The sequence below is a fragment of the Hymenobacter sp. CRA2 genome (genome assembly GCF_002007105.1).
Classification (GTDB): Bacteria; Bacteroidota; Bacteroidia; order Cytophagales; family Hymenobacteraceae; genus Solirubrum.
Map to the genome: position 1 here is coordinate 57,672 of NZ_MVBC01000013.1, position 57,671 is coordinate 115,342.

47 protein-coding genes and 1 pseudogene (1 of these 48 only partly in view) are annotated in these 57,671 nt (G+C 64.1%); 32 read left to right on the top strand and 16 right to left on the bottom strand.

Features of this window, described 5'->3' with window-relative positions; all coding sequences use genetic code 11:
* From B0919_RS18840 to B0919_RS18850, 3 genes are all read left to right on the top strand, one after another.
* Window positions 1-129 carry the 3' portion of a hypothetical protein gene (locus B0919_RS18840; protein ID WP_078013840.1) on the top strand. Its footprint begins 123 nt before the window's first position, so only the last 129 of its 252 coding nucleotides appear in the window; its start codon lies off the left edge, out of view; its stop codon occupies window positions 127-129.
* Window positions 130-253: 124 nt separating this feature from the next.
* A complete protein-coding gene (locus tag B0919_RS18845) occupies window positions 254-550 on the top strand; it encodes a hypothetical protein (RefSeq protein WP_078013841.1) in 297 nt (98 codons plus the stop codon).
* Between the two features lie 227 nt (window positions 551-777).
* Window positions 778-1,578 carry a phosphatase PAP2 family protein gene (locus B0919_RS18850; RefSeq protein WP_078013842.1) on the top strand — a complete coding sequence of 267 codons (801 nt, stop codon included), beginning with the start codon at window positions 778-780 and terminating at the stop codon, window positions 1,576-1,578.
* A gap of 92 nt (window positions 1,579-1,670) precedes the next feature.
* Here B0919_RS18850 and B0919_RS18855 read toward each other — a convergent pair whose 3' ends face one another.
* Window positions 1,671-3,824 (bottom strand): TonB-dependent receptor family protein, encoded by a 2,154-nt coding sequence (locus tag B0919_RS18855; protein ID WP_176133132.1) that lies wholly within the window; start codon window positions 3,822-3,824, stop codon window positions 1,671-1,673.
* A gap of 322 nt (window positions 3,825-4,146) precedes the next feature.
* On the opposite strand from B0919_RS18855, the gene B0919_RS18860 reads away from it, so the two are divergent.
* The 3 genes from B0919_RS18860 to B0919_RS18870 all read left to right on the top strand — a co-directional run bounded on the left by B0919_RS18860 (window position 4,147) and on the right by B0919_RS18870 (window position 6,558).
* The gene (locus tag B0919_RS18860; RefSeq protein ID WP_139362253.1) at window positions 4,147-4,494 is read left to right on the top strand and encodes a hypothetical protein; all 348 of its coding nucleotides are present in this window, start codon (window positions 4,147-4,149) and stop codon (window positions 4,492-4,494) included.
* A gap of 51 nt (window positions 4,495-4,545) precedes the next feature.
* Window positions 4,546-5,862 (top strand): dicarboxylate/amino acid:cation symporter, encoded by a 1,317-nt coding sequence (locus B0919_RS18865; protein ID WP_078013844.1) that lies wholly within the window; start codon window positions 4,546-4,548, stop codon window positions 5,860-5,862.
* Between the two features lie 135 nt (window positions 5,863-5,997).
* The gene (locus tag B0919_RS18870; RefSeq protein WP_078013845.1) at window positions 5,998-6,558 is read left to right on the top strand and encodes a hypothetical protein; all 561 of its coding nucleotides are present in this window, start codon (window positions 5,998-6,000) and stop codon (window positions 6,556-6,558) included.
* A gap of 28 nt (window positions 6,559-6,586) precedes the next feature.
* Here the strand turns inward: B0919_RS18870 and B0919_RS18875 are convergent, their stop codons facing one another.
* Both B0919_RS18875 and B0919_RS18880 read right to left on the bottom strand, forming a co-directional pair.
* Window positions 6,587-7,378: a hypothetical protein gene (locus B0919_RS18875; protein WP_139362254.1), complete on the bottom strand. Its 792-nt coding sequence runs from the start codon at window positions 7,376-7,378 to the stop codon at window positions 6,587-6,589.
* Between the two features lie 51 nt (window positions 7,379-7,429).
* The gene (locus tag B0919_RS18880) at window positions 7,430-7,909 is read right to left on the bottom strand and encodes an energy transducer TonB (RefSeq protein ID WP_078013847.1); all 480 of its coding nucleotides are present in this window, start codon (window positions 7,907-7,909) and stop codon (window positions 7,430-7,432) included.
* A gap of 185 nt (window positions 7,910-8,094) precedes the next feature.
* On the opposite strand from B0919_RS18880, the gene B0919_RS18885 reads away from it, so the two are divergent.
* From B0919_RS18885 to B0919_RS25965, 9 genes and pseudogenes are all read left to right on the top strand, one after another.
* The gene (locus B0919_RS18885; protein WP_078013848.1) at window positions 8,095-8,406 is read left to right on the top strand and encodes a hypothetical protein; all 312 of its coding nucleotides are present in this window, start codon (window positions 8,095-8,097) and stop codon (window positions 8,404-8,406) included.
* Between the two features lie 4 nt (window positions 8,407-8,410).
* Window positions 8,411-8,749 (top strand): outer membrane protein assembly factor BamE, encoded by a 339-nt coding sequence (gene bamE, locus B0919_RS18890; RefSeq protein ID WP_078013849.1) that lies wholly within the window; start codon window positions 8,411-8,413, stop codon window positions 8,747-8,749.
* Between the two features lie 547 nt (window positions 8,750-9,296).
* Complete coding sequence (locus B0919_RS18895; protein WP_176133134.1) at window positions 9,297-10,247, top strand: alpha/beta fold hydrolase; 951 nt, start codon at window positions 9,297-9,299, stop codon at window positions 10,245-10,247.
* Window positions 10,248-10,341: 94 nt separating this feature from the next.
* Window positions 10,342-10,810 (top strand): annotated as a pseudogene (locus B0919_RS18900) (DUF7010 family protein).
* A 114-nt stretch (window positions 10,811-10,924) separates the two neighbouring features.
* Window positions 10,925-12,070, top strand: coding sequence for a sensor histidine kinase (locus B0919_RS18905; RefSeq protein ID WP_078013852.1), 1,146 nt, complete (start codon window positions 10,925-10,927; stop codon window positions 12,068-12,070).
* Between the two features lie 56 nt (window positions 12,071-12,126).
* Complete coding sequence (locus B0919_RS18910; RefSeq protein ID WP_078013853.1) at window positions 12,127-12,861, top strand: LytR/AlgR family response regulator transcription factor; 735 nt, start codon at window positions 12,127-12,129, stop codon at window positions 12,859-12,861.
* 132 nt (window positions 12,862-12,993) lie between these two features.
* Entirely contained in the window at window positions 12,994-13,920 is a 927-nt protein-coding gene (locus tag B0919_RS18915) for a universal stress protein (protein ID WP_078013854.1), read from the top strand.
* A gap of 143 nt (window positions 13,921-14,063) precedes the next feature.
* Complete coding sequence (locus tag B0919_RS18920) at window positions 14,064-14,333, top strand: hypothetical protein (RefSeq protein ID WP_078013855.1); 270 nt, start codon at window positions 14,064-14,066, stop codon at window positions 14,331-14,333.
* A gap of 250 nt (window positions 14,334-14,583) precedes the next feature.
* Window positions 14,584-17,391, top strand: coding sequence for a S8 family serine peptidase (locus B0919_RS25965; RefSeq protein WP_176133135.1), 2,808 nt, complete (start codon window positions 14,584-14,586; stop codon window positions 17,389-17,391).
* A 160-nt stretch (window positions 17,392-17,551) separates the two neighbouring features.
* Here B0919_RS25965 and B0919_RS18930 read toward each other — a convergent pair whose 3' ends face one another.
* A complete protein-coding gene (locus B0919_RS18930) occupies window positions 17,552-18,994 on the bottom strand; it encodes a hypothetical protein (protein ID WP_217701046.1) in 1,443 nt (480 codons plus the stop codon).
* Window positions 18,995-19,524: 530 nt separating this feature from the next.
* On the opposite strand from B0919_RS18930, the gene B0919_RS18935 reads away from it, so the two are divergent.
* The 14 genes from B0919_RS18935 (at window position 19,525) to B0919_RS19000 (ending at window position 40,529) form a co-directional block, all read left to right on the top strand.
* Entirely contained in the window at window positions 19,525-19,956 is a 432-nt protein-coding gene (locus B0919_RS18935) for a response regulator (protein ID WP_176133136.1), read from the top strand.
* A 53-nt stretch (window positions 19,957-20,009) separates the two neighbouring features.
* Complete coding sequence (locus B0919_RS18940; RefSeq protein ID WP_078013859.1) at window positions 20,010-20,747, top strand: polysaccharide biosynthesis/export family protein; 738 nt, start codon at window positions 20,010-20,012, stop codon at window positions 20,745-20,747.
* The gene (locus B0919_RS18945; RefSeq protein WP_078013860.1) at window positions 20,744-22,858 is read left to right on the top strand and encodes a GumC family protein; all 2,115 of its coding nucleotides are present in this window, start codon (window positions 20,744-20,746) and stop codon (window positions 22,856-22,858) included. The genes B0919_RS18940 and B0919_RS18945 overlap by 4 nt, the downstream gene beginning before the upstream one ends.
* Entirely contained in the window at window positions 22,821-24,116 is a 1,296-nt protein-coding gene (locus B0919_RS18950) for a lipopolysaccharide biosynthesis protein (RefSeq protein WP_078013861.1), read from the top strand. Before B0919_RS18945 ends, B0919_RS18950 begins: the two co-directional genes overlap by 38 nt.
* Complete coding sequence (locus B0919_RS18955; RefSeq protein ID WP_078013862.1) at window positions 24,113-25,234, top strand: glycosyltransferase family 4 protein; 1,122 nt, start codon at window positions 24,113-24,115, stop codon at window positions 25,232-25,234. The genes B0919_RS18950 and B0919_RS18955 overlap by 4 nt, the downstream gene beginning before the upstream one ends.
* On the top strand, window positions 25,227-26,522 hold the full coding sequence (locus tag B0919_RS18960) for an O-antigen ligase family protein (protein ID WP_078013863.1): 1,296 nt from the start codon (window positions 25,227-25,229) through the stop codon (window positions 26,520-26,522). The genes B0919_RS18955 and B0919_RS18960 overlap by 8 nt, the downstream gene beginning before the upstream one ends.
* 238 nt (window positions 26,523-26,760) lie before the next feature.
* Window positions 26,761-27,333, top strand: coding sequence for a histidine phosphatase family protein (locus B0919_RS18965; protein ID WP_078013864.1), 573 nt, complete (start codon window positions 26,761-26,763; stop codon window positions 27,331-27,333).
* Window positions 27,334-27,911: 578 nt separating this feature from the next.
* Window positions 27,912-30,365, top strand: coding sequence for a hypothetical protein (locus B0919_RS18970; protein ID WP_078013865.1), 2,454 nt, complete (start codon window positions 27,912-27,914; stop codon window positions 30,363-30,365).
* Entirely contained in the window at window positions 30,362-31,084 is a 723-nt protein-coding gene (locus B0919_RS18975) for an acyltransferase (protein WP_078013866.1), read from the top strand. Before B0919_RS18970 ends, B0919_RS18975 begins: the two co-directional genes overlap by 4 nt.
* Window positions 31,084-32,322: a glycosyltransferase family 4 protein gene (locus tag B0919_RS18980; RefSeq protein WP_078013867.1), complete on the top strand. Its 1,239-nt coding sequence runs from the start codon at window positions 31,084-31,086 to the stop codon at window positions 32,320-32,322. The genes B0919_RS18975 and B0919_RS18980 overlap by 1 nt, the downstream gene beginning before the upstream one ends.
* A complete protein-coding gene (locus tag B0919_RS18985; RefSeq protein ID WP_078013868.1) occupies window positions 32,319-33,434 on the top strand; it encodes a glycosyltransferase family 4 protein in 1,116 nt (371 codons plus the stop codon). The genes B0919_RS18980 and B0919_RS18985 overlap by 4 nt, the downstream gene beginning before the upstream one ends.
* A 116-nt stretch (window positions 33,435-33,550) precedes the next feature.
* Window positions 33,551-34,765 (top strand): DUF1972 domain-containing protein, encoded by a 1,215-nt coding sequence (locus tag B0919_RS18990; RefSeq protein WP_078013869.1) that lies wholly within the window; start codon window positions 33,551-33,553, stop codon window positions 34,763-34,765.
* An 806-nt stretch (window positions 34,766-35,571) separates the two neighbouring features.
* Window positions 35,572-36,969, top strand: coding sequence for a sigma-54-dependent transcriptional regulator (locus B0919_RS18995; protein WP_254846616.1), 1,398 nt, complete (start codon window positions 35,572-35,574; stop codon window positions 36,967-36,969).
* Window positions 36,969-40,529, top strand: coding sequence for a PAS domain S-box protein (locus tag B0919_RS19000; protein WP_078013871.1), 3,561 nt, complete (start codon window positions 36,969-36,971; stop codon window positions 40,527-40,529). The genes B0919_RS18995 and B0919_RS19000 overlap by 1 nt, the downstream gene beginning before the upstream one ends.
* 98 nt (window positions 40,530-40,627) lie before the next feature.
* On the opposite strand, the gene B0919_RS19005 is transcribed toward B0919_RS19000, so the two are convergent.
* Entirely contained in the window at window positions 40,628-41,092 is a 465-nt protein-coding gene (locus B0919_RS19005; protein WP_139362255.1) for a BLUF domain-containing protein, read from the bottom strand.
* 547 nt (window positions 41,093-41,639) lie between these two features.
* Entirely contained in the window at window positions 41,640-42,056 is a 417-nt protein-coding gene (locus tag B0919_RS19010; RefSeq protein WP_410503631.1) for a LexA family protein, read from the bottom strand.
* Between the two features lie 345 nt (window positions 42,057-42,401).
* Between B0919_RS19010 and B0919_RS19015 the strand changes: the two genes are divergently transcribed.
* The gene (locus tag B0919_RS19015; protein ID WP_078013874.1) at window positions 42,402-42,596 is read left to right on the top strand and encodes a hypothetical protein; all 195 of its coding nucleotides are present in this window, start codon (window positions 42,402-42,404) and stop codon (window positions 42,594-42,596) included.
* A gap of 98 nt (window positions 42,597-42,694) precedes the next feature.
* On the opposite strand, the gene B0919_RS19020 is transcribed toward B0919_RS19015, so the two are convergent.
* From B0919_RS19020 to B0919_RS19030, 3 genes are all read right to left on the bottom strand, one after another.
* Complete coding sequence (locus B0919_RS19020) at window positions 42,695-43,216, bottom strand: metal-dependent hydrolase (RefSeq protein ID WP_078013875.1); 522 nt, start codon at window positions 43,214-43,216, stop codon at window positions 42,695-42,697.
* Between the two features lie 50 nt (window positions 43,217-43,266).
* Window positions 43,267-43,953 (bottom strand): TIGR02117 family protein, encoded by a 687-nt coding sequence (locus tag B0919_RS19025; RefSeq protein ID WP_078013876.1) that lies wholly within the window; start codon window positions 43,951-43,953, stop codon window positions 43,267-43,269.
* A 281-nt stretch (window positions 43,954-44,234) separates the two neighbouring features.
* Window positions 44,235-47,075 carry an MSEP-CTERM sorting domain-containing protein gene (locus B0919_RS19030; protein ID WP_176133137.1) on the bottom strand — a complete coding sequence of 947 codons (2,841 nt, stop codon included), beginning with the start codon at window positions 47,073-47,075 and terminating at the stop codon, window positions 44,235-44,237.
* A 175-nt stretch (window positions 47,076-47,250) separates the two neighbouring features.
* Here B0919_RS19030 and B0919_RS19035 point away from each other — a divergent pair, with 175 nt between their 5' ends.
* A complete protein-coding gene (locus tag B0919_RS19035; RefSeq protein WP_217701047.1) occupies window positions 47,251-47,670 on the top strand; it encodes a hypothetical protein in 420 nt (139 codons plus the stop codon).
* 82 nt (window positions 47,671-47,752) lie between these two features.
* Here B0919_RS19035 and B0919_RS19040 read toward each other — a convergent pair whose 3' ends face one another.
* From B0919_RS19040 to B0919_RS19060, 5 genes are all read right to left on the bottom strand, one after another.
* A complete protein-coding gene (locus tag B0919_RS19040) occupies window positions 47,753-47,989 on the bottom strand; it encodes a hypothetical protein (RefSeq protein WP_078013878.1) in 237 nt (78 codons plus the stop codon).
* Between the two features lie 111 nt (window positions 47,990-48,100).
* On the bottom strand, window positions 48,101-49,078 hold the full coding sequence (locus B0919_RS19045; RefSeq protein WP_078013879.1) for an ABC transporter ATP-binding protein: 978 nt from the start codon (window positions 49,076-49,078) through the stop codon (window positions 48,101-48,103).
* 43 nt (window positions 49,079-49,121) lie between these two features.
* Window positions 49,122-49,871, bottom strand: coding sequence for a porin family protein (locus tag B0919_RS19050; RefSeq protein ID WP_078013880.1), 750 nt, complete (start codon window positions 49,869-49,871; stop codon window positions 49,122-49,124).
* A 66-nt stretch (window positions 49,872-49,937) separates the two neighbouring features.
* A complete protein-coding gene (locus B0919_RS19055; RefSeq protein ID WP_078013881.1) occupies window positions 49,938-50,966 on the bottom strand; it encodes an XAC2610-related protein in 1,029 nt (342 codons plus the stop codon).
* A gap of 310 nt (window positions 50,967-51,276) precedes the next feature.
* Window positions 51,277-53,571 carry an aconitate hydratase gene (locus B0919_RS19060; RefSeq protein WP_078013882.1) on the bottom strand — a complete coding sequence of 765 codons (2,295 nt, stop codon included), beginning with the start codon at window positions 53,569-53,571 and terminating at the stop codon, window positions 51,277-51,279.
* Window positions 53,572-53,755: 184 nt separating this feature from the next.
* Between B0919_RS19060 and B0919_RS19065 the strand changes: the two genes are divergently transcribed.
* Entirely contained in the window at window positions 53,756-55,099 is a 1,344-nt protein-coding gene (locus tag B0919_RS19065) for a peroxiredoxin family protein (protein ID WP_078013883.1), read from the top strand.
* Window positions 55,100-55,273: 174 nt separating this feature from the next.
* On the opposite strand, the gene B0919_RS19070 is transcribed toward B0919_RS19065, so the two are convergent.
* A complete protein-coding gene (locus B0919_RS19070) occupies window positions 55,274-55,837 on the bottom strand; it encodes a GNAT family N-acetyltransferase (RefSeq protein WP_078013884.1) in 564 nt (187 codons plus the stop codon).
* A gap of 111 nt (window positions 55,838-55,948) precedes the next feature.
* A complete protein-coding gene (locus tag B0919_RS19075; protein ID WP_078013885.1) occupies window positions 55,949-57,424 on the bottom strand; it encodes a serine hydrolase in 1,476 nt (491 codons plus the stop codon).
* Window positions 57,425-57,671 lie beyond the last annotated feature (247 nt).

Below are 57,671 nucleotides of genomic sequence, written 5' to 3' on the forward strand. Positions count from 1 at the left end.
CTCGACCAGCCCGCGCCCGACGCCGATACCTCGGATCTGACTTCGGGCCTGAACCAACCGGCCTCGCAGCACCTCGGCAACGAGGAGCGCGTGCCCGGCGAAGAAAATCCCAACGCCCGGGCCCAATAGCCCTGCGCACCATCCGTGGCACTGGCCCCGGCCGCCCGGCCGGGGCTTTTTGTTGCCGCCGCTGCTCGACCGCAGCGGCCTTGTTTGCGTAAAACGTCTCACCAACTCATCCACCCCCACAACCATGGCAGATAAACCCAACCAGTCGCAGGACTATAACCCCGACGACAACCAAGCCCACGAAGAGCGGCAGGAGCAGCAGCGCATCGACAACTCGGACCGCCCTACGCCGGCCCAGGAAAACAACAACACCGAGGGCAGCACCACGGCCATGCTGAACCGCGAAACGCACGGGCAGATCATGTCGCGCAGCACCCCCGACCGCATTTACTCCGACGGTAGCGACGACACCGAAACGCCGCGCCCGCCGACACTCAACGACGATACCACGGGCTTCGACCCGATGAACCGCACGCGTTAATTCGCGTTGCGCAGGCCCGCCGCCCGATTCGTGCTTGCGCGGGTCGGGCGGTTTGCGTTGCCGGCGCCACAACGGACACACCAGCGAGGCAACACCCCGGCCTGACCGGCTTCGGCACCGTTACCAGCTACATGTTTGTGTGGGTTCGGGGCGCTTGATTCTGCCGTAACATTGCCGGCTCAAAGCGACCTTCCACCACCCTTTGCTCCTACCCTTTACGCTTACTGATGCGCACGTTTACTTCCTTTGTATTGGCGCTGTGGCTGACTGTTGGCGCGGCTCACGCCCAAATTCCACAGAACCCACCCGCCGCCCAGCCCGACACGCTAAAGAAATACGCCAACCTGGAGGGGGTGCCGGTGGCCGAAAAGAAGCCCTGGTACAAGGGCAAGTTGGTGCGAGCTACCATTGTGCCGGCGCTGCTCATCGGCTACGGAGCCAGCACCATCAACGGCAATGGCCTCTACAGCAGCTACGACGCTCGTAGCGACGTGCGCCGGGCATTTCCGAATTTCCGCACCAAAATCGACGACTACCTGATTTTTGCGCCCTACGCCGAGCTGGCGCTGGTAGAATTGGCCGGCGTGGAAGGCCGCAACGACCGGCTGAATACGCTGCTGGTCATCGTTAAGTCGGAGGCCATTTTCGGGCTGAGCACCTACCTCATCAAGAACACCACCAAGGTGCTGCGCCCCGATGGCTCCACCTACAACTCCTTCCCCTCGGGCCACACGGCACAGGCATTTCTGGCGGCCAGCATCGTGCACGCCGAGTTCCGCGACAAAAGCCAGTGGTACGGCATCGGGGCCTACACCATTGCCACCGGCGTGGGCGCCCTGCGCATGCTCAACGACCGGCACTGGCAATCGGACGTGGTGGCCGGCGCGGGCCTGGGTATTCTGTCGGCCCACATCGGCTACCTGACGCACCGTAACCGCTGGGGCCGTAAGCCGCTGCCGGGCAAGTACAGCGTGATGCCTATGGCCTACCCCGGCGCCACCGGCCTCACGATGGTGTGGCGTCCGTAATGGTGAGGTTGTGAGATGGTGAGTTGAGGGGGCAACGAAACGGCTACGTCAGAACGGCACACGCACCATCTCACAACCTCACCGCCTCACCGCTACAAGAAGCGCCAACCGACAGTGGCCCCGCCATAGTAGTTGCGGCCGGGCGCGGGCTGGAAGTAGCGGCCTCCGAAGGCATTCAGGTCGTTGCCGAGCGAGTACCGGCGGTCGGTAGCGTTTTCGACGCCGACGTAGAGTTCCGTTTCCAGCGCCCGGAACCAAGTACGGCGCCAGCCGCCGCGTGCCCCGAAGGTCCAGTAACCGGCGGCGTAGTCGGTATTGGCGTCGTTGAGCGGCAGCCGCGCCTGGTGGCTGACGGTGGGGCTCAGGTAAAAGCCCCCGGCGGAAGCATCCAGCCCGGCCGTGAGCGTGTGCGGGGCCGTACCGGTGAGGCGGTTGCCGCTGAAGTCGCTGCCACTGGATTCGTAGCGACCGAAGCGGTAGTGGTTGTAGGTGTAGCTCACGAAAGCGCGCAGGCCGCCTGGCTCCTCAGCCGCGTATGCGCTGGACTTGCCGGGCAACGACTCGCTGGCTGCTACCCGTTCCTGCCGCCACAGCCAGCCGCTCAGGGCCGCCTCCACCCCGCGCTGCCGGGTGCTGCCGGTGTTGTAGAACAGTTGCTGACCCAACTCGTTGGTGCGCACCACGATAGTATTGCGCAGGCGAAAATCGTAAGCGGCCACGTCGAACTTCAGGCGCTGGCCCAGTACCTCGCCGCGGGCGCCTACCTCGTAGCTGGTGCCGCGCTCGGCCTGCAAGGCTTGGTTCAGGGAGCCATCCGAGGGCCGGATTTCTTCCTCCGTCGGCGGTGAAAACCCGCTGCTGACGCTGGCATAGGCCGAAATAGTTGGGGTCAGTTCCTTGAGCAGCGCTACCCGCGGCGACACTTCGGGGCGGAAGTCGCGGCTGATGTTGTAGGGCTGAGGCGGCGTATTGAGGGCGTCCTGCAGCCGCCGAATGCGGTAGCGCAGGCGGTTGTAGCTGGCGCCTACGGTGGCCAGGAAGCCGTACGGCAGCTCCCAGTCGGCCTGCGCGAAACCGAAGCCGGTGAGCGTGCGGATTTCGTCGTCGTAGCGTAAGGGGCCGGGCGTACCGCCGCGGTTCTGGTAGTTGCGGGAGCTTTCGAATGACGTTTGCAGCTCGCCGCCTGCCGTAAGGCGCAGTGGGCGCCCGGCCAGCGCCGTGCGGTAGTTGAAGCGGCTGCGGCCGCCGCCGCCTACCTGCGTATTGCGCTCAAAATCCACCAGATACGGCGTACGAATGACGCTACCGGTACCGTAAAGCGTGGTTTGGTTGCTCAGCCGCTCGCTGAACCGGTACTCGTGCGTGAGGCCCAGCAACGCCGTGCGCGAGGCGTAAAACGTGCGCTGAGCCACCGTACCCGGAGCCGCCGCAGTGCCCGGCCGGGCCTGGCGCGGGTTCTGCTCAAACTGCGCCCGCGTGAGTCCGCCCGGTAGCTGGTAGCGCAAATCGGTGTAGAGGGCGTGCACGGCCACCGTTTGCTTGTCGGAGGCGGCCACTTCGCCATCCAGGGCCAGCACGTCGCGGCGCAGGGTGCTTTGCTCGCGGTAGCCATTCAGTTCCTGCCGGGCGTACTGGGCGCGCAGCAGGCCTTTTTCAGTAGCCGTTTCGGCGGTGGCCGTGTAGCGGCGCAACCCGAAGCTGCCAGCAGCCGCGCCCAGAGCCACGCGGCTGGTGCCCGGCTCGGGCCGCCTGGTGCTCAGCAGCACGGCCCCGCCGGTGCCGGCTCCATAGGCGCTGCCCGCGGGCCCTTTGATGACCTCGATGCGCCCGATCAGCGTCGGATCGAGCAGGTTGAGCGGGGTGCTGCCGCTGGCCTCGGTGAAGGGAATGTCGTGGTAGTACACCTTCACATTGCGCACGCCGAAAGGCGAACGAAGCGTGCTGCCACGCACGCTCAGGCGGTAGCTGGCCGTGGCCCGTTCTTCCAGCCGCACCCCGGGCAGCGTGTTGACGGCTTGCGTCAGCGAAGTCTCGTTGAAGCGTCCGATGACGCCCGCATCCACCACGCCCACGGCGGCCGCGGTGCGGCGCAGCGGCAGGCGTTGGCCGTAGCCTATCACGGTGGCTTCGGGCAGGGCCACGGGCGCCGGGCGCGTGGTGTCGGGAGGGGTAGTCTGGGCCTGGGCCGTGGGCAAGGTCATCAGCGACGATGCCGCGAGCAGCCCCGCAAGGTACAATAGACGCATAACTGAGCTTTGCATGCCCAACGGCAAAAGGGGCCTTGAAGTTAGATTCTTTCGCTGCCGTGACTCCCAAACCCACACGCAGACGGCCCAGCCATGCGTTGTTGTCGGGCGGTATCTGGAAGTCCCAGTTTGCCAAGCTATGCACAACCCTGTAGACGTGTAGTCAGACACAATCCTGTTTCAGCCCATGCCCGTTGTTCGCCGCCACTCGCGCAAGTTGTTCTTTCCGCTGGGTCTGCTAGCCGCACTACTGCTCCCGCTGCTGCTCCAACGCCTTGCTCCAAGGTTGTTTCAACCGAAACAATGCGTGATGCAAATCAGCATGCCGATTCCACTGCATAAGGCCAGCTCTCGTTGGACCTTTACCATTCCGCCGAATATCGAGCAGCTGCGGCACTGGCACTCGTACGCGCTCATCGGCAATGCCCGGCACGACGCGGCTATGCTACGAGCCGCCGAAGAGCAGTTGGCCCGATTCGGAGCCCGCCGCGACTACCGCACGGGCATACGCATTGATTTTGGTAGCCACAGCCGCTACGGCCAGCTAACCACCGTGCTGGACCTGATGCTGCGCTACGACATCAAGCAGTACATGCTCGACATTTACCGCTCTGAGCCGGTGCTTTACGTGTGGAACGGCCATTGGTCGTCTGGCCAAGGGCGTTATTAGCTTCGGCGCGGAAAGCATTACCTAATTTGGCGCTTTCCCGTAACGCCCCGCATGAAGTTCTTCACCCGCAACCTCACCGTTCAGGTTCTTACCGCCATTGCCCTGGGCGTGCTCGTCGGGGCGCTGCTGCCGGCGGTGGGCTCGGCGCTGAAGCCGGTGGGTGAGACGTTCATCCGGCTCATCAAGATGCTCATCGCGCCCATCATCTTCCTGACGGTGGTGCTCGGCATCGGCAGCATCGGCTCGCTGAAAAAGGTGGGGCGCGTGGGCGGTAAGGCCCTGCTGTACTTCGAGCTGATTACCACGTTTGCCCTCGTCATCGGGGTGGCGGCGGCCAACCTGGTGCAGCCCGGCGCGGGCGTGGATACCTCGGCGGCCACGGCCAAAGCGGCCGAAACGCAGAAGTACGCCGAGCAGGCCGCCGGCATGGACTGGGTAGCTTTCTTTACCCACATCGTGCCCGAAAACCTGGTGGGCGCCTTCGCGCAGGGCGAGGTGCTGCAGGTGCTGCTGGTGGCCGTGCTCTTTGGGCTGGCCCTCACGCGGGTGCCCGAGGCGGTGGGTCGGCCGCTGCTCAGCACCTTCGAGCGGCTGAGCCACGTGCTGTTCGGGGTGCTGGGCATGGTGATGAAGCTGGCGCCGCTGGGGGCCTTCGGGGGCATGGCCTACACCATCGGCACGTACGGGCTGCACACGCTGCTGCCGCTGGCCAAGCTCATGGCCTCGGTGTACCTGACCATGGCCCTGTTCATCTTCGGCGTGCTGGGGCTGGTGGCGCGCTACTACCGGTTCAGCATTTTCCGGCTGCTGGGCTTCATCAAGGAAGAGCTGCTGATTGTACTCGGCACGTCCTCGTCGGAGTCGGCCCTGCCGCGGCTCATCGACAAGCTCACGGCCTTCGGCTGCTCCCGCTCGGTGGCCGGGCTGGTCATCCCCACGGGCTACTCCTTCAACCTCGATGGCACCACCATCTACCTGTCGATGGCTAGTATTTTTCTGGCCCAAGCGTTTAACATTCCGCTCACGCTCGGGCAGCAGCTCACCATCATCGGCATCCTGATGCTCACCAGCAAAGGCGCGGCGGGCGTCACGGGCTCAGGCTTTGTAGTGCTGGCCTCCACCCTGGCGGCTACCAAAACGATTCCCGTTGAGGGCATGGCCTTGTTGCTGGGCGTCGACCGGTTTATGTCCGAAGCGCGGGCCATTACCAACATCATCGGCAACGCCGTGGCCACGGTGGTGGTAGCCAAAAGCGAAAACGAGTTCGACGAGGCGCAAAACCAACGCGCGCTGGCCGGCATCGTACAGCCCGAAAGCACGGCACTAGCCGAGCAGCCCGAGCACGCGCTGCCTCTGGACCGGCGCTAACGGCGGTGCCTGACTTCCGTACCGCTCAGTTGCCGGCCGCCAGGCTCAGCTAGTTGCGTTGCTGACGGAAAAAACTGCACTTTCGGAAGCAAAAAAGGATGCACGCGTGTTATTTCGCTGTATCCAATTGACTGCATGGCTTCTTTACCCCCCGCTTTACGCAAAGCTCTCCTGAACCTGCCCCAAAAGGAAAAGGACCAGCTCCTGGCGCGCCTCGTGTGCCAGGATAAGGTGCTGACCGAGCAACTGCAGTTTCGGTTGCTGGAGGGCCCCGAGGCGCTGGAGGAGCGCCGGGCGCGCCTGCGCGAGCGGCTCGATGACCCTGTGCGCGGCTACCACCAGACGCCCAACGACTTACTACTCATCCTGCGGCAGCTGCAACACCAGATCAGCTACCACAGCAAGATTACCGGCGACCAGTTCGGCGAAGTGGAGCTGACGGTGCGCCTGCTCAACAACGTTTTCCGGCACCAGCCAGCCGCTGTGGCCCGGCTCACCGGCACCACCCAGCCCCTGCTCAGCCACCTCGTGCGCCGCGCCGACACCGCCCTGCGCCTGGCCGACAAGCTGGAGCAGGACTACCACCTGGAGCTGGCTGACGCCGTGAACGAGCTGCTGACCAACATCTGGGGCACCGCCGCCGCCCCGCTGGCCCGCGACCTGGGCCTGCCCCGCCAGTGGGGCGTGTACCAGTAGGCGTTACGCCGCGCCAACGCAGCGCGCCTTACGGCTCGCCCAGGTCTATATCCTGGTACATCTGCCGGATTTCGGCCCGCAGCGTTGTGTCCAGCTGAGCAGTTTCCTGCTCTCGGGTTAGCCGCTCGTGGTAAATAGCCGAAATACGCTCGTGTGCTTCTCGCCATGCGGCCCACTGCCGGGGAGTAAGCGAGGGATTGGTGCGCAGGGCCATTCGGTACTCGCGTAGGGCTGTGCTGCCCAGCTTATCCAGCTCTTTGGGCGGGCGCAGGTGGGGCCAGACGCCAAAGGCTTCGCCGTCATAGGTTTCGCTCCAGCGTAGCGCCTGGTTTTTCAAGGGGTGCCGCAACGCCCAAAGCACCTGATCCAGCCAGGGACCGAGCAGAGCTGGTTCGCGTTGCACGTCGGCTACTTGCGCGGCCGTCAGGGGTCCGGGCAAGACGCGGCTGCCCCGGTTATGTTCCAGGTGGACTTCCCCGTGCAGGTAACCTTCGCGGAAATAGACCTCGATGTCATGCTTACGAAACCGGCGTTGGTGTTCGGGGTAATCTTCGATGCGCAGCCGCTCGGATAAGGTAAACACTAGATTGGCCAGCTGTCGGGCCAGTTCGGGTGTCAGAGGCAGCACGCGCCCGGTTTCGCGGGCTCTTACCACGTGCCCCTCGCCCGTCTCCGCTGGCTCCACGTGCCAGAGGTAGCTTTCGGCCAGTGGGCTTGCGGGGTTGTTGCGGCCGATGGCCGTCGTCCACATGCCTTCTCGCAGCGGATAACGCGCCCAGTAGCTGGGAAATAAGTCCAGTGATTCGGGGTCGGGTAGCATAGCGGCGAAAGTTGACTAGCTAAGCTACGTAACGACTTGACAAGTGGCCTGCTACTCCAGCGCGCGAAATACGATGGGCAGCGTCATCTGCACTTTCACCGGCTGCCCGCCGACGAGGCCCGGCGTCCACCAGGGCATGATGCGCACCAGACGCAGGGCTTCGGCGTCGAGGTCGGGGCCGAGGCCGCGCACCACTTTGGGGTCGAGCAGGTGGCCGCGCTCATCCACGATAAACTGCACCAGCACCTTGCCCGAGAGCCCCCGGCGCAGGGCCTCGTCGGGGAAGTGCAGCTTTTCGCGCAGAAAGGCCAGCTGGGCCGGTGCGCCGCCGGGGAAGCTGGGCATCACGTCGGCGGCGTAGTACAGGGTAGGGCTTTTGGCATCCGTTGCGGCCGGGCTGCCTTCGGCGGCGGGTGGGGCGGCACTGTCGGTATCGGGGGTGCCGGCCAGGCTAGAGGTTTGCTGAGCCCGGGCCGGGTGCGCGGCGCCGGCCAGCAGCAGGGCAAATAGTAGCGTGACAGGGCGTTGCATACGGCGGCGAGCAGCGGGGCGGAGACGCGGGCAAAGCTAGCGTGGCCGCCGGGCCAGCCGGTAAAGCCGACGTTACCGTTTGGTTGCCGTTAGGTTGGTAACATGGCGAGGCATCTTTTCGGCGGCAAGGGCAGTACAATGCCCTAGGGCTGGCCGTGGCCGCCCCTTCTCTCTTGCTTACCGCCATGACCTACACGCCCAACCCCGACCACATGCGTGCGCCCAGCCACCTCAGCCGCACCGAGCTGCAACAGGCCCTGGAAGAGCTGGATTCCAAAATCAAGATGCTGCACGCCCGCGCCAATGCCACCACCGCCGACTCGCCGCATCACTACCATGAGCACATCGCGGCCCTGGAAGTGAAGCGCCGCAAGCTGGGCGAGCAGCTGGGTACCACCGACAGCGCCGAGGACCCCGCCGACGAGCACGGCAGCGTCTGGACCGACCTGAAACGCGGCATCGATACGCTGCGCGAGGACATCAGCAAACTCCTCTAGCCCTATGATTGCCAAACGACTCCTCGGCCTGCTGCTGCTGGTCTTGCTGGGCTGGGCCCTGCACGCCTGCACGGCGCAGGAAAGCTTCAAAAACGCCACCGCCTGCACCAAAATCGAAGTGGGCATGACGCAGGAGCAGGTACGCGGGACCATGGGCGAGCCAGAAGGCGACGACGCCACCGCCGACGGCGGCCACAAGTGGTCGTACATGTTCGGCAGCGCCACCGATACCCAACCCATCATCATCAACTTCGGCCCCGATGGGCGCGTGACGAGCAAGGAATGCGCCCCCGAAGCTCGCGGCGACATCCGGCCCGACGCCAACACCTCCAAGGCCGAGTAAGCAGCGCTCAGGCTTTCCGAAAGCCCACCGTCTGTCATCCTGACGAAGGAAGGACCTTATCACCCCAGAACGACCATCGTTGTTACGACTCGTTCTGGCGTGGTAAGGTCCTTCCTTCGTCAGGATGACAGACGGCAGGTTTTATCTAACCTAAGTTGCGGGCAGAGCTACAGCTAGCTCCCCTCCTCAGCTGAGGAGGGGCTGGGGGTGGTTGAAAGGTTAGGGTTAAGGTTACTATCTGATGTCAGCACGCTTGATGCGCGACATGACGTTCTGTTTCAAACGCCCTAACCCGAGGCCAACCACCCCTAACCCCTCCTCAGCTGAGGAGGGGAACTAGCCTTAGTTTCTAGCTTCAAGCTACTATGCCACTTGGGTTATTTACCCAGTTCCTAAGCCCCGAATTACCTATTCGTCCACTGCCATTCGCCCCCGCTTTTTGGCCACTCGGGCAGGGCCCTTACCGCTCGGCCAGGTTTTACTACCGCCCGGCGGGGCGTTGCCGCACCTTTGAGTCATCAATCACGCCTCCAAACCCCTGATGACCATGAAACGCTTTGCTACCGCCCTCCGCCCCTTCTGCGCCGCCCTGCTGCTGGCGGCCGCTGCTACTACCGCTCCAATTGCTGCTCGGGCTACCCAACCCGCGACCACGGCGGCCGCCGACAACCCCGCTCAGCACCCCAACTTCACGGTACGGGTGGTGGGCAAGGGCCAACCCGTGCTGCTGATTCCGGGCCTGACCTGCCCCGGTGCCGTGTGGGACGAAACGGTGGCCCACTACCAGAAGCAGTACCAGTGCCACATTGTGTCGCTGGCCGGCTTCGGCGGCGTGGCAGCCCCGGCCAGCACCGATAAGCTGCTGCAAAACGTGCGCGACCAGCTGCTGGCCTACATCAAAACGCAGAAGCTCGCCCGCCCCGCCGTCATCGGCCACAGCCTCGGCGGCTTCATGGCCCTGTGGATGAGCGCCACGCAGCCCGAGGCCGTGGGCCCGCTGGTCATCGTGGATTCGCTGCCCTTCCTCTCCGCCATCCAGAACCCGGCCATGACCGCCGAGCAAGCCAAGCCTATGGCCGAGGGCATGCGCCAGCAAATGAGCAAAGGCGGCCCCATGCCCGCCGCCCAGCAGCGCCAGATGGTGGCCTCCATGATTACCGATACGGCCCGCCAGACCGTGGCCGCCCGCTGGGGCCGCCTCTCCGACCCCGCTACCGTGGGCCAGGTCATGTACGATATGTACACCACCGACCTGCGCCAGGACGTGGCCCGCATCAAGCAGCCGGTGCTGGTGCTCGGCTCCTGGGCGGCTTACAAAGACTACGGCTCGACCAAGGAAAGCACCCGCGCCATCTTCGCGCAGCAGTACGCCAAGCTGCCCCAGCACCGCATCGAAATGTCGGAAGCCGGCCGCCACTTCCTGATGTGGGACGACACGCAGTGGTTCTTTGCCCAGTCCGACGCCTTCCTGCAGCAGCACGCCCTGGCCAAGAAATAAATTGCCTAGCTTCGGAGGCCTGCCCCGCGTGGACAAGCCTCCGAAGCCATAATTTGGCTTGCTCTCCCTGCTAACAAACGCTTCGCCTAGAGTTATGTCTGCCGCTGCCCTCGACGTGTACCGCCTCGAACTTTCAGCCAAAGCCCGCAACGGAGTGCACTTTCTTGCGGCAGCTACCCTAGTGTGGCTGCTCATTGCCGGCATCTGGGCCCTGCCCTATGGCCCGACCCTGAAGAGCTTCATAACCTTCTTTGCCGGCTGCCTGGTACTGCCGCTGGCTTTCGGGTTCGGGCGGCTGCTGGGCGCGGCGTGGACGGTCCCCGATAACCCGCTGCAGCCCCTGGGCCTGTGGCTGAACTTCGCGCAGCTGTTTTACTTCCCCGTACTGATTTTCATGTACATGCGGGCCCCGCAGCACTTCGTAATACGGCATCATCACTGGGGCGCACTTCTTTCCCTACGCCTGGCTGTACCTTACCCGCGCCTACGCCGTTATGGCTGGCCTGATTGCCGCCAGCTGTATGGTGCTGGAGCTGACGGCCGCTGCGGCCCGGCCTACCTGATTTCGATGTTTGTGGCCCTGCTGACGGGCCTGGCCTACGCCGCGTACGGCCGCTACCAAACGGCCACCGCCCCGGCGCGGGCGGCCTTGGCGTAAGCCGCTTACTCCTTACGGCATGAGCTCAACTGCTTTTTCCTCGCCCCAGCGCCGCCGCCTGTACTGGCTGTTTCAGATTGTTGGCTGGGTGCTCTACGGTGTGCTGGGCCTGATCCTGGTGATGGTATTCAGCCACAGCTTCCAGCCCTTTATCCTACTGGTAGAGCTTTACGTAGCCGTCACCCTACTGGGCCTCAGCCACGCCATGCGCAACTACGTGAAGCGCTACGGCTGGGTCAACCTCTCCATCGGGGCACTGCTGCCGCGGCTGCTGCTGGCCCACACGGTGGTGGCCGTGCTCAGCCAGATCATCATCGGGCTGTTGTCTGCCTCGTCGGCGCAGCTGCTGATGGGCAGCTCGGCCCGCTCCTACGACTGGACGATGCTCATCGGCTACGCCATCAACGTGGAGTTTGTCATGATGCTGTGGTCGACGCTGTACTTCGGGCAGCACTACCTGGAGCGCTACCGGCAGGCCGAAATCGACAAGTGGAAGCTGACCGCCGCCGTGCGCGAGGCCGAAATGCAGACGCTTAAGGCTCAGATCAACCCGCATTTCCTCTTCAACGGCCTGAACAACATCCGCGCCCTCATCGGGGAAGACCCCGAATGCGCCCGCCGCATGCTCTCGCACCTTTCGGAGCTGCTGCGCTACGCCATTCAGCTGAACCGCACCGAGCAGGTGCCGCTGAGCCGTGAGCTAGCCGTGGTGCGCGACTACCTGCAGCTGGAGTCCTTGCAGCTGGAGGAGCGCCTGCACTACACCCTTGATGTGCCGGAGGAGTGCCTGGGCGTATCGGTGCCGCCCATGCTGGTGCAGGCCTTGGTCGAAAACGCCATCAAGCACGGCATTGCGCCCCGGCCGGCGGGCGGCGAGCTGCGCGTGCAGGCCTGGTGCACCGGCCCCGAGCTGCGCATGACGGTGGAAAATACCGGCTCGCTCACCGCTGCTGCCGATGCCCCCCGCCCCGACGGCACCGGCACCGGCCTGCGCAACGCCCGCGAGCGGCTGCGGCTGCTCTTTGGCTCCGCTGCCGAGCTTACCCTGACGCAAACCGCCCCCGATATCGTGGCCGCCACGGTGCGCCTGCCGATTCTTCGGGAAGAATCCAGAATGCAGAATGAGGAAATAATGTCCCGGCAGCTATCGGGGCTACCTGGCTGATCCTCATTGCTTCCGGCCCATTCTTCATTCCCCCTTTTTTCCTCCTTTATTGCCTTATGAACGTTCTGCTCGTTGACGACTCGCGCCTGGCCCGCCAGGAGCTACGCCGCCTGCTACAACGCCACCCCGATGTGGCGGTGGTGGGCGAAGCCGCCAACGCCGACGAAGCCGTGGCCAGCATTCAGGCCCTGAACCCGGATCTGCTGCTGCTCGACATTCACATGCCGGGCCGCACCGGTTTTGAGCTGCTGGCTGGCCTCCACGGAGCCGCCCCGCAGGTCATCTTCACCACCGCCTTCGACCAATATGCCGTGCAGGCCTTCGAGGTAAATGCACTGGATTACCTGCTCAAGCCCGTGGACGAACAGCGCCTGGCCGCCGCCCTGGCCAAAGCCCGCGCCGCCCTGGTCGCCGATGCGGAGGGCGCCGAGCCCGCCGTGCCGCACCGCGACCTGCTACGCGAAACCGATCAGGTATTCGTGAAGGACGGGGAACGGTGCTGGTTTGTGCGCCTGCAGGACGTGAAACTGCTGGAGGTGGCCGACAACTACACCCGCCTGCACTTCCACGACGTGCACCCGCTCATCCCGCGCACCTTGCAGCAGCTCGAAGCCCGCCTCGACCCGGCGGTATTCTTCCGCGTCAACCGCCAGCAGATCGTCAATCTGAAATGGATTGAGCACATCGAGCCGTGGTTCAGCAGCACCCTGAAAATCATGCTCCGCGGCGGCGGCGAAGTGGAAGTATCGCGGCAGCAATCCATGCGCTTCCGGGAGGCGCTCAGTTTTTGAGCGCCGGCACAGCAACGCTGATTAATATTTTTATTTTTCGTTTTAATATAATTTTAACACTATATAATACAAAGCCCAGTTAAATTTCGGTTGCCGCTGCACCATCTTCACTTTCCGCAAGCACCGCCGCTTATGATTACGTTTAGTGTCCTGATGGATTTCACGCCCGAAGCCGAAAACGCGCTGGCGTATGCCGTTGCCCTGACCCGGAACCTGGTAAGCCGCCAACTTCGGGCGGAGGTGTACCTGATAGTGCCGCTACCGACGGCCACCGACCCGGCGGCGCCGTACTTCCCTCACACGGCCGGGCTGCGCCCCGCCGGGGCGGCGCGGCGCCTGCACCAGCACACCTACTCGGTAGCCCAGCAGGTGCCCTGCCGCTCCCAGCTGCTCACCGGCCCCCTCGATGAGTCGCTGCCGGCGCTGCTCGACGGTAGCCGCTCCAACGTGGTGGTGCTGGGCCGCCCTGCCGACGATGACGGCACCGCCGCGCCAGCTACGGCCCTGTACCTGGTGCAACTGCTACAGCAGCCCCTGCTCATCGTGCCCGCCGACTTTGCCGCGCCCGCTGCGGCGCCCTCACGCGTGGCCCTCGACACGGACTGCCAACCGGTGCGGCTGCCCGCCAACGCCCGCCACGTATCGGAGCTGCTGCTGTGCCTGCTGCAGGACAGCCGCGTGCTCTACCTGGGGGCCGGGCGCAAGGCCGCCGCGCGCCTGCTGACGGAGCTTATCCCGAAGGCTGTGGGCATTCACGTGTACACGGCCAACGAAACCGCCCCGGCGCCCGAACAGCTGCTGCAGCGCTTCGACGAAATGGGCTTTCTGCACGAGCTGCCCCACACCGTACAGACCACTTACCATTCCTGCGTGGAGGAAGGCATCATCGAAACGGCCCTGGCCAACGGGGCCGAGCTGCTGCTGTTTGTGGCCCGGCAGCGCACCCTCGCGGGGCAGCGCTTCGAGGACAGCGCCACCGCGCAGCTGATGCAGCATTGTCCCATCCCGGCCCTGGTAGTGCCCGAGGCCGCCCCCGTCCGCTGGACGCGCTACGCCTGAAAAGCCCGGCTCACTACTCGCGGAGTCGAGTATGTTAGAGTAACCGGCCTATATCTTTTTGGTGGCAATCGGAGTAAAAGGCAATGGCAACAAGCTAATAAGCTGGCACATTGCCCAATCTTTTCTCCCCGACTCCACCGCCCATGAAACCGCTACTTTACTTCCTGTTTTCTGCCCTGCTGCTGCTCAGCGGCACTTCCTGCTCGCGCAGCGGCGACGCCACCATGCAGAACCCGCGCAACTATAAGTCCGCGGCGAACAGAGCACCCCACCGCGAAAATGACCGCCGCCAATACAAGCAAACCCGCGGCGGCAGCGTCGGGCTGGGCATCGATACCAAGGCGAACAACCCCTACCAGTTCCGCACGGTGAAAGCCCCCAAGAAATACAAGTACACCAAGGGCCGCGAGTAAGCGTGCGCGGCTTCAATTGCTCAATGGCCCGTGGAAAACTCTGCGGGCCATTTGCATTTGGGGCCAGCAGGGGCAAGTATGAGTGCGCACAAGGCCTACTGCCCCCAACCCGCGTGTGCGCGTTGGGCGAGGAGCGTGGAACAGTGAGCCAGCCCTGCCCATGCCTGAGCAAAATCCGCCGGAAGCGCACCGCTCAGCTGTTACATTTACGTATGCTATCCACCCCGGCTTTATTCCACCGACTGCCGTTATGCACAAACTTTTACGTCTGCTAGCTGCGGCGGGCAGCCTGCTAAGCGCCTCTGCGGCCCCTGCCCTGGCCCAGCTACCAGCGGCCTCATCCGCCGCACCTTCGCCCACGGTGCCCGGACTGGCCGTTCTCAAGCTGCAGCCCGGCGCTTCGCTGGCAGCCGTGGAAGCCACTCTGCGCCAGCTCGGGGCCGCGGGCGTGGCGCAGAAGTACCCAAAGGCGCAAGCCCCGTCGCCGGAGCGGCCGGGCAGCGTGGAGCTGCGCACCATCTACCAGTTCAGCTACCCCACCGCCCTGCCGCTGGCCAAAGTGCGGCAGGCCCTGCTGGCCACGGGCGCCGTGGCCTACGTGGAGCCTCTCTACCAACGCGCGCCGCTCTACCAGCCCAACGACCCCGGTGCCGACTCCACCGGCACCAACCCGGCCCTGACGCAGTACTACCTGAAGAATATCCAGGCCTACCGGGGCTGGGACCTCAGCCGCGGCGACTCTACCGTGGTCATCGGCATCAGTGACACGGGCACGCGCTTTACGCACGAGGACCTGCGCGGGCAGCTCAAGCACAACTACGCCGACCCCATCGACGGCCGCGACAACGACAACGACGGCTACGTGGACAACTTCCAGGGCTGGGACCTAGCCGACAACGACAACAACCCCACTGCCGAAGCGCCCTACGGCGGCCACGGCGTGCTGGTGGCCGGCTGCGTCGTGGCCCGCCCCGACAACGGCAAGGGCCTGGCGGGCGTGGGCTTCAACTGCCGCTACCTGCCGCTGAAAGTGTACCCCAGCACCGCCGGCGGCGTGTTTGGCGGCTACGAATCGGTGGTGTACGGCGCCGACCACGGCTGCCGCATCATCAACCTGTCCTGGGGCGGCACCGGCGGCAAGTCGCAGTACGAGCAGGACATCATCAACTACGCCGCCCTGAACAAGGACGTGCTGGTGGTGGCGGCGGCCGGCAACGCCAACGCCGAGCTGGATTTCTACCCGGCGTCCTACGACAACGTGGTATCGGTGGCCGGTGTCTCGCCCACCGACCGGCAGGTGCTCACCTACAGCTACCGCGTGGCCCTCTCGGCGCCCGGCGACTTTATCCTGACCACCGAAGCCAGCAACGACAGCTCCTACATTCCCGTGGCCGGCTCGTCGTTTGCCGCCCCCATCGTAGCCGGCGCGGCGGGACTGGTGCGCAGCAAGTACCCGCAGTTGTCGGCGGCGCAGGTAGCGGCCGTGCTGCGCCGCACCACCGACGACATCTACAGCCTCCCGGGCAATACCGCCTTGGTGGGCAAGCTGGGTACAGGCCGCCTCAACGTGCGCCGGGCGCTGGCACTGGGCCCGAATCAGACTGCTGTGCGCGTGCTCAGCCAGCGCCTGAGCCGCCCCCGCCTGCTGCCCGCCGACACGGCCCGCCTCACGCTCACCATACAGAACCTGCTGCAACCGGTGCAGGGCCTCACGCTGAGCGTCAGCTCGCTCACGCCGCAGCTCAGCGTCAGCGGTGGCGCTACCCTGGGCAGCTTGGCTACCAGCGCCACTGCCACGGTGCCGCTGCAGCTGAGCGTAGCGGCTGGCACGCCCGCTGGCACCCGCGCCGTGCTGCGCTGCCGCTTCACGGCCTCGGGCGACTACCAAGACGACCAGTACGTGGTGCTGGAGCTGAACCCCGACTACGTGGTGCTCACCGCCAACGACCTGCACCTGACTGTGACCAGCCGCGGCAACCTGGGCTACGACGGCACCGACAACCAGATCGGCGCCAGCATTACTTACCGCAACTCGCCCAACCTGCTCAGCGAGGGCGGCCTGCTGGTGGCCACGGGCCCCGCCAAGGTGATGGACCACCTGCGCAGCGCCCCGCTCTACACCACCGATGCGGATTTTCTCACGCGTCAACCGATCCGCATGGTGGCCGAAACCCCGGCCCGCCAGCAGGCAGCCGGTGCCTTTCAGGACTCGCTGCCCAGCCTGAGCCGGGGCCGTACGCTGGGCATCCGGGTGCGGCAGCGGGCCTGGGCCTGGTCGGCACCAGCCACCGACCGCGACTACGCCATCGTGGAATACACGGTGCGCAACGTCTCGGCCGATACGCTGCGGCCGCTGCACGCGGGCCTGTTTATGGACTGGGACCTACCCGGCGACGCCGGCCACAACGTGGCCAATTGGGACTCCACGCGCTACCTCGGCTACGTAGCCGACGCGGTCCGGCCGACGGTATTTGCCGGGCTGCGGCTTCTGCAGCCCACCGCCCGCCCGGCCGTGCGCTACTACGCCATCAATAACGCCGCCGGCCCCACGGCGCCCTTATCCTTTGCCGATGGCTTTTCCTCCGCCGAAAAATTCCTGACGCTTAATTCCGGCACCCGCCAAAACCGCGCGGGCGGCACCGTCGGCTCGGATGTATCGCACGTGCTGGGCGCCGCCCTGGGCCGCCTCGCCCCCAACGACTCCGTCACGGTGGCCTTTGCCGTAGTGGCCGCGCCCACCCTGGCGCAGTTGCAGGCTGCCGCCGACGCAGCCCAGATTCGGTATCAGCAGGTGCTGCCTACCCGCGCGCCCGCGGCTGCGCTGACCTGGCAGGTGTACCCCAATCCTACCACGGGCCAGGTGCGCGTCATCCTGCCGATTGCCGCCGCTGAGCGTCAGGCCGAATTGCTGGATGCGCTGGGCCGTAGCGTGGGGCATTGGCCCGTACCGGCCACTACCAACGACCTGAACCTGGGTCGGATATCACCGGGTGTGTATTCGCTGCGCATCCGCTCCGACGCGGGCTGGCAGGTGCAGCGCGTGGTGTTGCAGCGCTGATTTGCTGCCTGGCGCTGTAGCGTGGGTGAGCGGGTAAAAATCCGGTGTAGCCACTTTGCCATCAAAAAGCCCGCAGTTACCGAGGAGTCGGTAGCTGCGGGCTTTTTGATGGCAGGGCGTGGTATACTGGCGGGCTTGGGTGGCCGGCTCTTGGCGTGATTTAGTAAATATCAGCCGTCATGCGCGCTGGGAACATGGCCCGGCCGATAAAAACCTGGGGCGTGACTTCGTCGACGGAGTTTGCGCCAAAGCTCGTGGCGGCGCCTACCGTACCGCCGACAAACAAATCACCTGATGGACTGGGCTTGATGGAGTTGGCTTCGTCGGTGGCGGTGCTGCCAGCCGAGAGGAAGTCCAGCCACCTGCCGCTCCTGGTCAGCCGCGCCACGAAAACGTCGGTGCTGCCTTTGCTGGCCAGGCTGATGCTGCCGTACTGGGCGCCCCGGCTGAAGTGCCCGGAAATATAGATGCTGCCGCCCGCCCCCAGACAGATGCCGGTGCCTTCTTCCAGGGCGCTGCCGCTCAGGGTGTATACCCAGTCCCAGCGCCCGGTTTTGTTGAGCCGCGCCACGTAGGCATCGGAGCCGCCGCGGCTTACCAACTCGTTGGTCCCCAGTGAGGCCCGTCCGGAAAAGGAGCCGGTCACGAACACATTGCCATCGGCCCCGACGGCAACAGCGTGGGCGTAGTCGGTGCTGGCGCCGCCGCCGGCGGTAGCCCACTGCCATTGCCCGGCGGCCGTGGTTTTGGCCACGAAAGCGTCGTGCGTGCCGGCGCTGGTCAGCGTGGTGCTGCCAAAGCGCGTGCCCCCGCCAAAGTAGCCGGCGGCGTACACGCTTCCTGCCTCATCCACGGCCAGCCCCTGAATTACGGTCTGGTCGTCGCCGTTGGTCTGGCTGGCCCAGGCCCATTCGCCCTGCGGAGTGAGTTTGGCAATAAAGGCATCGGACGCGGCCTGGCTCTGCAGCGTGGTTGTGCCGAAGCTGGCAGTGCCGCGGAAGCGCCCGGCCACGTAGATGTTGTGGTGCGCGTCCATGGCCAGGTCCAGTATCTGGTCCTGCTCCTCTCCGCCGGCCGTGGTCACCGACTGCCACTGGCCGCTGGGCGACAGCACGCCCACGAACATATCGAGGCTGCCCTGGCTGCTGCGGGTGAGGGCGCCAAACCGGGCTGTGGCGGCAAAGGAACCGGTTACGATGACGTTGCCCTGCGGATCGACTTCGATTCCGCTGGCTATATCGGCCCCGTCGCCGCCGGCCGACACGGCCCATTGCCACTGGCCATCGGCCGATACTTTGGCCACGAATACGTCGCTGCTGCCGGTGCTTTTCAGCTCAAATGCCCCAAACCGTACCTGCCGGCTGAAACGGCCTGCGACGTAGCCGTTGCCGGCCGCGTCGGCGGCCACTTTTTGCACCATGGCCGCTCCGCTTTCGGAAGAATGGGCAACCCAGCGCCAATCCGGGGTCTGGCCGTGGGTGGGCTGATAAGCTGCGAGCAGAACCGCAAGGGCCGAGGCTGCTTTAAGCTGACGTAGTGCCCTGACACCTATCCACGTGGCCGGACGAAACGCAGCAGCGCTGGAAAGGGTAGATAAGAACATAAGAACACAGAATGGGGTGGAAAGAAGGAACGAGGAGCCTGTTCGGGATTAGGCTCCGGTTTCTACCTGCCAATGCGGGACCAATCCTTGCCAGGAACTCAGCACCCTGATTGCTAGGCGCATACCTATTACGGCGCTAGCGCACGTTATCCAGCAACTGGATAAATCATCCAGCGAATAGACCCAGCAATTACCGTGGCAGACGCCGCTTCGCACCGGCTGGCCCCTGCCACCTCCGCCAAAGGTTAGGCTGCTTTTACCCGTTGCAACAGGCTAGTACAACTTCCGTGGGCTTCCCCCGCAACGCCCCTTCGTGCCACCGCCGGACGGTAACCGCGCGGCCAGTTACTGCAATTAACCCATGGCCTTGCAAGCGGCCAGGTTCCTATCCAGCATTTGGACCAAAGTCCAGAATGCAGAGCAACAGATTTGTGGGCCATGAAATAACCAACTGATAATAAGACATATAAATAAAAAAGTCACTTTGGTATGCTCCTGGCCTAAGGCGGGCCAAACCGATTCTTATGCCAATGGAGCAACCTAAAATCTTTCTGGTAGACGACGACCCGTTCTGCCTTAAGCTGATGGAGCACACCCTCAAGAGCAACGGCTTGCAGCGGGTACACACATTTGAAAACGGCGGGGCGTGCCTCAACGCGCTGACCGACGAGCCCGACATCGTGTTCCTGGACCAGGTGATGGACAGCGTATCGGGCACCGACACGCTCAAGGCAATTAAGCGCTTCAACCCCGACATCTACGTGGTGTTCGTGAGCGGGCAGCAGCAGGTGGAAGTGGCCGTCGAGTCGCTCAAATTCGGCGCCTTCGACTACATCGTCAAAGACGAGCACATGACCAGCAAGCTCAGCGCAGTACTGGAAAAAATCATGCTCATGCGCACGCTGCTGGCCCGCAAGCAGACCAACCGCTCTTCCCGGCTTTTCTCCTTCTTCAACTTCTAACCACGCGCGCCGTCCGACGCGGACGGGCGCCAGACACATCCTTTAAAAGTACCATGAAACAACTCCTACAAACGGGGTGCCTGTTGCTGCTGTGCCTGCTGACCAGCTGCACGCAGAACCTCTTTCAATCAGCAAGCAAAACCGAGTACAAAAAGCTCACGCTCGACCCCGAGTACCAGTACCAGATCCGCAAAGACGACAAGCTGAGCGTGAGCGTGTGGGACCACGAGGAACTGAGCGTGGGCTCCATCTACAGCATTTACAACTCCAACGAGGTATATGGCAAGTGGCTGCTCGTCGATGCCCAGGGCAAGGTAGCGCTACCGAAGGTGGGCCCCTTCCAGGTGGAAGGCCTGACCGTGCCCGAAGCCGAAGCCAACCTCAAGCAGGTGCTGAGCCAGTGGGTCGTCAATCCGCAGGTCAACATCAAGGTGCTCAACAAGCAGGTGACCGTACTCGGCGAGGTAAACACGCCCGGCAACCTGCTGCTGGAAAAGGAGCGCAACACGCTGGTGGAAGTGCTCGGCCGCTCCGGCGACTTCAACGAGTACGCCGACAAAGAGCACGTGAAGGTGCTCCGCTCCATCGGGGCCCAGGTGCACGAGCTGGAAGTTGACCTTACGCGGGCCGACAATCTGGACCTCACCAACATCGTGGTGCTGCCCAGCGACGTGGTATTCGTGCCCGCCCGCAACGGCAAGCAATTCAACAAAAAGTCTGGCTCCACGCTGGCCGTGGCGTCGAGCATTACCGCCTTCATCGTTCTCACCCGCCTGATTTTCTCCCTATGAGCGAGCTGAACCAAACCCTGCGCCTGGTGCGCCCGCTCTGGCGCGGCTTGCCCGTTATTCTGCTCTGCACGGCCCTGGCCGTGGTGGGCGCCTACCAGTACCTGCGCTACGCCACGCCGCAGTACGAAAGCACGGCCAAAATCAAGCTGGCCGAAACCAACGAAAGCGCCATCAGCACCAACCTGGTAAAGACTACGGACGTTTTCGCCCAGAACAACAAGATCGGGGCCGAGGTAGAGCTGCTCAAGTCGCGGCTGCTGCTGGACAAGGCCCTGCAAACCCTGCGCTTCGAGCTGAGCACCTACCGGGTGGGCGACATCCGCAAGACCGAGCTCTACAAGCAGAGCCCCTTCGCCGTCGAGCTGAAGCTGAGCAACCCGCGCTGGCAGGACCAAGCATTCAAGCTCGACATCATCTCCGACGACGAGCTGACGCTGACCGCGCCCTCGGGCGAAACCAAGCAGGGCCGCTTCGGGCAGGTGCTGCTCTTTAGCGGGGCGGAAGTGACCATTGCCAAAAACCGGACGCTGCTGGCCGAAAAGCCCGACCTGGCCCTGGCCGATACCTACGAGTTTGTGCGCCACTCGCACGACCGGCTCCTGCAGGACGTGCTCGACCGCCTCGACATCACCAGCGTCGACAAGGACGTGGCCGTAATCCGGGTGAGCTTCCGCAGCCCGGTGCCCGACAAGGCCGCCGACCTGGTGAATGCCCTGACCCAGGTGTACATGCAGGATTACCTGGAAAACAAATACAAGGTGGCCAACACCTCGGTGGACTTCATCGACCAGCGCCTGCAGGCGGTGGGCCAGACCCTGGCCCAGTCGGAAAACTCCATCGAAGGCTACCGCGACCAGAAGCGCATCGTGAACATCGGCCAGGAAACCGACACGGAGCTGCACAAGATTGCCGAGCTGAAGATGCAGCGCGCCAACCTGCGCATGAGCCTGGCCGCGGCCACCAAGCTGTACCAGTACATGACCTCGGGCGAGCAGAACGTGCTGGAGCTGGCCCCCAACTTCGAGGCCTTCAACGACCTGCTCTCCAACGAAATCGTGAAGAAGATGAAGGATCTGCAGGCCGATAAGCGCGACCTGCTGCTGCGCTTCAAGCCCGAAGACGAGAAAGTGGTGGCCATCGACCAGAAGCTGGCCGACCTGAACAGCTACCTCACCGAGAGCATCAAGAACACCCGCAACGCGCTGCAGGTGAAGTACGCCGAAATTGACCAGGCCATTCAGCAGTCGGAAAAGGCCTTCGTGGGCCTGCCCACCCGCGAGAAAAACCTGGCCATTCTGGAGCGCAACTTCCAGCTGAACGAGAAGCTCTACACCATGCTGCACGAGAAGAAAACGGAGGCCGAAATTGCCAAGGCCGCCCCGACTTCTTACCACCGCATCATTTCCGAGGGCGTACCGGCCACCGAGCCCATCGCGCCGAACCACCTGCTGGTGCTGCTGGTATCGGGCTTCCTGGGCCTGGTAGCGGGCACGGCGCTGGTGTACCTGTTCTCGGCCGCCCGCGCTACCCCGAACGATACCTTGCAGATTCAGAAGGAGTCGCGCATTCCGGTGGCCGTGAGCATTCCGTTTCTGCCCGCTGGGGCCCAGCGCGTGGCCTACTTCCGCCAGCTGGCTACCCGCCTGGAGCTGAAAGGCCTGCTGAACCAGGGGCAGAAAGTGGTGGTAAGCTCTTTCGAGGAGCAGGAAGGCTCCGGTTTCTTCTTTGAGAACCTGACCTCCACGCTGAACGCGCAGGGCAAGAAGCTGCGCGGCATCCACATCACCGACCCGCAGACGCTGAACCCGGCGGCCCTGGACTCGGAGCTGATGCTGGTGCGTAACCTGCCCCTGAACGAGGACAGCCACGCCTTGGCCGTGATGGCCGGCGCCGACGTGAACCTGGTGCTGCTCGACGGCTGCACTACCCCGCTGGCTCGCATCAAGCAGCTGGAAGAACTGGTGGAGGAGTACAAGCTGCCGAACGTGCACTTCTGCCTGAACCGCGAAGGCTACCGCCCGGGCTTGTTCCGCCGCTTTGGGAAGCGCCCGGCCAAACAGGCCAGCTGGAAGTTTGGCGAAGCCCGTGCTGGCGCCCACGCTACCGCGTAAGCTTGCCGCCCTGCCGGCCCGCTACTGGGTAGTAGCGGGCCAGGCAGTGGTCAGCGCCACGTCCTTTCTCACCAATGTCTTCCTGGCCCGGCTCTGCGGCCTGACGGTGTTTGGCGAGTACAGTGCCTGGCAGATGGTGCTGCTGCTGGCCCTGGCGGTGCAGGGCGCGCTCATCTCGCAGCCCATGCAGATCGTGCACGGGCAGACGGCGGCCGCCCGGCGCCCGGCCTACCGGCAGGCGCTGCTGACCATGCAGCTGGTCTTCAGCTTGGTAGCTGCACTAGCCGTGGCCGGCGTCAGCCTGGCGGTGCCGGTCGCCACGGCGGCGCTACCGGCCTTTCTGGTGTGCCTGGTAGCTACCTGTGGGCAGGATACCGCCCGCAAGCTGCTGCTGGCCGAGGGCCAGGTGCAGGTAGCGCTGCTAAGCGACGTGCTATCGGGCGCGGGGCAGCTGCTGGTGCTGCTGTACTGGGCCGTGGGCCGCGTGGCCGTGCCGCTGCCGGCCGTGCTCTGGGCCGTGGGGCTGACCACCGTGCCGGCCCTGCTGCTTTCGGCCGCTGCGCTGCGCTGGCGGCCGGGCTTCGCAGCCGGGGCCCTGCGCGAATTCGCGGGGGCGCACGGCCGGCAGGCCCGCTGGCTGCTGCCCACTGTGCTGCTGCAGTGGACCTCTGCCAACGCCTTGCTGGCTTTTGCCGGCTGGGCCGGCAGCGCGGCCACGCTCGGCATCCTGCGCCTGGCCCAGACGCTGATGGGCATCTTCAACGTGGGCCTGCAGGCGGCCGAAAACTACGTGCTGCCCAAGCTCAGCCAGAGCTTTGCGCGGCAGCCGCGGCTGTTCGAGCAGCAGCGCGCCCGCCTCACGCGCACCATGCTGCTGCTGGCGGCCGGGCCCATTGTGCTGCTCTTCGTGCTGGCCGGGCCCATCGTAGGTTGGCTGCAGGCCGATGCGCTGCAGTACAGCAACGTGCTGCGCTGGTGCTGCGTGCTGTACGTGGTGATTCTGCTGGTGTACCCGCTGCGCCTGACCGTGCGCCTGCTCGATGGCTCGCGGCCCTACTTCGTGGGCTACGTGCTCAGCATCGGCGTGTCGTTCGGGCTGGGGCGCTGGCTGATCGGGCAGTGGCAGGCCAGCGGCGTGGTGCTGGGCTGGATAGTGGCGCAGGTGGTGCTGGGCCTGTACTGGGGCCTGACCGTGTGGCGGGCCCAACGCAACAACTCAACTGAACCGGGCGGCCTGGCTGCCCTCGAAACGCAATGAAAGTTATTCACCTCATCCTGGGCAAAGCCAACCCGGAGCGCATGAACGGCGTGAACAAGGTGGTGCACGCCCTGGCCACCGAGCAAAGCCGCGCCGGCTGGGACGTGGAGGTCTGGGGCATTACCCGGGACGTGGCCGAAAACTACCCGCCCCGGGAGTTTCGCACCCGCCTGTTTGCCGCGGGCCGCAACCCCTTCCGGCTGCCCGGGGCGCTGACGCACGCCCTGCACGACGCGGCCCGGCCCGCCGTGGTACACCTGCACGGCGGCTTCATCCCGACGTACTACGCGGCGGCCCGCCAGCTGCGCACCTTGGGCCTGCCCTACATCGTGACGCCCCACGGCAGCTACGGCCCCCAGGCCCTGCGCAAAAACCAGCTGGCCAAGCGCGTGTACCTGCGCCTCTGCGAGCAGTACGTGCTCCGGCACGCCGCCCGGGTGCATTGCCTGGGCCAGAGCGAGGTGCAGGGCCTGCAGGCCCTCAACCCCGCGCTGCCCACCAGCCTGCTGCCCTACGGCTTTGAGCTGCCGGCCGCCGGCCCGCCGCCCGTGCCCACGCCGGGCCAGGTCTTCCGCGTGGGCTTCTGCGGGCGCCTCGACGAAAGCCACAAGGGCCTGAGTTGCCTCATTGCCGGCTTCGGCGAATTTGCCCGCCGGCAGCCCGGGGCCGAACTATGGATTATCGGCGACGGCCCCGACCGGGAGCGGGTGGAGCGCTGGGCCGCCGCCGCGCCCGCCGGCACCATCAAGGTGCTCGGCAGCCGCTTCGGCGAGGAGAAGTTCGACCTGCTGCGCCAGCTCGACGCCTTCGCGCACACCTCCCACTACGAGGGCCTGCCCGTGTCCATCCTGGAAGCGGCTGCGCTGGGCATTCCGTGCGTGGTGACCGAGGCCACCAACATGGGCCCGTACATCCGCCGCTTCGAGTGCGGGCAGGTGCTGGCCGAAGCCCAGCCCGGGCAGTTTGCCGCTGGCCTGCAGCGCTGCTTCGAGCAGTGGAAGAGCACGCCGCGTCCGCAGCTGCGCCAGCGGTGCCGCGACATGGTGAGCACGGCCTTCGCCTGGCCCACCCTGCTGCACGATTATCAGCGCATGTATCAGCAAGCCCTTTATGCGTAGCACTTCTCCCCCCGACCACCGCCGGTTTCTGCGCCTGCTGCAGGTGCTGCTCACGCTGGTGCTGCTCGTCAAGCTGGCCGGCTTCTTCACCTGGAGCGAAGACGTGGGCTTCACGCGCGCCTTCAAAATGGTCAGCCGCCTCTCCATGACGGCCGCCGCCTACGGACTGTACCGGCTGATTCTGAGTCGCGGCGCCGTCGACTCGTTTCGCTGGCACAACAGCCTGGCCCCCATCCTCTACGCGGGCTACCTGCTGCTGGGCCTGGCCTCGCTGCTCTGGTCCACCGACGCGGCGTACTCGCTGCTGCAGCTGGTGATGGACGTGGAGAGCCTCGTCTTCGCGTTCTACTTCGTGAAGTGCTTTCTGCTGCTCGATGCGTTTTTCCCCACCAGCCGCATCAGCTTGCCCAACGTGGTCGGCAACGCCTCGTTTGGGCTGATTGCGGTATTCTTAGGGGGCATGCTGGTAGCGCCCGAGGTGTTTTACCGCCTCACCCACAACGGCGAGGAGGCCCGCCTCGGCGGCTTCCTGATGAACCCCAACGAGCTGGGCATGCTCTGCGTGGTGGGCATCTCCTGCCTGAGCTTCAATTTCTACCGCGGCTACCACCCCCTGCTGACGGCCCTGAAAATCCTGCCCCTGTTCTATGCCCTGCTGCTCACCGGCTCGCGCTCCTCGCTCGTGGGCTTCCTGCTGATTGCGCTGCTGCACGTATTCCAGTCGGGCCACCGGCGGCTGCAGTGGGCTACCGCGGCCGCCGCGCTGCTGGCCGTACCGGTGGCCGTACGCACCCTGTTCATCAAGCAGGGCGGCGTGGAGGAAGTGCTGAGCCTGACCGGCCGCCTGCCCTTCTGGCACGCCCTGCTCACCGAAGGGCTGCCCAAGGAGCCTCTGCTGGGCTACGGTTTCATGCGCATTGCTTACGGCGACTATTTTCAGAGCACCCACACCTACGCCGCCCAGATGACGCACAACACGTTCATTCAGGTGCTGCTGAACCTGGGGCTGGTAGGTTTCGCGCTGGTGCTGGCTCAGCTCACGCTCACCCTGCGCGGCTTCGTACGCACCCGGCAGACCGAGCGGCGCCTGCTCTTCTTCGGCCTGCTCATCCCCATCCTGATCAACTCGTTCACCGAGTTTGGCATCTTCGGACAGACCAACTACGGCATTCTGTTCTACCAGCTGCTGATTTTCCTCATCAGCCTGCGCTACCACCCGCTGCTCTCCACGGCCGAAAAGCTGCTGCTCAAGCGCAAGCGCCCCGAGCTGCCGCTGCTGCCAGCCTGATGCACCCTCTGCGGCCGGCACACCAGTTCAGTGCCTAGATGGACCGGGCCCGGCCAGCGCGCATTCCTCTTTCCTCACTGACGCACGCTTTCCGGGCCTCCGCCGGGGCAGCTGCCTGCGCCCTGTTGCCAGCCCGGCCGCCCGTTTCGCAGCCGCCCAAATACCGCCCCACTCTTTCCACAGCCTTCCCCACCGGTGCCTGCACCGCATTTTTTCCGGCTTTTCACATCCCATTTTTATGAAGACACTACTAAACAACTCTCACCGCGTGGCCAGGCTGCTGGGCCTGCTGCCACCCCTGATGCTGATGGGCCTGCTCCTCTTTGCGCGCGAAATCCGGTCGGCGCGCCGCCCGGTGCTGCCGGCCAGCACTACAGTGCTGCTGGTATGCCACGGCGAAAAAGCCCCAGTAGGCACCAGCGGTACCCCGCTGGCCCCAGCCGGGCAGGTCCGTGCCCAAGCCCTGGCCGATTTGCTGAGCCAGCGCGGAGTCGCAGCCGTGTTTACGCCGCCGGTGCCCAGCTGCCGGGCCACCGTGGCGCCGCTGGCGCAGAGCATCCACCTGACGCCCCTGGTGTACAATGCCACGCAACCCAGCGCGGTAGCCAGCCGCATCACCCAGCAGTACGCCGGCAAAACCGTGGTCGTGGTCGGCGAGCCTGCTACCCTGCTGCCGCTGGTCGATGCGCTGGGCGTGCCCCGGCCCGTGAGCAGCGTAGCCGAAACCGACCACGACCTGCTGCTGGAAGTACGGCTACCGGCCGATGGCTTCCCGATGGTGCTGACGCGCCGCTACGGCGCCTCGGAGTAGCCTCGCTTCCACTCCCGTTGGCATGTGTCGCCCAAAGACGAAGCCCTATCTGAGCGAGCTAAAAAGCCCGTTCCGAGGCACCCGGCCGCATCTGGCTCAGCGAGCGGCGTAAACGGAAGCAGGTCGCAACTGACCTGCTTCCGTTTATAGCGGCTGGGTAAACACTTGTAGCGCGTGCTTCGGCCCGCGTCCGTCCGCACGATTACGTGCGGACGGACGCGGGCCGAAGCACGCGCTACACCATTTGCGGACAGCTGTGGAAAGTAGCATTCAGGTCATGCAGACTGGTCTTTGAGCGGCGGGGAGCTATTGCCTAAGTAACACTCCGGCTCGACCGGTAGCCCGCCCGCGCCGCCGTTTGGGTAGCGCGGGCCGGGGTATTTTTTCGCTGTCCAACACCAATCCAAGCGCTGGATCAGGCTGTCCGAGCCCCCCCCAGCACTTGGACTAGGGCTCCAAACCCGGGAGTGATAGTCCAGCTCATAGACTGGCAGGACGAATCATTAAAATATACTCATTGATTACCAGATCGTTATCTGCAAAATAATTTCTGGCCCTGCCTTGGCATCAGGGCCGGCATGCACACAACTACCCTATCCGATGATGATCAGCAACTGCTGACCAGCCTGATGGCCAAGCTGGGCTATGCGGCGGTTAGCCAGGGCGGCATCCAGCTGCGCGGCTTACGCAACCCCGGCGGCAGCCTGCGCTGGGTGTGGCCGGCCCGGCTGCGCCAGCCGCTCTTCCTGGAGTTCTATAATGCCTCGTCGCCCAAGGCCCGGCTGTTCTGCGCTCTGGTGCGGCTGGTGTTTGCCTGCGGGCTCACGCGCTGGCTGTTTCCGGTGTTGCCTGGCCGTTTCGCCAGCACTGGCACGCGCAGCTGGCCCGCCACCGATTTTGCCCTGTTTACGGGCACGCCCGGCCCGTACCGCAAAGCCGTGTGCTGCTCCGTCGACAAGGCCGGCCGCCGTACGTTTGCCAAGCTGCCGCTCACCGCGGCGGCGGCCCATAAGGTGCAGGCCGAAGCCCGGGCGCTGCAGGCCCTGGCCAAGCGCCCGGCCGCTTCGTTCTGCGTGCCCGAAGTACTGGCCGCGCAACCGGGCTTTCTGCTGCAGCGCGGCGTGAAGCCGGTCCGGGCCCGGCGCGCCAGCCAGCTCACCGGCCAGCACCTGGCTTACCTGCGCGAGCAGTTGCAGGCCGCCACCGCACATCCGCTCGCCGAAACCGAGTTCTGGCAGACGGTGCAGCGCCAGGTTGCGCGCCTGCAGGACCTGCCCGACACGCGCATTCCCTTCGGGCTGCGCACCAAGCTGCAGTTGCTGCTGGAGCGCATCGAGCCGGGGCAGGTTCTGCCGCTGGCCTTTGCCCACGGCGACTTCACGCCCTGGAACTGCTGGCTGGCTCCCGACCACCTCGCCCTCTACGACCTGGAGTTTGCCCTGCCCGCCGCCCCACTGCTCTACGACCTGTTTCATTTCCACGTGCAGCAGGGCCTGCTGGTGAGCCGGCAGCCCGCCGCACAGATCCGCAAGCAGCTCTGGCAGCAGGCCCGCACGCATTTCCCCGAGTTGACCGAGGAGTCGTTGCGCACGGCCCTGCAGCTGTACCTGCTGCACCAGGTATCCAGCTACGCGCTGGTGTACCACGCCCAGGAGCAGTGGCACACGCAGGTGCAGTGGCTGCTGGCCGGCTGGAACGAGCTGCTGACCCTGGAGCTGGCCGCCCACGTGGAGCACCGCCAGCTTTGCCTCTACGACCTGCTCGACGGCCTGCCCGCCCGCGGCGGGGTGGTGCTCAAGCAGCGCGCCGCCAACGCTTATTACCCCGCCGCCACCTCCGACGTGGACCTGCTGCTCCCGCATGCGCAGGTGCAGGCCACGGCGGCCTTTCTGCGCCGCTTCCCGCTGGTGCGCTCGGCGGCCGTGCGCCGGCAGGCCCACATGGCGTCCGTCGACTGTTTTTTCCACGACGGCTCCTTCCTCTCGGTCGACCTGCTGCACCAGGTGCTGCGCAAGGCCGTGCAGATGGTCGACAGCGCCGAAATGCTGGCCGGGGCCCGCGTGGCTTCGGCCGGGGTACCGGTGCCAGCCCTCTGGCACGACTTCGAGTACACCTGGCTGTTTTATTGGCTCAACGGCAGCGACGTGCCGGCCCCGCACCGCCGGTTTTTCGAGCAGCGCAGCCCGCAGGAGCAGCGCATGCTGCTGGATTACCTGGTCGATAAGTACTGCCTGCACTTCGACAGCGTGGCCTCGGCCTGCACGTACCAGCCGCTGATAGCCGTGCAGCTGCGCCTGATGGTGCACGCCCAGGCCGGCAATGGCTACTGGCAGCTACAATGGCGCAACCTGCGCTACGCACTGCACACGGCAGCCTCGTTTTTCCGGCCCCACGGCTTCGTCATCACCTTCAGCGGCGTCGACGGGGCGGGCAAGTCCACGGTCATCGAGCACATCAAGGAGCGGCTGGAGAAGAAGTGGCGCAAGCGCGTGGTGGTCATCCGCCACCGGCCGTCGGTGCTGCCCATCCTCAGCGCTTGGAAGTACGGTAAGGCCGAAGCCGAGCAGCGTGCCGTGCAGACGCTGCCCCGCCAGGGCGAAAACCAGAAGCTCAGCTCCTCGCTCGTCCGCTTCGGGTATTACTACCTCGATTACCTGCTGGGCCAGGTCGTGGTGTGGCTTAAGTACACCCGCCGCGGCATCGTGGTGCTCTACGACCGGTACTACTTCGACTTCATCAACGACAGCCGGCGCAGCAACATTAGCCTGCCCGAGCCGCTCACGCGGGGCCTGTACGCCTTCGTCAACAAGCCCCGGCTGAACTTCTTCCTCTACGCCGACCCGGAGGAAATCCTGCGCCGCAAGCAGGAGCTGTCGGGCGACACCATCCGCGAGCTGACGCAGAAGTACCAGACGCTGTTCGGGCAGCTCGCGGGCAAGTACCGCCAGTCGCAGTACGTGCCCATCGAAAACCATAACCTGGACGACACGCTGGCGCTGATCGGGCGCTACATCCAAGCCGAAATTCAATGAAACAACTGTTAGAAAGCCTCGTGCGCCGGCGCAACCCGCACTTCGCCATTCACCCGGCCGTATCGGTGGGCTGGCTGGCGGGCTTTGCCGGGCGCACGGCCGCGGCGCTGCTGCGCGGCCAGAAGCTGTGGCTGCGCGGCCGCCGCCCGCACGGGGCCCTGCTGGGCCGCGGCGTGCGCTTCGAGTACCTGAGCCGCATGCGCTTCGGGCGCTGGCTGAAGGCCGGCGACGGGGTGCGTTTCAGCGCCCTCTCCACCCGCGGCCTCTCCCTGGGCGACAACGTGAGCATCGGCGCCTTCAGCCAGGTGGTCGTGTCCACGTCGTTGCAGGAGCCGGGCGCCTTCATCCACATCGGCAACTCGGTGGGCATCGGCGAATTTGCCTACCTCGGCGGCGCCGGCGGCCTTTCCATCGACGACCATTGCATCATCGGCCAGTACTTCAGCTGCCATCCCGAAAACCACGTGCACGCCGACATGGAGCGGCCCATTCGCCTGCAGGGCGTCACGCGCCGCGGCATTCACATCGGGGCCAACTGCTGGATCGGCAGCAAGGTCACGGTCCTCGACGGGGTGAGCATCGGTGAGGGCTGCGTGGTGGCCGCCGGGGCCATGGTGACGCGCCCGGTGCCCCCGCGCTGCGTGGTGGCTGGCGTGCCGGCCCGCATCATTTCCCTGCGCGAGCCCGCAGCCGTGCCGAACGAACCCGTATCCGCCTGATGAACACCGTGCTGATGACGGCTTACGCCGTCAACCCCTACAAAGGCTCGGAGGACGCGACGGGCTGGAACCTGATTCTGCAGGCGGCCCGCACGCACCGCGTGGTGGCCGTCACGCGCGAAAACAACCAGCCGCCCATCGAGCGGTACCTGCTCGCGCACCCCGAGCTGGCCTGGGTGCGCGAGCAGGTCGAATTCCGCTACTTCGACCTGCCGGCCTGGACGCGCTGGTGGAAAAAAGGCCCGCTGCTCTCGGTGCTCTACTTCTATCTGTGGCAGCTCGGGCTGGCCCTGTGGCTGTGGCGCCGCCCCCCGGCCGTCGACCTGGTGCACAACCTCAACTTCCACAGCGACTGGACGCCCTCGTTTCTGTGGCTGCTGCGTCGGCCGCTGGTGTGGGGCCCCATCGGGCACCACGCGCCCATCCCGGCCAGCCACCTGCGCCCCCACGGCCGCCGCGCCTACTGCCAGGACCGCCTGTTGAGCTTGGTAAAACGGGGATTCTGGCGCCTGGACCCGTTTTTGCGCCTGACGCGCCGCCGCGCGCGGCGCGTGCTCTGCGTCAACTCCACGGTGGCCCCGCAGCTGCGCCTGCGCCCGGGCAAGTTTGAAATCGTGCCGGCCGTGGCCGTGGACCTGCCCGCCACTGCTCCCCGCCCCGCTACCAACGGCATATTTACGGTGATGATAGCCGGGCGCATGGTGCCGCTGAAGGGCTTCGACGTGGTGGTGCAGGCCTTCGGGCGCTTCTACCACCGGCTCGGCCCTTCGCAGCAGCGCAACGTGCGGCTGCTGCTCATCGGCAGCGGCCCGGAAGAGGCCCGGCTGCGGCAGTTGGTCACGGCTCAGGGCCTGGACCTCTGCACCGAGCACCGCCCCTGGCTGGAGCGCGCCGAGCTGCTCACGCTGTACGGCCGGGCTTCCGTGTTCTTCTTCCCCTCGCACGAAGGCGCCGGTATGGTGGTGCTCGAAGCCCAGAGCTACGGCGTGCCCGTGCTCTGCTACCAAAACGAAGGCCCGGGCGAGTTGGTGCCCGCCGCTTCCGGCCTGAAAGTGCCCTACGCCTCCCGCGAACAAAACCTCAATGACTTTGCCGCGCAGCTGCAGCGCCTGTTTGCCGACCCGGCCCTGCAAGCGGCCGAGGCCGAGCTGAGCCGGGCCCACGTGGCCGCCCACCACACCTGGGCGCGCCGCGGCCAGCAGTTGCAGCGCATTTACCAGCACGTATTGCCCCAATGAAGAGAGTTATTGCCGCCCACCTGCTCAACGACCGTAGCGGCAGCCCGCTGGTGCTGCGCACCGCCCTGCAGAGCCTGCACGCCGCCGGCTTCCGCCTGGAGCTGCTGACGGCCACCGGCGCCGAGCCTGGCTTTCTGAGCGACCTGCCCGGCGTGACCACGCACCCGCTGCCCTACCGCTGGAGCCCGAACAAGTGGCTGACGCTGCTCTACTTCCTGCGTGCCCAAGTGCTGCTGTTCGTCAAGGTGCTGCGCCTGGCCGGGCCCGGCACGGTGGTGTACGTCAACTCCCTGCTGCCGGCCGGGGCCGCGCTGGCCGCATGGTGCCGCGGCGCCCGCGTGGTGTACCACCTGCACGAAGTGTCCATCCGGCCTGCGCTGCTGATGCGCCTGCTCTGCCTGGTAGCCAATATCACCGCCGACCGGGCGCTGTTCGTGTCGTGCTACGTGAAGCGCACCCTGGGCCTGCGGGTGCCGCAGCAGCACGTGGTGCCCAACGCCCTGTCGGCGGCCTTCGTGGCCGAGGCCCTGGGCGCGCGGGCCCGCCCCGCCACCGCCCCGTTTGTGGTGCTGATGGCCTGCTCGCTCAAGGACTACAAGGGCGTGCCGGAGTTCCTGCAGCTGGCCCGCGCCCTGCCCGATATGCAGTTTGAGCTGGTGCTCAATGCCCCGGCGGCCCAGGTGCAGCACTACCAGCGCCACGGCGCCGTGCCCGCCAACCTGACGCTGTTTTCGGCTACCCAGGACATGCACCCGTTTTACCGCCGCGCCGCCGTGGTGCTGAACCTCTCGCGCCCGGCGGAGTGGGTCGAAACCTTCGGCATGACCATCCTAGAGGCCCTGCAGTACGGCCGGCCCGTCGTCGTGCCCACGGTTGGTGGCGTGGCCGAAGTCAACCAGGCCGGGCAGACCGGCTTCGCCATCGACGGACGCAACCTGCCCGCCCTGCGAGCTGCCCTGACCCTGCTGCACCACAACGCCCAGACCTACCAGCGCATGGCCAGTGCCTGCCGGCTGCGGGCGGCCGAGTTTGCCCCGGCCCGCTTTGCCCAGCAGATTCAGCAGCACTTCCAGGCCGAGTGCGCGGCGGCCCCGGGGCTGCCCGCCAGCTAACCGGTCCACACCTGCTACTGCTTTCCGGCGGCTGCCCGCCGCTTTCACGCTTACCCGTCGGCCAAGCACCGCCGGCCCTGCTCCCTTCCTGATTGACTTCTACTCTTACCCCACGCATGACACGCAAGAAAGTCGCCGTTATCGGCACCGTCGGCCTGCCGGCCTGCTACGGCGGATTTGAAACCCTCACGGCCTACCTGACCAAGCACCTGCACCAGGAGCACGAGCTGACGGTGTACTGCAGCGGCAAAAAATACCCCAAGGAAAAGCGCCAGCGCACCTACGAAGGCGCCCGGCTGGTGTACCTGCCCTTCGATGCCAACGGCGCCCAGAGCGTCATCTACGACTGCCTTTCCATTCTGCACGCGCTGTTTTTTGCCGACGTACTCCTCATTCTCGGCGTGCCGGGCGGCATTCTGCTGCCCTTCGTGAAGCTGTTTACCCGCAAGAAAATCATCATTTCCATCGACGGGCTGGAGTGGCGCCGCGACAAGTGGAGCCCGGCGGCCAAGTGGTACCTGCGCTTCGCCGAAAACCTGGCCGTGAAGTTTTCGCACGCCGACATTTCCGACAACGACGCCATCCAGAACTACACGGCCCGCACCTACAGCACGCGCAGCAGCGTCATCGAGTACGGCGGCGACCATGCCGTGTGGCAGCCAATTACCCGGGGGCACAAAAAAACGTATCCCTTTTTGGGACACCCCTACGCCTTTAAGGTCTGCCGGATCGAGCCCGAAAACAACGTGCAACTGATTTTGGAGGCTTTTGCCGAGCTACCGGACTATCCGTTTGTGCTCGTTGGCAACTGGGCCAACAGCGAATTTGGCCGCCAGCTCAAGGCGCACTACAGCGAGTACCCCAACCTGCACCTGCTCGACCCGATTTACAACCAGCAAGAGCTGGATGTGCTCCGCAGCAACTGCTTCGTGTACGTGCACGGACACAGCGCCGGCGGCACCAATCCCTCGCTGGTGGAGGCCATGTACCTAGGCCTACCCGTGCTGGCCTTCGACGTGTCGTTCAACAAAGCCACGACCGAACACCGGGCCCTGTATTTTGCTTCGAAAGAGGAGCTGAAGGAGCGCATCCGCAGCACACCGTACGCTACCTGGAAAACCCTGGGCGCCAATATGCTGGCCATTGCCCAGCGGCGCTACACCTGGGCCGTGGTAGCCCGCAAGTATAATCACCTGATTTACAAAGTCTGTTCGGCCACGCAGAAGGGCAGCATCCGACCCCGCCTAAGCCAGCTTACGCGGCGCGACCTACTGGAACATCAGCTCGGGCATTACCACGCGCTGACACTGTTTCACGAGGACGAACGGTAAGCAAGCCGCCGAGGAAGCCAGCTAGGGCACAACCACTTCTTATCGGCAGAAGCCAAGCGGGTAGCTTGGGAAGAGCAAATATCTTCCCAAGCTACCCGCGTTATGTGCCGTCCACGCATCGGGGCAGCTCTCGTGGGCTCCAGTTTGGGTATCACCCCAAGCATGACCAAGTAATCTAGCTGGATAGTTTGCTTCCGCCCCCGAACCGGCCTGTGTAAGCACGCGGAACGCCCCGGCGGTGACTGGGCTGCCGTGCTTGTTGCTGGGCGCAAGATGCTTCGCCTCCGTGGATGTTGGCTGATGCAGGAAATTTGAAATATTTTCAGGAATGGCTTAACCAAAAGATATGAGGCACATGATACACGTCATGGCTTTTTCAGCAAAAAAGTGCAATACGCATGCGCTTATATTGCGAATATTTTCAACCTGTTTCATTTTGGCAAAAAGCCTCCCATAAACGGAAATACAGCACTAATTCAGTCTGTTTATCGAGAATAACCCAATAATATTTAGATACGTAGCTATACGTATGTGGAACAAATAAATCATACTTTTGCACCCGCTTTGCCGCAGACATCCCTCCTGAGTCTCAGCCACTTTTTAGTCCTGTAGGAATCAGACAGCCGTGTCGTGGCCGGGCCCTGCCTACGCCGAAACCACTGCCCAATCTCTGCCCCGTGCTCCGTTGCCGTCAGGTACGCTGATGCATCGACGGACTTCGGTCTGCGGGCTCTTGCAGGACGTTGCGTCCATTCCCATCCGGCCGTCGTGCTTAGTTGGCTGTTTGCACAGCTACCGGGCACCGCATGCCTTCATTTTTGCCCCAGCGGCTCACCCCAGACGAGATGAAAGCTGATACCAGCACCACGTTCAACATTTGCATTGTTGAGGACGACCCCTGGTACGGGCAACTGCTACAGTACCAACTCTCGCTCAACCCCGATTACGAGGTTTCGCTTTACAACTCGGGCAAGGAATTCTTCGATGCGGTGCGCAAACAGCCCGACGTTGTTACGATTGATTACTCGCTGCCCGATATCGACGGCGAAAAGCTGCTGCAGAAGCTACGGGAGCTGTATCCGGAGCTGCCAGTCATCGTCATCAGCGCCCAGAACAAGATTGCCACGGCCGTGGAGCTGCTCAAGCTCGGGGCTACCGATTACCTCGTGAAGGACGAGTACACCAAGCAGCTGCTGTGGAACGCCGTGCAGCGTATTCGCGAAAACGCGGGGCTGCGCCAGAAGGTGCAGCGCCTGGAAAAGCAGCTGGCCGACAAGTACAACTTCACCACTTTGCTCAAGGGCAACAGCCCGGCCATGCAAGCCACATTTGCCCTGATGGAGCGCGCCGCCCAAACGCCGGTCAACGTGTCCATCAACGGTGAAACCGGCACGGGCAAGGAACTGGTGGCCAAGGCCATTCACATGAATTCCGAGCGGCAGAAAGGCCCGTTCGTGGCCCTGAACATGGCTGCCATCCCGGCCGAGCTGGTGGAAAGCGAGCTGTTCGGCCACGAGAAGGGCGCCTTCACCGGGGCCCACAGCCGCAAAATCGGCAAGTTTGAGGAGGCCCACAACGGCACGCTGTTCCTGGATGAGATTGGCGAGTTGCCCCTGAGCATTCAGGCCAAACTGCTGCGCGTGCTACAGGAGCGGGAACTGCAGCGCGTAGGGGGCAGCGAGAAAATCCGGCTGAACGTGCGCCTGGTAACGGCCACCCACAAGAACCTGGCGGAAGAAGTCAAGAAGGGCACCTTCCGCGAGGACTTGTATTACCGCGTCATCGGCCTGCCCATCGTGCTGCCCTCGCTGCGCGAGCGAAGCACCGACATCATTCTGCTGGCCAAACACTTCCTCGACGAGTTCTGCCGGGACTACCGCAAGGCCTCCATCACGCTGGCGCCGGCCGCCCACGACAAGCTCCTGCGCTACGACTACCCCGGCAACGTGCGCGAGCTGAAAACGGCCATCGAGCTGGCCGCCGTGCTCAGCGACGGGCAGCAAGTGCAGCCGGCCGACATTGTTTTTGCCCCCTCGGCCCGGCAGGAGGGCCTGTTCGGCGAGGAAAAAACCCTGCGTGAACACACCCGCACCATCGTGCGCCATTACCTCGACAAGTACCAGAACAACGTGCCCTTGGTGGCCCAGCGGCTCGACATTGGCCGTTCCACGATTTACAAGATGATACAGGACGGGGAGCTGTAATGGAGAACAACTACGCAGAACTAGCGGCGCTGAAAGCCGAAAATGCCCGCCTGCGGGCCGCCCTGGCCGAGCAGCAGGCCGCCGGGCCCGCCGCGGCCGGGCTACCCGGCAGCCACAACCCCGCCGACCTGAGCCAGCTGCTGTTTCTGGCCGAGGAGGTCTTCGCCGCCGTGTTCCTGACCGATGCGCGGGGCATTATCACCTGGGTGAACCGGGGCTTTACCCAGCTCTGCGGGTTCGAGGCCGCGCAGGCCGTGGGTCAGTCAGCCGAGGCGGTGTTTGCCCAGCCGCCGGCCGGCAGCGCCGAACCGGCGCCCATTACCAGCTGCTGGGCGCAGCAGCTGCCCTGGCGCTTCGACGTGCAAAACCCCTGCGCCGACGGTACTGCGGATTGGCTTCGGGTCAAGCTCCAGCCCATTTTCGGGCCCGCGGGCGCGTTGCTGTTCTACGCAGGCCTGATCGAGGACATCACGGAGTGGAAGCGCGCCGAACTGGAGCTGGCCCGCAACGAAAGCCGCTACCGCCGGCTGATCGAAAACGCCCCCGGTGTGCTCTTTGAGTGGCGCGAAAACTTCGACGGCACCAGCCACTTCGTGTACGCCAGCCCCAAGCTGCAGGAAATCTTCGGCATCGATGCCCCCCACGCAAACCTCATCACCTCCTACATTCACCCCGACGACCGGCCCCGGTTTGTGCAGTCGATTCTGGACGCCAAAAGCCAGCGCAGCACCTGGACGTTTGAGGGCCGGCTGGCCGTGCCGGGCCAACCAATGCGCTGGTTCCGGAGCAACTCCATCTTTTCCGGCGCCGACGAGCTGGGCTTGTCGTTCCAGGGCCTTCTGCAGGACATTACCGCTTCGGGGCTGGCGGCGGCGGCCGTTCGCGAAAGTGAGCAGCGCTGGCGCCAGGCCATGGAGGGCATCGGCAACACTACCTGGGAATACGAGTTTGGTACGGGTCGGATGCAGCTTTCGCCCGAGTACAAGCGCTTGTTTGGCTACCGCGATGAGCTGGTGCACCTCAGTGAGAACGGATACCAGTATCCCAATGCCTATCCCGGCGAGGCCGTAGCGGCCCGAGACGCTTTGGCGGCGTATTTGCGGGGCGAAACGCCCCACTATTCGGCCACTATCCGGCTGCACGGCCCCGACGGGCAGGACCATTGGGTGTTGTCGCAGGGAATGATAACCAAGCGCGATGCGCAGGGCAACCCGGTGCTGCTCACCGGCTCACACACCGACGTGACCGACATTACCCGGGCGCAGCTGGCCCTGGAGGTATCGTCGCGGCGGCTGGCCAGCACCATTGCCAACCTGCAGCGGGCCGTGCTGCTGGAAGACGAACACGGGAAGATTATTCTCGTCAATGAAGCGTTTTGCCGCATGTTCCGCCTGCCCTACCAGCCCGAGCAGCTCACCGGCATCGACTGCAAGGTGCTGCTGGAAATGGCCCGGCCCCATTTCAGCGACGAAGACGGCTTTGTGAAGGGCATTGCCCGCCGCCAGCAGCAGCGCCAGCCCCGGCAGGGCGACCTGCTGGCCCTGAAAGACGGCCGCATTCTGGAGGGCGAGTCCACGCCGATTTATGCCCAGGGCCAGTACGCGGGCTACCTCTGGAAGTACGAGGACATCAGCAAGCGCAAAAACGACGAAGAAGCCCTCAAGCGCCGCGAGGAGAAGTACCGCCGCATCCTGGAAAACCTGAACCTGGGTTTGGTCGAAACCGACCGCGACGGCAAGGTCATGTTTGTCAACGACAGCTACTGCGAAATTACCGGCTATTCCCAGGCCGAGCTGCTGCACCAGAGCATCGAGCTGATGCTGGTAAACCAGCAGGGACAGCAGCAGATGCGCGAAAAGCGCGCCCTGCACGCCCAGGGCATTTCGGATACCTACGAGCTGCCCATCAAAACCAAGCGCGGCGACCTGAAGTGGCTGCTGGTGAGCGGCGCCCCGCTCTACAACGAAGACAAGGAGCACATCGGCTCCATCGGGGTGCACCTGGATATCTCGCACCAGAAGCAGCTGGAGGGCAAGCTGCGCACGGCCAAGCGCCACGCCGAGGAATCGGCGCAGGCCAAGGAGATGTTTCTGGCCAACATGAGCCACGAGATGCGCACGCCCATGAATGCCATCCTGGGCATGAGCCAGCTGCTGGCCAAGACGCCGCTGGTGGCGCAGCAGAAAAACTACCTGCACGCCATTTCCACCTCGGCCGAAAACCTGCTCGTCATCATCAACGACATTCTCGACTTATCCAAGATCGAGGCCGGGCGGATGCCCATTGAAACCATCGGTTTCAACCTGCGGAAGGTATGCGAGCAGGTGGAAAAAACCCTGCGCTACAAGGCCGAAGACAAAGGCCTGAGCCTGCTCATCCAGGTGAGTCCCGACATCCCGGAGGTGCTGCTGGGCGACCCGCACCGCATCACGCAGGTGCTGCTCAACCTGGCCGGCAACTCGGTGAAGTTCACGGAGAAAGGCGAAATAAAAGTGGAGTGCGAGCTGGCGGGCATGCTGGGCCACGAAATCGTGGTGCAATTTCGCGTCAGCGACACGGGCATCGGCATCGACCCGCAGTACCTCAAGAGCCTGTTCAAGGACTTCAGCCAGGAGGATTCATCCGTTTCGCGCAAGTTTGGCGGTACTGGCTTGGGACTGAGCATCTCGCGTAGCCTGGTGAACCTGATGGGCGGCGAAATTCAGATCCAGAGCGAGAAGCACCGCGGCACCGTCAGCCGTTTCTCCCTGCTGCTGCCCATCGGCACGGTCACGGATCTGCCGCGCCGCGAGGTGGCCGTCAGCTCGCGTATGCTGGTGGAGGCCTTGCGCGGCAAGCGCGTGCTGCTGGTGGAAGACAACGAGTACAACCGCATGCTGGCCCAGTCCTTTCTGCGGCACGCCCAGATCGAGGTGACCGAGGCCGATAACGGCGCGGTAGCGGTGGAGCTGGCCCGCCAGCAGGAATTTGATCTGATCCTGATGGACGTGCAAATGCCCATCATGGACGGCTACGATGCCACGGTGCAGCTGCGTCAGGAGTTGGGCCTGCAGATACCCATCATCGCCCTGACGGCCAACGCCATCCGCGGCGACGACCAGAAGTGTCTGGCCGTGGGCATGAATGACTACCTGTCCAAACCTTTCCACGAAGAAGAGCTGCTCAAAATCGTGCACGAGTGGCTGCAGCCCAACGCCAAGAGTGGCGAAGAGGTCCAGCTTTACCGGCTCGACATCCTGCAGGAAGCGGCCAACAACGACCACAGGTTCGTTGCGGTCATGCTGCGCACCTTCCTCAAGAGCAGCGAGGACGTGCTGGCGAGCATGCGGGCAGGCCTGGCAGCAAGCGACATGCGCGTGCTGAAGGCCGCCGCGCACAAGATTAAGCCAAGCCTGACTCACCTGCACATCTACCAAGTGCTCGAGCCGGTGGAGCAGCTCGACAGCTGGGAAGGCCCCTTCGATCAGCCCGCCGTTGCTTCCCTGGTCGAAATCACCGAAAAGCTCCTGCGGCAAGTTATGTCGCGCATTGCCCTGGACCTGAAGGCCGACAGTGCTTAGCGGCCTGGCAGCAGCGGTGCGCCCGTGCTCAAGCCGCCAAACCAGATTGCCCGGTGGCGTGATGGTGGGCCTGGCCAGCGTGCCGTAAGCGGGCAGCCCTATTCCGGCAATGCCCCCAGGAGCGGGTCTTCGGCCGGGTCGGTGTAGCGCTCAATGAACTCCAGCAGCATGTGCACCAGCGCCGGGCGGGAAGGCGCCAGCACGGGCAGCAGCGTGCGCAGCCGGCTCAGTTCCACGTAGCCGGGCACGGTGTGCAGGTCGCTTTGCTCGTCGGTCAGAAAACCCATGCGCCAGTTCGGAAAGCTGCGCCGCGACCAAGGCCCTTCGCTCAGCACGACGCAATCGTGGTGGCGCGCATCCACCGCGATACGCTCATAATACAGGTGCCGGACCTCGTCTTCGCCGCCTTCCAGCACTTGCATAAACTGCTGATTGGGTGTGTAAAGCAGCAGGCCCGTAATGTCGTGGGCCGCGTTGAAAGCACGGGATTGTTCCAGCAGTTCGGTTAGCTGCGGGGTGTCAAAGGCCATTCGGGCCTGACTGTGGTAAATGAGGTGATACAAAAGGTGTGTGTATTAAGGGACAGGAGAGCAATACGGTCCTGTTTCGGGCAGAAATCGGGAACCGTAACTCAAAATTACAATTCCGAATAATGTAACATATTAACGCAGTGGAATATAATTGGCCTGCATGAGCTGCTCCATCCATAAAGAAAGCACTGGGCATTACTCGAACGGATAATTGTGCGGGCTTCTACCACCTTTATCCAGCCCGCGTGAGGCTCAAAGCTACTCGAATCAACCCGCCCGCACGGCCATCGAGGGCCGTCGGGGTACTTAGGCCCGCTGCCTTTGCGGCGAGAGGATTTCGGAGCCTGGCACCTCCAAGGAGGCGCCCCCGCTTCTGGCTCCTGCTCTTGCAGCTGTTCGGGCTACTTCAGAATTGTGCACGAGACTTCTGCCTCACACGGCTCTGCCGTGTGCACCGCTGCAATCAGCGACCAGCCAACCATCTGCCGCCCTACGGTACCTGCTGTTTAGCTGTGTCCGCTCAACAGTTCCAGGTCATCCGCAGAGCTGTAGTTTGCTTCACAGGCATGGCAGAGCGTCGCTAGAGGTGTCTGGCCGGCGTAGCCAGGCCGCGGGACTTGCGAAAGGCGTGGATAACGTGCGTCACCACCCCGAACACCACGAGGCTGCTGCCTTCATTCAAGCGAATAATCGGGTAGCGACGATTATCGGGCTCCAGCCAGGTTTGGGTGCCCTGTTGGCGCAGCCGCTTCACGGTCTGTTCCCCGTCCAGCACCGCTACCACGATGCTACCGTCCTGGGGCTTCAGGGCACGATCCACTGCAATGATGTCGTCGTGCCGAATGCCGGCGCCCGTCATGGAGTCGCCGGATACCCGGGCCAGAAAAACGGACGCGGGGTGCGCAAACAGCAGCTCGTGCAGATTAAGCGGAGCGTCGAGGTGGTCGTCGGCCGGCGAGGGAAAGCCGGTCGGTATGGCGCAGGCAAACAGGGGCAAAGGCATTCCGGCCCAGTCCGTGTGGATAGCAAAAGGGGAAACGCGCGGCATAAAACGGGCCGTACTGCTTGCGTTTAGCAGTACGGCACCGCTATTTACTAATTATTTTAGTATACAGTTGTCGGCTTACTGAAAAATGGTTCCCTATACCGGAACTTTTTTGCCTGAAGCATTTCGCTTCATCTGTTTTTCATCCCATTAAAAGATGATTAAACAGCAGAAATTCTTCTAATTTTTCTACCTAATATTTTTAGTTGCGACTGAATATCCTTATTTTTGGATATGCGCAGAACGAAGAAGAGTCAACTTCCAACTCCCCTCCCCGTCCAGCAGTATGCCCGTTGCGTGGACGCCACCAGCCGCCCCTCGGACCACATCGGCGACTGGCCCCAAAAAGGCCAGGTATATCCGGTGGAGTACCGTACGAATGCCCGCACCGGCCAACCGCAGGTGCACGTGCTCGGCTTCTACGCCGAGCGCCCGTACGGTGCCTTCGCCACCCGCCGCTTCGAGCCCTTGGCCGAAGTGTGGTTGAATTAGGTTTTCACCCGTTTCTGTTCCTCAGCCGGCCGCCTCGCGCGGCCGTTTTTTTTGGTGGTTGGCCAAGGGCCTCTTTTTGTTCAGCCTGCCGCACTTAGTCAAGCCCGGCGGCGCCACAGCTGCACGGCCCCCACGGCCAGCGCCGTGGGCAGCCACAGCCATTTCAGCTCGCTTAGCACCGTGGTTACGCCGCGCGCCGAGAAGAAGCCCGCCCCGACGGGCGACACCTGCACCGGCCGCCACGGAAAAAAGAACCGCTCGGCGCTGAACGGCGCCAGCAGCGCTACGCCCAGGCCGCCATTGGTGAGCATATCCAGCAACGGATGTGAGGCCGTGGCCAGGAAAAACCAGAGCACCAGCGGCGCCCGGCAGGTAGTGCGGGGCCACGCGCCGTAGGCCAGCAGCAGGCCCAGCAAGGCAGCAAACACCAGCGAATGGGTAAAGCCGCGGTGCCCCCACATGCTCGCGTAAGGGATGCCGAGCTTGAACGTGACGGCGTCGAAGTCGGGAGCAATGGCGCACAAGGCGGTGAGCAGCCAGAAACGCGTGGGCAACTGCCGGGCGTAGCGGATGCGACCAAGACCGAGAGCCACGGCGGCGTGGGTAAAGATGGTGGGCATGGGGCGGCAAATAAGCCGTGGCGACCCAGACGGCCAAAACCGGCCCCAACTCAGCGGTAATGCCGGAAGATGCCGTGGTCGAAGGGCGTCCAGAGGGCGGCGCGCTGCCCGGCCTTTTTCAGGGCAGCATTGGCCCAGGAATTACAGGTGTAAAACAGGTTGTAGGTTCCCTCGGCTTCATAGAACGCGTCGTGGGCGCCGTAGCTGTAGCCTCGGATGTGCTGCACCCGGCCGCGGGCATCGTACTCAAAGCTGCGCTTGATAAAGCGGATGAGGCGGGCGTACTCGGCACGGGTAAGCAGGATGCGCACGCACTCGGGCCCTTCGGCGGGGCGGTGGTGAAAAGTGGCGTGCATGGCCGTGGTGCTCAGCCAGAACATGGCCCGCACGGCAGTGCTGGCCTTGAGCTCGGCCCAGGTGGGCGTGTTCAGGTAGAATCCCTTGTCGCCCCAGCCGAAGCCGATGTAGTCCATGGTGCTGTCGGCGGCGGGCGTGTCGGCGTAGGCCACCATGGTGCGCCAGTCCATCTGCTCGGTACGCACGGGCAGCACGATGTCGGTGTGCACGCCGTTGGAGAGGATAAACGCCTCGATAACCTGCGGGCCTTTGGGCGAACGGCGGCGCACGGGAATGCGCGAGAGGGTGACGGCGGCCGTGAAATACAGGGCCAGCGCGCCGAGCAAGCCGCCGCCGGCGTAGGCTGCGCCCTTGGCGGCTTTCTGCAGAATAATTGCCATTGAGAGGTCCGTCCGTTTGCTACGACGGGTTGCGCTTCATACGGATGCGCCCCGAAGTCGGCTGCCGAGCTTGGTGGCCTTCGGTAAGCGCTTGCCTACCCGCTGCCGGGCCTGCACCCGCAGCACCAGCCGGTGCAACATGCTTTCACCAGATAATGAAGCACTTCAGGTAATAGCATCCTCACTGGGAGTTAAAGTGCTTTTGTATAACCGCTCAACTTGCGCCTACCTGCTACAGTCCTTTTGCGTACGTGCTAGCTCAAGGAGGATGGAGCCGGCTTCTACATCATCACCCGACGCCGACGCAGGTGGTTCAGCCCCAAGCCGGCCCCGGCTACCAACAGCAGTACCGCACCGCCGTCGATGGGAACGGCCGTGGGCGGGGTTTCTTCGCCGGCATCGAGCGCGGCGTGGGCGCTGAGCACCTGCTCCTGCTTGCGGCGCAGAGCGGCCCGTTGGGCGTCGTTTTCGAGCGAGAGGTAAGACGTGAGCGGCGTGAGAATACCGGCCCGGAAGCTGGCCCGCACGGCAGGCAGGCGCGCTGCTTCGGCCTCGGCGGGGCGCAGCGCCTGGTGCTGCCGGTAGCCTTCCAGCAGCAGACCGGTCAGCCACGGCGAGGCGGGCAGCGCATCCGCGGCGGGCATAGCCAGACGTGGTTGATTGAGTACGATAGAGGCCTGCCCGTCGTCGAGCAGGTAGGCACGGGGCTTACCCGCCGCAGGCCAGGCCCGCACCCGTGCGGCGGTGCCGGGCAGCGGATCGGCCAGCCAGCGCTGAAAGGATGCCATATCGAGCGCATAAGCTTCGGGCTCCCCGCTCGGCCCCAGAATGTAGTAGGCCGGGCTCTCGGGATAAGCGCTGGCCAGGTCGGCAAAGTCAGCATCGAGCACGGCGCGGCTTGCGTCGGCCGTGACGAGCACCAGCACGGGATAAGTATCGGCGGGATGCTCCTGCTCGTGGGCCAGAATGCGGCGAACGGTACCGGCCAGGTAGAGGCCGCCCGCGTTGGGCTCTTGCCGAAACTGCTGCTGCCAGTCGGCGCCGGCGGGCAAGGACCGCGGGTAGGTATTGACCAGGGTAAAACGGGGCGGCTCGGGCAGCGGCCGGCGCTGCAACTGGGCCTGCACCTGCGCTGCCAGCGCCGCTTTGTGCGCCTGCTGCCCGGCCGATACATCGAGCAGGAAGTGATAATAGGGCCGGCGGTGGGCCAGCGGCAGGCGCTGCTTGGCCGCGTGGCTCACGTACATTACCTCCTGGCCGGGTGTGGATACTTCGCCCACGGCGGGCTGCTGGGTAGCGTCGCCGAGGTGCACCAGCTGGAAATCGAAGCGCAGGTACACGGGCTCCTTGTGCACGAAGCAGATGCCGGTGCGGCGCACTTCGCGCGGGGCGAAGGGGAATACGCGCAAGCCGAGGCGGTTGCCGGTGAGGTAGTGCAGAATGCCCGGGTCGCGGCGGGTGTTCAGGCTCTGCGCATACACCCAGGCGGCGGCTTTTTTCTCGGCCAGCACGCCATGCTCCCGCTTACCGGCAATGTCGAGGTAGTAATCCTGCACCCAGCAACCGGGCGGCACGGTAAACTCGGTAGCATACTCCAGCTGCTGCCCCCACTGCGTGGAGTCGGGGCAGGTCAGCTCCAGATCCACCCAGCTCACCCAGTGGCCCTGGCGGGCGTCGTAGGTGCTGCGGTGGCTGAGCCTGGTGAGCTGGGGCCGCTGCTGGGCCACGGGCTCGGCCTCAAGATTCTCAGCCGTACCCTCGCCGGTGAAGATGCGCTGTAGGCGGTTCAGCTTGTCGTCCGACAGGGTGAGGTTGTCGAGCACCAGCCAGTTGAAATACCGGGACAGGTAAGGCTGGCCTTTGGTGGCAAACTCTACGTCGGGGACTTTGTGCTGCTGCACTATTTCCAGCGTGCGAGCCAGCGCATCGGCGTCGAGGTGGTACTCGCGGCGGAAGTCGGGAGCGTACACGTAGTCCAGGGCGGCGTGCAGGGTGCGGCGGTAGTGCCAGTACTCGGCCGTGAGGGCCAGCGGCAGCACCAGCAGGCCTGCTCCTACCACGGCCGCCAGCGTGCGGGGCGCAAAGGTGCCGCGTAGCGCGTCCAGGTCGCGGCCCAGCTGGGCGAGGTGCACCAGCAACAGCAGCGGTGCGAGCATCAGCAGGCCCGTGGCAAACAACAGTAGCGCCACCACCGACAGCGGCAGCCAAGGCAGAAACACCAGGAAGAAGTACAGCGTGTAGGTGAGCGTGACGCTGCGGGCCGCCAGCAGCGCCAGCCGCGTCCAGCGGCCGGCCGGGGTGGGCAAGCACAGCAGCACGGCGTTGAGCACGGCCAGGATGTAAAACCACGGGCTGTGGAAGTCGCCGAAAATACCGCTGTTGCCGCCACCCAGCTTCTGGAACAAGCCGTTGTTGAGCGCCAGGCCCGCCAGCGGCAGCACGCCCGCAATCAGCGCCGTCCACACCACGCGGTAGTGCGGCCACAGCCCCGATTTGCGGCTCACGATGATGTAAAGGCCGCGGGCAATGGCCAGCAAAAACAGCAGCGTACCCAAGATAAAGCCAGTAGCCAGCAGCACGCTCTCCACGGCGCGCCCAAACGGCGTCGAGGGGTCCCACCACGAAACCGGGCTCATCAGCACTCCAAGCCCTACCGGCACCAGCGGCGCCACTACAAAGTTCGGCCACGCCGACGCGGGCCTATCCGTCGGCACCGAGCGGATGATGAGTACCAGCGCCGCGTGCGCCACGGTGGGCATCAGGAAGGTGCACGCGTAAAGCCAGGTTTCGCTGCCGACCATCCAGGTGGGCACTTCTGGGGGAAATAGCTCGCTGGCGCCGGCTACCAGGTAGCCACACATGAAGCCGAGGTTGAGTACCAGCGCCGCCACCGCGTAGAGCACCGACAAAGGCTGCCGCCGCCACAGGCACCACGCAGCGTAACCGGCGTGCATAGCAGCCAAGCTGATCAGCGCCACCCACAACCACTTCCAGGCAAGCAGGCTGGCCGGCGGCAGCAAGGAGTGAATAACGCGGAACTCCCCGCCCAGCAGCAGGAGCAGCGCCAGCAGGGGCAGGGAGTTCAGCACGAACAGCCACTTCGGATTGAGCAGATTGCGCATAAGCACACAAGTAATGCCGACAGGTATAGCAACCCGGATAAGGAACGGCACAAACATATATCAAAGAACTTTGCATTACAAAGTTAAGTCATAAAAATATTGCCCGCCCCGACTAGCGGGGCGCTGGTAGCTGATTCCGGCCTGTATTTTTGCCTCCCCTACTCTGCTTTGCTCTATGGAATCCGCCAGCAACGACCCGATCTACGCCATTCCTGCCTCCTTCCGGCGCATGGAAAACCTGCACATCGTGTTCTGGCTGCTCAAGGACGTGAGCTGGTGCATGGTGTGGAAGCCGCTGGGCCTGCTCATGATTGTGCCCACGCTGGTTATTGCCGTGGTCATTGCGTGGCGCACCCGGCACCTGGCCTCGGAGCTGGCCCACAACTTGGCCATTGTGCTCTGGATTTCAGCCAACTCTTACTGGATGATCAGCGAGTTTTTCCACTTCGACGAGGTGCTGGTGTGGCACCAGGTCACGGGCAAGCACATGGCCATCATCCCCTTCACGCTGGGCCTGCTCGTGCTGGCCTACTACTACCTGGTGCAGAAGCCGCGCGAAGCCAGCACGCAGCCCGAGCAAGTGGCCACGCTCTAGCGGCAGCCAGATTGGTGTAGTACCAAAAAAGGCCGCTTTCCTGGCAGGAAAGCGGCCTTTTTAACGCCGGTTAAGGCTATGCCTAGTTTGAAGCCGGCTTGTCTGCGCCACCTTCCATGCCGTTGGTCTGGTCACTGTCGCCGTAGCCGCCGCGCTGGCCGCTGCCGTCGCCCATGTTGCCCTGCGTCGGGGCGGACTGAGCCGAGTCGGTGCTGGTAGAGGCCACGTCGGGAGCCTGCTGCGCGTCTTCGCGGCGGCCCTGGGCTTCGCTGGATTCGTTAGGGGTGCTTTGGTTGGGTTGTTCTTGGTCGGGGAGCATGGCAAAGAGGAGTTAAGGAAAACAGCGCAGCCGATACGGCCGCTGCACCCTATGCTCTACGCCTGCCGCCCGGCGGAGTTGGGCTAAGGCCTTGCTCCGCCGCCCGCCAACCTAGATAAACCAGAGGTCTTCGGCCGCCAGCTGCAGGTGCACTGCCGCGCCGGCCGTCAGGCCGCGGGCGGTGGTCTTTACGGCCAAGTGGCTGCCCGCCAGGGTCACGCGCAACTCGAAGTAGCTGCCGAAAAACGTCACGGCCTCTACCGTAGCGGCCACGCCCTGCCCGGGCGCCGTGAGCTGGAGGCTTTCGGGCCGCACCAGCAGGCGCTTGCGGTTGGGTTTGGCACCGGCCTGCTGCACCAGCGCCTTGGCGGCAGCACCGGACAGCACGTTGTAGTCGCCGAAGAGGCCAGCTACGTACTCGCTGGCGGGCTGTCGGTAAATCTGCGCCGGGGTGCCGCGTTGCACAAGGCGCCCGGCCTGCATCACCAGGATTTCATCGGCCCACGACAAGGTATCCAGCGGGTCGTGCGAAATCAGGGTGCAGGTAATGTCCAGCTCGGCGCTGATGTGCTGAATGACGGCTTTCAGGGTGCGCTTGTGGGCGCTGTCGAGGTTGGAAAACGGCTCGTCGAGCAGCAGCAGCCGTGGCGAACCGAGCAGCAAGCGGGCCAGGGCAATGCGCTGCCGCTCCCCGCCCGAGAGCTGGTTGGTTTTGCGCGCCAGCAGGTGGTCGATCTGGCACAGCTCGTAGAGCTCGGCGGCGTCGGTGCCCAGCTTGTTGGCGTAGCGCAGCACCTGCTCCACCCGCAGAAACTTCGGCAGCTCGTATTGCTGCGAGAGGTAGGCAATGCCGGGGTGGCCCGGAATCAGCTTTTCGTGCGGGTCTTCCACCAGCTCGCCGGCAAAGCGCACCTCTCCCGCGCTGGGCGCCGCCAGCCCGGCAATGATTTGCAGCAGGGTGCTTTTGCCCGCGCCGGTTTCGCCCGCCACAGCAATTTTCTGGAATTGGTGCTGCGTAAAGCTGATGTCGTGCAGGCCGAAATTGCCGGCTTCCTGAAAGCTGATGTGTGAAACGCGCAGTAAATCCATACCGCAAAGCTCGGCACAAAACGGCGGGGCGCCGCCTACTTTATTACTGCCGCTTGCCGAACAGGTAAGCCACCGACAGCTGCCAGGTGCGCAGCTTGTAAGTCGGTCCCTTGAAGCCGCCGTCTTCCACGTATGGAGGAAACAGGTCCGTAAGCCCCCGGCTGTAGCTCAGCTGCACCTGCAGCCCGCCCCACTGATAGCCCATGCCGCCCTGCACGCCAAAATCCCAGGGCTTGGAATAGAGCGGCGGGTTGGGGTCGTTGAAATCCGGATCGGCAGTTTCGCCCGCCGCTTTGATGTCGGTTTTGCCTTGCCTATCGTAGGCCTGCGCCCCAACGTTGGTCTGCAGCACGTAGGAGTTGTTGTAAGTGGAGCTGCCGCCCAGCAGCCGGCTCACGTAACCGCCCGCAAACACCTGCAGCTCCTGGCCGTTGGCGCGTTGGGCAAATACCACGTTCAGCGGCAGCGTCAGGTAGTTCAGGCGGAATGTTTGCTTGGTGGTGATGCGCGTAAAACGGACGCCCGGTCCGGGGTCCTGGTAGTCGTCATCAAGCCGAAAGCCCTTTTGTGCGTACAGCACCGACGCCTGCGCCACCCAGTGCTGCCACCCCACGCTTGCCGTGCCGCCCGCGGCGCCGCGCGTCAGGGGCTCCGCGTTGAACTCTCTTTCCGCCCCGGTGTACTTGGCCGTAGCTACGTTCAGTCCGACCTGCGGCCCGGCTGCAAAACGAACCTGGCTATGAGCATTCAGAGCGCCGAATAGGGCAAATGATAGCGTAACCCAATATTTCATAAAGCAAAAATAGCCCGTTACGTCCCTGGCTCCATGTTACCTGTTCCGAATAAGCTCACCGCCGCGCTAAGGCTGCACCGTCACGTTTTCCAGCTTGGCCGTCAGCAGCGGCTGCAGGCTGCCCTTCTTTCCCTTCGCTGCGGCGGTCAGGTTTAGCGTTTTGGTGCCGGCGCGCGCTGTTACGGTCATATGCCCGTCGGCTGCTTCGCGGATTTCGTACTGCGCCGCGCCGTTGCTGAAGCGCAGGCTGAGGCCCGCTGCCGACTTGCGCAGCGTAAAGGGCTGGGGTTCTTCGGTGCCGTCGGTAGGGTAAACAAACTCCAGCGTCTCGTCCTTGCGCAGCAGCACGTAGTACAGTTGGGTGTTGTCGGTGGTCAGCAGCACTACCGTCTTGCCGTTTTCGACCAGCGGAAACGAGCACACCTCCTGCGTGTTGCCGCCTTCGGTAGCTAGGAAGCGGGTGGTTTTCTTTACCATGCGGCGGCCGTCCCAGGTTTCCTCGGTGTTGATGCCGAAGGGAAATTGCATCAGGTCTTCCTCTACCCGCTTCACGAGAAAAGGCGCGCCGGCGCGCACCACAAACTCGGAGTATTCGTGCCAGCAGCAGCCGCTTTTGGTAGACACACTCAACTTTTTGGCTTTGGCATCAATCTGAAACATGCCGCAGTACTCCTGCGCCAGCCGGGTAAACGCCTCACTTAACTGAAAGCCCGTAGCCGTGGCCAGATACACCTGAAACGACGGCCCGTGGTAGCAGCTGTTCTGCCCGTCCTCGATGGCTAGGTCCTTGCGCCCGTCGAAGTTGAAGTCCTCGCTGATAATCACGCTCTGCTCGCCGTAAGGCAGCTGCTTCACGTTGGATTTGGGCTGGCCCTCGTGCAGCTCCACGGCCAGCTCCTCCGATTCTACCTTGATTACCTGCTTGCGGGTTTTCTTGTCGTAGATGGCCACCCAGCCGGGGCTGAACACCTCCGTGGGCTGCTCGATATGGATTTTGCCGTAGTAGCTGGGCGAAAAGTCATTGACGGTAAACTCCTCCTGGGCGTGGGCCGTCAAAGCGGAGAATAGCAGCGGTAGAGACAGATAGCGGTGCATGTAGCATTGGGAGTTCAGCGCAAAGAAAGCGTGTCATCGGCAGCCCAGCCGCAACGGTGCCGGCGTCGTTGCACGTCAGTAATAGCCCATCATGTCGAGCTTGTCGAGACATCTTGCCTGCTGATGGCCGATAGTAAACCCAACGAATAGATTACTATTAAGCGAGATGTCTCGGCTGCGCTCGACATGATGGGCTGCTTTCCTTGTCCATCCTCAACTCGACTGAGGTTCTGATTTTCACCTAAACCCAAACCGGCCGCCTCCCTACTCGGGAAACGGCCGGTTTCTTATTCAGGCCAATGCCTCAGAATTACTTCTGCGACAAGTTGCTGCCCGAAGCTTGCTGCTGGCGGATCAGGTTCAGGGCCGAGCCGGCTTTGAACCACTCGATCTGGCCCTCGTTGTAGGTGTGGTTCACCGTGATGAGGTCCGTGTCGCCGTCGGCGTGGTGCAGGCGGATCTGCAGGGGCTTGCCGGGGGCAAACTCCGTCAGGCCGAGGATGTCGATGGTGTCGCCCTCCTCGATCAGGTCGTAGTCAGCCTTGTTGGCGAAGGTCAGGGCCAGCATGCCCTGCTTCTTCAGGTTCGTTTCGTGGATACGAGCGAAGCTCTTCACCAGGATGGCGCGCACGCCCAGGTGGCGGGGCTCCATGGCGGCGTGCTCACGGGAGGAGCCTTCGCCGTAGTTTTCGTCGCCCACCACGATGGTGCCGATGCCCATGGCCTTGTAGTTACGGGCCACTTGCGGCACGGCGTTGTAGCCGTCACCCTGGGTCACGTAATCCCGCACGCTGTTGGCTTCGCCGTTGAAGGCGTTGATGGCGCCGATCAGCATGTTGTTCGAGATGTTGTCGAGGTGGCCGCGGTACTTCAGCCAGGGGCCGGCCATGGAAATGTGGTCGGTGGTGCACTTACCCTGGGCTTTGATCAGCAGACGCAGGCCCATCAGATCGGTGCCTTCCCACGGCTTGAAGGGGTCCAGCAGCTCCAGGCGGTCGGAGTTCGGGTCCACGATTACCTGCACGCCCGAGCCGTTTTCGGCGGGCGCCTGGTAGCCGGCGTCTTCCACGGCGTAGCCCTGCGGGGGCATTTCCAGGCCGCGCGGCTCGTCAAGCTTCACCTGCTGGCCTTCCTTGTTGGTCAGCGTGTCGGTCAGCGGGTTGAAAGTCAAATCACCGGCAATGGCGAAGGCCGTCACGATTTCGGGCGAGGCCACGAAGGCGTGGGTGTTCGGGTTGCCGTCGTTGCGCTTGGCGAAGTTGCGGTTGAACGAGGTGATAATCGAGTTGCGACGCTTGGGGTCGTCGGTGTGGCGGGCCCACTGGCCGATGCACGGACCGCAGGCGTTGGCCAGCACCACCCCACCCATTTGGGCAAACGTGTCGAGCAGACCGTCGCGCTGCACGGTGTAGCGCACAAGTTCGGAACCCGGGGTTACCGTAAACTCGGCATTCACGGCCAGGCCTTTCGATACGGCTTGCTCGGCAATGGAAGCGGCGCGGGTGATGTCCTCGTACGACGAGTTGGTGCACGAGCCGATCAGGCCTACTTCCAGCTTCTCGGGCCAGCCGTGCTCTTTTACGGCCGCCGCAAACTGCGAAATCGGCCAGGCAGCGTCCGGGGTGAAGGGGCCGTTCACGTGCGGTTCCAGCTCCGAGAGGTTGATTTCGATCAGCTGATCGTAGTAGGTAGCCGGGTCGGCGTACACTTCCGCGTCGGGGCGCAGGTGCGCGGCCACAGCGTTGGCAGCTTCGGCAATATCGGCGCGGCCGGTGCCCGAGAGGTACTCCACCATCGACTGGTCGAAGGCGAATACCGAGGTGGTAGCCCCGATTTCGGCGCCCATGTTGCAGATGGTGGCCTTGCCGGTGCATGACATGTTCTCCGAACCCTCGCCGAAGTACTCGACGATGGCGCCGGTACCGCCTTTCACGGTCAGGATGCCGGCCACTTTCAGGATGACGTCCTTAGGCGAAGCCCAACCCGACAGCTTGCCGGTCAGCTTCACACCGATGAGTTTCGGGAATTTCAGCTCCCAGGCCATACCGGCCATTACGTCCACCGCGTCAGCACCGCCGACGCCGATGGCCAGCATGCCGAGGCCGCCGGCGTTGGGGGTGTGCGAGTCGGTGCCGATCATCATGCCGCCGGGGAAGGCGTAGTTTTCGAGCACCACCTGGTGGATGATGCCGGCGCCGGGCTTCCAGAAGCCGATGCCGTATTTATTGGATACGGAAGCCAAGAAGTCGTACACTTCCTTGTTTTCCGAGTTGGCAATGGCCAAATCCTCTTCAGCGCCTTCTTTGGCCTGAATCAGGTGGTCGCAGTGCACCGTGGAGGGCACCGATACCTTCACTTTGCCGGCCTGCATGAACTGCAGCAGGGCCATCTGCGCGGTGGCGTCCTGCATGGCCACGCGGTCGGGAGCGAAGTCAACGTAGGAAACGCCGCGCTCGAATGCCTTGCCGGGCGCGCCGTTGTAGAGGTGGGCGTATAGGATTTTTTCGGCCAGCGTGAGGGGGCGGCCCACTACGCGGCGGGCAGCTTCAACTCGCTCGCCCAGACCGTTATACACGGTCTTGATCATTTCCAGGTCAAACGCCATGGGATATCAGCGGGAAAAGGGTGACAAAACCAAGCCTAGAATGGCTAAGGCGCAAATATAGGCCCCCACTCACCGGCCGGCAAACTTTATATTCGCCGCGGAGTTGTACGCGGGTTCGACCACTGGGGTCGGCAACGGAGTGTACTTTTTCGGGTCTTTTTGCGCCCATCTACCTTAGTAACAGATGACTTTTCAATTCGTTTCGGGCCGCCTGCTCTTGGGCAGCGCCGCCCTGCTGGCGTCGGTACTGACGGCTTGTAACTCAGGTGGTGATAAAAATGCCACCGGCTCGGAAGGCGGCTCGGCTGCGGCTACCAACTCGGCCCTGACGGCCGGCACGTGGCGCGGGGTGCTGTCGGCGCAGGGGCAGGAAATACCGTTCCTCTTCGACGTGGCTACCGACGGCGGCAAGCCCACCGCGACCTTGCGCAACGGCGAGGAGCGGCTGAAGCTGGACGAAATAACCACGGCCGGCGACTCTACTACCATCCGCCTGGGCGTATTCGACGCGGCATTGGTGGTGCGGGCCGATGGGGCCGACAAGCTCAAAGGCGCCTGGGTGAAGTACGATGCGAAGGAGCCGTACCGGGTGGCGTTCAGCGCGACGAAGGGGGAAAATCAGTCCCTATTCCCTTCAAGCGAATCAGAGCGCAAGTTTACGCCTGAAATTACCGGCATTTCCCAAGGGAAGAACTATGCCGTGCAGTTCACGGATGGGCAAGATTCGTATCAAGCCGTAGGGGTATTTAAGCACGATTCTGGTAGCCTTGATATAACCGGCACCTTCCTGACTAGCACAGGAGATTACCGATACCTAGCGGGGGAAATAGTAGAGCGGCAAGACGGACCTCACCTGATGCTGTCCACCTTTGATGGTAGCCACGCCTTCCTGTTCGACGCTGTCGACGCTGGCGGAGGCTTTACCACTATGAAGGGTGACTTCTACAGTGGCAAATCGGGCCACGAAACCTGGACGGCCAAGCTGGACCCGAACGCCAAGCTGCCCGACGCTAACGCGCTGACCGGCATGAAGCCGGGGCAGAAGCGGCTGGACTTCAAGTTTCCGAACATCTTCGAGGGCGGCAGCATCTCCCCTACCGACCCCAAGTACAAGGGCAAGGTGGTGGTGGTGCAGATTCTGGGCTCGTGGTGCCCGAATTGCATGGACGAGACGAACTTCCTGGCGCCCTGGTACGAGCAAAACAAGCAGCGCGGGGTGGAAATCATCGGCTTGGGCTTTGAGCGCACGCCCGATCAGAAGCTGGCCTCGCAGAAGCTGCTGAAGATGAAGCAGCGCATGAACATCGGCTACGACCTGGCCGTGGCGGGCATGGCCAATAAGGATTCGGCGAGTGCGGCGCTGCCGCAGCTGGCCAAGGTGCTGGCCTTCCCGACGACCATCTTCCTGGACAAGAAGGGCGAGGTGCGCAAGATTCACACGGGCTTCTCGGGGCCGGGCACGGGCAAGTACTACGAGCAGGAAACGGCGGAATTCGAGAAGACGGTGGCGCAGCTGCTGGCGGAGTAGAGGCTTGGCGTGCGCCTCCCCCCCGGCCCCCTCTCCGAAAAGGAGAGGGGGAGCCGGACGATTTGTGCTTCGGCCGGACGCCAAGGCCCGCTTTCTGACGAAAGCGGGCCTTTTTGCTGCTAAGAATATGGGCGGCGAGGCGGTGGGAACGGGCGGCGAGGCGGTGGATGAGGTCTATTGGCCGCCGTGGGGGCGCTCCAGCAGCATAATTTCGTTGCCGTGGTAGGGCGAGCGGGCGAATTCGCGGTAGCCGAACTTGTGAGCCAGCCGCAGGGAGGCTTCGTTGTCGGGGGCGATGATGCAGGTGGTGCGGGGCACGGGCAGGTGCTCGTCGGCCCAGTGGAGGGCGGCTTGCACGGCCTGGCTGGCGTAGCCGCGGCCGTGTACGCGCGGGGCCAGCACCCAGCCGGCTTCGGGCGTGCCCTTGAGGGAGGGCGTCAGCTCGCGCTGGAAGTCGAAGAAGCCGGTGGTGCCGATGTAGCGCCCGGTGGCTTTTTCCTCGATGGACCAGCTGCCGTAGCCGAGCAGGCCCCAGAGACCTTGCTGCGCCAGGATGCGGCGCCACACGGTTTCCTCATCGTTGGGGTTGTTGCCGAGGTAGCGGTAAAAGGCGGGGTCCTGGTGCATGGCGGCGGCCTCGGGCAGGTCGTCGGGGCGGGGGCCGCGCAGGAGGAGGTCGGGCGTTTCGAGCACGGGCACGGCGGGCACGGGTGCGGCGAGAAGGCGGAACAGCTGCATGGCGGCAAAGTAGCAAAAGGAGCCCGAGTGCGCACGGCTGGTAGCGGCTGGCCGTAGCGTGTCGCGCACGGCGCAGCGTTTCAGGGGGTTGAGGGCTGCTACCGCCCGGATTTACCTGGCCGGGGTAGCTCCAAGTTTGGCGAGCCAATCCCGCGCATTCTGGTTTGCGGGGTTGAGGGCCAGCGAGTGGTGGTAGTTGGCAATGGCGGCTTTGGGGTTGCCGAGGAGCGCATAGGCTTCGGCCAGGCTGTCGTAGGTGTTCCAGCCGGCCGGGTACAGGCGTACGTTCAGCTTGAAGATTTCGAGGGCTTGCGGCAGGTTACCGGCTCTGGCCAGGGTATAACCCCAGTTGTTGACGTAGTCTTCGGCCAGAAACAGCTCAGGGTGCGTGCGCCGCACCTGCCGCACGGCCGCTGGCGCCTGCGCGTAGCCGCGCTGGTGCAGGGCCGCACGCAGGGCCGTCAGGGCGGCCGGCTCGCCGTACAGCGCTACTAGTATCTGCTCCGAAAGCGTCTGCAGCGCGTCCTGCGTGGCCGGGTCTGATTCGTTGGCCAGCAGCACCAGGCCGGTGGCCTGATCGGGGTATAGGTCGCAGAAGCTGGCAAACCCGAACGTGCCACCGGAGTGGCGCAGGCGCCGCTTGCTGTCTACCGTTTTGCTCACGGTCCAGTTCAGGCCAATGGCCTGAGTGGTGGGCGTACCCCAGGCCGGCTGGTGGCTTAGGGCCACGGCTGCCTGCGTTTCGTCCAGCTGGTAGGCAACGTAGCGCAGCATATCGGCCGGACTGTAGCGCAGGGCACCGGCACTTAGCACGTCGGCCTCCGTGTAAGGGGGCATGGGCAGGCCGCGGTCGTTGTAGCCGCTGGCGGCCAGCGCCGTCGGCGCGGCGGTGCTGGGCTGCATAGCCAGGGGCTGTTCGAGCCTGGACTTTAGCAGCTGGGACAAGGGCTGCTGGTACACGCGCTCCAGGATGTAGCCCAGCAGCTTGGCCGCAACGTTGGAATGGCGGGGCTGCTGGCCGGGCTCCATCGGAAGTTTCACCAAGGCCAACTCGCGGAAGAATTGCTGCCGGGTGTAGGTAGCGGCCGTGCGCGCCAGCACCGGCACCAGCGAGTCGGCGGGCACCTCCTTGAAGGCTTCCGGCCCCGGAAAGTTATCCGGCAGGCCCGACGTGGTATTGGCTAGGTGGACGAGCTGAATGGGCTTGCCCTCGTAGGCCAGGTTGGGGTAGTCGCCGTCGAGGTACTGGCGAATGTCGTCGGTGAGGCGCACGCGCTTTTCCACCACGGCCTGTGCCAATAGGAGACTGGTGAACGTCTTGCTGATGGAGCCGATTTCGTAGACCGTCTGCGCTGTGGGCGTCTGCGGTTGGTCTTTGCGCGTCGAGCCGAAATGGTAAAGGCGCGTCTGGCCGTGGCGGATGATGCCGACCGAGAGGCCCACGTGCCCCGGCGCCTGCACGAAGGCGGTGCCGAGCCGGCGGATAGCAGCATCGGTGGCAGCTGCTTCCGGGCCGGACTGGGCCAGGACCAGGGACGGTATCAGCGCCAACAGGCTGGCAGCAAAAAGAACGAGTTTATCAGTCATAAGGAGCAAATGAGCCTAGGCAGTGGGGGATTGTGCGGCGGGGAACTGAGCTTGCGCGAAAAGGTTACCGGCAGCGTTTGGCACTACCTCTTCGACAGGAAGTATCAGCCGGCCGAATCACCCATTCAACTGGCGACGCAGCTGGTGCCCCCTGCGAACCAGCCGCCTCGGATAGCCGAGTAAACGCGGGGGTTCGTCGGTATTTCGGGGGCGATGCTAGAGAACCGGCCGCGGGTGCGGGCACTTC

What these genes read in the sequence shown, in the direction of transcription:
- B0919_RS18845 (WP_078013841.1), top strand. Translation starts at nt 254, where the DNA reads ATGGCAGATAAACCCAACCAGTCGCAGGACTATAACCCCGACGACAAC.
- B0919_RS18850 (WP_078013842.1), top strand. Translation starts at nt 778, where the DNA reads ATGCGCACGTTTACTTCCTTTGTATTGGCGCTGTGGCTGACTGTTGGC.
- B0919_RS18855 (WP_176133132.1), bottom strand. Translation starts at nt 3,824, where the DNA reads ATGCGTCTATTGTACCTTGCGGGGCTGCTCGCGGCATCGTCGCTGATG.
- B0919_RS18860 (WP_139362253.1), top strand. Translation starts at nt 4,147, where the DNA reads ATGCCGATTCCACTGCATAAGGCCAGCTCTCGTTGGACCTTTACCATT.
- B0919_RS18865 (WP_078013844.1), top strand. Translation starts at nt 4,546, where the DNA reads ATGAAGTTCTTCACCCGCAACCTCACCGTTCAGGTTCTTACCGCCATT.
- B0919_RS18870 (WP_078013845.1), top strand. Translation starts at nt 5,998, where the DNA reads ATGGCTTCTTTACCCCCCGCTTTACGCAAAGCTCTCCTGAACCTGCCC.
- B0919_RS18875 (WP_139362254.1), bottom strand. Translation starts at nt 7,378, where the DNA reads ATGCTACCCGACCCCGAATCACTGGACTTATTTCCCAGCTACTGGGCG.
- B0919_RS18880 (WP_078013847.1), bottom strand. Translation starts at nt 7,909, where the DNA reads ATGCAACGCCCTGTCACGCTACTATTTGCCCTGCTGCTGGCCGGCGCC.
- B0919_RS18885 (WP_078013848.1), top strand. Translation starts at nt 8,095, where the DNA reads ATGACCTACACGCCCAACCCCGACCACATGCGTGCGCCCAGCCACCTC.
- bamE (WP_078013849.1), top strand. Translation starts at nt 8,411, where the DNA reads ATGATTGCCAAACGACTCCTCGGCCTGCTGCTGCTGGTCTTGCTGGGC.
- B0919_RS18895 (WP_176133134.1), top strand. Translation starts at nt 9,297, where the DNA reads ATGAAACGCTTTGCTACCGCCCTCCGCCCCTTCTGCGCCGCCCTGCTG.
- B0919_RS18905 (WP_078013852.1), top strand. Translation starts at nt 10,925, where the DNA reads ATGAGCTCAACTGCTTTTTCCTCGCCCCAGCGCCGCCGCCTGTACTGG.
- B0919_RS18910 (WP_078013853.1), top strand. Translation starts at nt 12,127, where the DNA reads ATGAACGTTCTGCTCGTTGACGACTCGCGCCTGGCCCGCCAGGAGCTA.
- B0919_RS18915 (WP_078013854.1), top strand. Translation starts at nt 12,994, where the DNA reads ATGATTACGTTTAGTGTCCTGATGGATTTCACGCCCGAAGCCGAAAAC.
- B0919_RS18920 (WP_078013855.1), top strand. Translation starts at nt 14,064, where the DNA reads ATGAAACCGCTACTTTACTTCCTGTTTTCTGCCCTGCTGCTGCTCAGC.
- B0919_RS25965 (WP_176133135.1), top strand. Translation starts at nt 14,584, where the DNA reads ATGCACAAACTTTTACGTCTGCTAGCTGCGGCGGGCAGCCTGCTAAGC.
- B0919_RS18930 (WP_217701046.1), bottom strand. Translation starts at nt 18,994, where the DNA reads ATGTTCTTATCTACCCTTTCCAGCGCTGCTGCGTTTCGTCCGGCCACG.
- B0919_RS18935 (WP_176133136.1), top strand. Translation starts at nt 19,525, where the DNA reads ATGGAGCAACCTAAAATCTTTCTGGTAGACGACGACCCGTTCTGCCTT.
- B0919_RS18940 (WP_078013859.1), top strand. Translation starts at nt 20,010, where the DNA reads ATGAAACAACTCCTACAAACGGGGTGCCTGTTGCTGCTGTGCCTGCTG.
- B0919_RS18945 (WP_078013860.1), top strand. Translation starts at nt 20,744, where the DNA reads ATGAGCGAGCTGAACCAAACCCTGCGCCTGGTGCGCCCGCTCTGGCGC.
- B0919_RS18955 (WP_078013862.1), top strand. Translation starts at nt 24,113, where the DNA reads ATGAAAGTTATTCACCTCATCCTGGGCAAAGCCAACCCGGAGCGCATG.
- B0919_RS18960 (WP_078013863.1), top strand. Translation starts at nt 25,227, where the DNA reads ATGCGTAGCACTTCTCCCCCCGACCACCGCCGGTTTCTGCGCCTGCTG.
- B0919_RS18965 (WP_078013864.1), top strand. Translation starts at nt 26,761, where the DNA reads ATGAAGACACTACTAAACAACTCTCACCGCGTGGCCAGGCTGCTGGGC.
- B0919_RS18970 (WP_078013865.1), top strand. Translation starts at nt 27,912, where the DNA reads ATGCACACAACTACCCTATCCGATGATGATCAGCAACTGCTGACCAGC.
- B0919_RS18975 (WP_078013866.1), top strand. Translation starts at nt 30,362, where the DNA reads ATGAAACAACTGTTAGAAAGCCTCGTGCGCCGGCGCAACCCGCACTTC.
- B0919_RS18980 (WP_078013867.1), top strand. Translation starts at nt 31,084, where the DNA reads ATGAACACCGTGCTGATGACGGCTTACGCCGTCAACCCCTACAAAGGC.
- B0919_RS18985 (WP_078013868.1), top strand. Translation starts at nt 32,319, where the DNA reads ATGAAGAGAGTTATTGCCGCCCACCTGCTCAACGACCGTAGCGGCAGC.
- B0919_RS18990 (WP_078013869.1), top strand. Translation starts at nt 33,551, where the DNA reads ATGACACGCAAGAAAGTCGCCGTTATCGGCACCGTCGGCCTGCCGGCC.
- B0919_RS18995 (WP_254846616.1), top strand. Translation starts at nt 35,572, where the DNA reads ATGCCTTCATTTTTGCCCCAGCGGCTCACCCCAGACGAGATGAAAGCT.
- B0919_RS19000 (WP_078013871.1), top strand. Translation starts at nt 36,969, where the DNA reads ATGGAGAACAACTACGCAGAACTAGCGGCGCTGAAAGCCGAAAATGCC.
- B0919_RS19020 (WP_078013875.1), bottom strand. Translation starts at nt 43,216, where the DNA reads ATGCCCACCATCTTTACCCACGCCGCCGTGGCTCTCGGTCTTGGTCGC.
- B0919_RS19025 (WP_078013876.1), bottom strand. Translation starts at nt 43,953, where the DNA reads ATGGCAATTATTCTGCAGAAAGCCGCCAAGGGCGCAGCCTACGCCGGC.
- B0919_RS19030 (WP_176133137.1), bottom strand. Translation starts at nt 47,075, where the DNA reads ATGCGCAATCTGCTCAATCCGAAGTGGCTGTTCGTGCTGAACTCCCTG.
- B0919_RS19035 (WP_217701047.1), top strand. Translation starts at nt 47,251, where the DNA reads ATGGAATCCGCCAGCAACGACCCGATCTACGCCATTCCTGCCTCCTTC.
- B0919_RS19040 (WP_078013878.1), bottom strand. Translation starts at nt 47,989, where the DNA reads ATGCTCCCCGACCAAGAACAACCCAACCAAAGCACCCCTAACGAATCC.
- B0919_RS19045 (WP_078013879.1), bottom strand. Translation starts at nt 49,078, where the DNA reads ATGGATTTACTGCGCGTTTCACACATCAGCTTTCAGGAAGCCGGCAAT.
- B0919_RS19050 (WP_078013880.1), bottom strand. Translation starts at nt 49,871, where the DNA reads ATGAAATATTGGGTTACGCTATCATTTGCCCTATTCGGCGCTCTGAAT.
- B0919_RS19055 (WP_078013881.1), bottom strand. Translation starts at nt 50,966, where the DNA reads ATGCACCGCTATCTGTCTCTACCGCTGCTATTCTCCGCTTTGACGGCC.
- B0919_RS19060 (WP_078013882.1), bottom strand. Translation starts at nt 53,571, where the DNA reads ATGGCGTTTGACCTGGAAATGATCAAGACCGTGTATAACGGTCTGGGC.
- B0919_RS19065 (WP_078013883.1), top strand. Translation starts at nt 53,756, where the DNA reads ATGACTTTTCAATTCGTTTCGGGCCGCCTGCTCTTGGGCAGCGCCGCC.
- B0919_RS19070 (WP_078013884.1), bottom strand. Translation starts at nt 55,837, where the DNA reads ATGCAGCTGTTCCGCCTTCTCGCCGCACCCGTGCCCGCCGTGCCCGTG.
- B0919_RS19075 (WP_078013885.1), bottom strand. Translation starts at nt 57,424, where the DNA reads ATGACTGATAAACTCGTTCTTTTTGCTGCCAGCCTGTTGGCGCTGATA.